This window comes from Microbacterium gorillae (assembly GCF_050990725.1).
GTDB classification, from domain to species: domain Bacteria; phylum Actinomycetota; class Actinomycetes; order Actinomycetales; family Microbacteriaceae; genus Microbacterium; species Microbacterium gorillae_A.
The window spans coordinates 3,084,556-3,140,256 of sequence record NZ_CP158844.1; the positions used below are offsets into that span (position 1 = coordinate 3,084,556).

The window sequence follows — 55,701 nt, forward strand, 5'->3', positions numbered from 1 at the left end:
GGCGGCCGGTGCCGGAGCTCTGTTCGTTCCGGGGCTCACCGATCTGGACACGCTGCGCGAGATCGTCGCCGGGCAGCCGCTTCCCGTCGCGGTGATGGCTTCCGCGGGCGGTCCCAGCGTTGCGGACTTCGCCGGTGTGGGCGTCGCTCGGGTGAGTGTGGGCACGGACCTCGCTGAGGGGGCCCTGCGCGCGTTCCGGGAGAGTGCACGCGCGGTGCTCACGGGGTCGTCGCTGCCCGCGGCCGCGTCATCCTACGTCGAGCTGAACAGCCTTCTCGCGCGGGACTGATAACTCGTTAGCGGGCCGTGGTGACCGGCGTAGGCACGTGCGTGTCCTACACGAAGGTGATACCAGCAGTGTCCCCGCTGTTCCGGAACGTGATCATGCCGTCCGTGAACTCCCGCGCAGATCTCCCGCAACATCGCTTCCTGCGGGTGTCGCGTCGTGCCTTCCGGTGTGACCAGGCAAGTCAGCACGAGGGGGTGGGCACCGGCTGGTGTCCACCCCCTCATGTCGGCTCGCGTGTCAGTCGCGGATCTGCGCGCCCAGACGCTCGGTGGCGACCGCAACGCCGGCGAGCTTCGCCTCCGTCGCCTCGGCCGCAGTGAGCGTGCGGTCGGCGGCACGGAAACGGAGCGCGAACGTCAGACTCTTCGATCCCTCGGCCAGACCCTCACCGCGATAGTCGTCCACCAGGCGGACGGACTCGAGGAGGTCGCCTGCACCCTCGATGAGCGCGGCGGCGACGGCACCCGCCGTCACGTCCGAGCCGACAAGCAGCGACACATCCTGCGTGGCCGCGGGGAAGGTGGACAGCGATGCCGCGACCGTCCGCTCGGCGGCCGTCGACAGCAGCAGATCCAGGTCGATCTCGGCGACGTACACGCGACCCGGGACATCGGCGTCCGCCGAAACCTGCGGCAGGACTTCACCGACGTAGCCGACCTCGATGCCCGAGACCGAGAGCACACCGGTGCGCCCCGGGTGCAGCGCCGCGCGCTCGCCCTGTGCCACATCGATGCTCACGCCCGCGGCAACGCCGATGGCACGGACCGCGTCGAGGGCGTCAACGAGGTCGTACGCCTCGGCCGACTGACCGGGAGCCTTGACCACGCGGTTGCCCGTCAGGAGCACGGCGACATGCCGCGGCTGCGGCGGGATCGACGCGTTCAACTCGGCGAGCACCTCATCGCTCGGGCGCACGCCGAGCGGCGGGACCGTGTCGGTGCCATACTGCACTCCCTCGGCGGGGAGGAACACCGACCCCACTTCGAACAGCGCCAGGTCCACAAGACCGCGCGACTGGTTGCGGTGCGCCACAGCGAGCAGGCCCGGGATCAGCGACCGACGCAGGAACGGTGCCGCGCCGTCGATCGCGTTCGCGAGACGGATCATCGGCACGGGTCCGCCCGCCGCGGAACCATGCAGCTCATTGGCCGCCTGCCCGATGAACGGGAACGACGGCGTCTCGACGAAGCCGGCGGCGGCCAACGTGTTGGAAACGCGGCGGCGGCCGGTCTGCGCGGCAGTGAAGCCACGACCCGACGGCGGGGTCGGCAGCACAGAGGGGATGCGGTCGAGTCCGTAGACGCGGGCGACTTCCTCCGCGAGGGTCCACTTGTCGGTGAGGTCGGGACGCCACGTGGGCGGGATCACGACCGAAACGCCTTCGACCCGCGAAACCTGCGCGCCGATAGCGGTCAGTGCCGAGACGATCTCCTCGTCGGAGTACTCGACGCCGATGAGCCCGGAGATGAAGCCGTCCGGCAGGTCGATGCCGACCGACACCACCTCGCCGTTCAGCTGTCCGCCCAGCTCATCGAGCGTCCCGCCGGCGAGCTCGACCATGAGGTCCGCTGCGCGACGAGCCGCCACGAAGCTGACCAGCGGGTCCACGCCTCGCTCGAAACGACGCGATGCCTCGCTTGGGAGCTTGTGCCGGCGGGCGCTGCGAGCAATCGAGACCGTGTCGAAGTTTGCCGCCTCGATGAGAACGTTGCGCGTTGTCTCGCTCATCTCGGTGGTGAGCCCGCCCATCACACCCGCGAGCCCCAGCACCTGGGCGTCGTCGGTGATGAGCAGGTCCTCATCGCTGAGGGTGCGCTCGACGCCATCCAGCGTGGTGAGCTTCTCCCCCGCGCTCGCGCGACGTACCGTGATGCCGCCGGTGAGCTTGTCGAGGTCGTAGCCGTGCAGCGGCTGGCCCAGCTCCAGCATCACGTAGTTCGTGATGTCGATGAGCACGCCCAGCGAGCGCATACCCGCCAGCGAGAGGCGCGCGATCATCCACGCCGGAGTCGGTGCCGACGGGTTCACGCCACGCACGACGCGGGTGACGAACTCCGTCGCACCCACGTTGCCGCGGATGGGGTTCCGGTCGTCGACCGTGACGGAGAAACCGGTGCCCTCACCGACCTCCTCGGCGGGACGGTCCGCCGGGTCGGTGAAGTCGATGCCGGCCGCGAGCGCATACTCGCGGGCCACACCGCGCACGGACAGCGCGTACCCTCGGTCCGGCGTGACGTTGATGTCGATCGCCTGGTCGTCCAGACCGAGCAGCGCGATGGCGTCGGCACCGACCGGTGCGTCGTCGAGTCCGAGCTCGACCAGACGCAGGATGCCGTTGTGCTCGTCGCCGAGGCCCAACTCACGCGCGGAGGCGATCATGCCGTCCGAGACGTGTCCGTAGGTCTTGCGTGCCGCGATGGGGAACGGTCCGGGAAGGACAGCGCCGGGGAGCGTCACGACGACCTTGTCGCCGGGGAAGAAGTTGCTCGCGCCACAGACGATGCCGTGCACAGCCTCGCCACCGTCGGCCGCGGTCTCGCCCTCGGGCGCCACCTGCACCTGGCACCAGCGGATGGTCTTGCCGTTGGACTGCGGCTCCTCTTCGAACGACAGCACCTGACCGACGACGATCGGACCGGAGACGTCGAAGCCGTGCACGTCCTCCTCTTCGAAGCCGACCTTCACGAGGGTCGCGAGGACGTCCTCGGGGGTCGCCTCGGCGGGGACCGCGACGTACTCGCGGAGCCAGGAGAGCGGGATACGCATCAGATCACCATTCCGAACTGCTCGCTGAAGCGGACATCGCCTTCGGCCATGTCACGCATGTCCTGCACATCGCTGCGGAACATGAGCGTGCGCTCGATGCCCATGCCGAAGGCGAAGCCCGAGTAGACCTCGGGATCGATGCCGGCGGCGCGCAGGACGTTGGGGTTCACCATGCCGCAGCCGCCCCACTCGATCCAGCGGGCGCCGCCCGGGAACGTGGGGTGCCACAGGTCCAGCTCGGCGCTGGGCTCGGTGAACGGGAAGAAGTTGGTGCGGAAGCGCGTCTTCGCCTCCGGTCCGAACAGCACCTTCGCGGCGTGATCGAGGGTGCCCTTCAGGTTCGCCATCGTGATGCCCTTGTCCACGACCAGACCCTCGAACTGGGTGAAGACCGGCAGGTGCGTGGCGTCGAACTCGTCGGTGCGGTACACGCGCCCGGGGCACAGGACGTAGATCGGGACCTCGCGGTCGAGCATCGAGCGCACCTGCACGGGGCTGGTGTGCGTGCGCATCACGAGGTGACGGTCCACCGGGTCGACGAAGAACGTGTCCTGCATCTGACGCGCGGGGTGGTCGACGTCGAAGTTGAGCGCATCGAAGTTGAACCACTCGTGCTCGAGCTCCGGTCCCTCCGCGATCTCCCATCCCATGCCGACGAAGATGTCGCTGACCTCGTCCTGCAGCAGGGTGAGCGGGTTGCGGGCACCCGTGGTGCGGCGCGAGCCGAGTGCGGTGATGTCCACACGCTCGGCTTCGAGCTTCGCCGCGGTCTCGGCTGCCTCCAGCTCCTGTTCGCGAGCGACGAGTGCCTGGGTCACGGCCCCGCGGGCCTGGCCCACCAGCTTGCCGAACGCGGCCTTGTCCGCGGGTGCGACGGAGCGCATCGCGGCGTTGAGGGCGGCCAGCGGCGACCCCTCGCCCTGGTGCGCGGCACGGACGGTCTTGAGCGTGGCGGTGTCGGGCGCGGCCGCGATGGCGGCGAGGGCGTCCGTCACGGCGGCGTCGACCGCTTCAGGAGTGATCACGGGAGATTCAGACACGCTTTTCAGTCTACCGGCGGGCATCCGACACCACGGACGGCCCCGGGCATCGCCCGAGGCCGTCCGCTCCGCCGACCGTTTCAGTTCTGCGGCGGGATGTTTCCCTGGTCGAACTTGCCGGACATCGACTGCAGACCGATGACCTCCGTGGTGGTCACCTCATGCTGGAGCGCCGGGTTTCCGCCGGTGCCCTCCGCATCGGATGCGAGCGCGCGCTGACGGCGCACCATCCGCGTCTCCACCCACTTCGCGATGCCCGACAGGATCAGACACATCGAGATGTAGATCGCTGCGACGACGAGACCCGCCTGCAGTAGCGGACGCCCCGGCTGCGAGGAGAGGTACTTGGCGTAATACAGCAGCTCCGGGTAGGTGATGATAAAGCCGAGCGCCGTGTCCTTCAGCGTCACCACGAGCTGAGAGAGGATCACGGGCAACATGTTGCGCACGGCCTGCGGCAGCAAGATGAGGGCCATCACGCCCGACTTGCGCAGGCCGATCGCGTAGCCGGCTTCCTTCTGACCGCGCGGCAGCGCCTCGATGCCGGCGCGCAGCGCCTCGGCCAGCACAGATCCGTTGTAGAGCACCAGACCGAGGACAACGGCGAGGTACGGAGTCATCTTGAACGGAATCCCGGGGATGGAGTTGATGCCGTAGTAGAACAGCATCATCATCACGAGAACAGGAACGGCGCGGAAAAGTTCGGTGATCCAGGTGACCGGTCGACGTACCCATGCGTGGTCGCTCACCCGACCGATGGCGAGCACGAACCCGAGGATGAGACTACCCGCGGCAGCCGCGAGGAATGCGCTCACTGTCGCCCAAAGCGCACCCAGAATTTCCATCCACACCTTCGTGTAGGTGAAGACGTTCCATTTCGACGCATTGAACTGACCGCTATCGGCGAAGCGATAGATGATGAACCCGAGGATCGCGGCGACCAGCACCACGGTGACGACACCGAGGATCCGGTTGCGCAGGATCGCGCGGGGTCCCGGGACGTCGTAAAGGACGGACGTGCTCATCGTGCCACCTTCCACTTCTTCTCCATGCGGTTCTGGATCCAGCTCAGAACCAGCACCAGCACCACGAACACGACGGCGACCAGCAGTAGGATCTCCAGCATCGTGCCGGGGCGATCGGCTGAATCGGCGACCGTCGCGCGCAGGGCGGCGAGATCCTTGATGCCGAAGCCGGCCGCGATCGTGGTGTTCTTCAGCAGGGCAATAAAGACGCTCATCATGGGGGGCATGACCGAGCGGAAAGCTTGTGGTAGCACGATCAGCGACATGACCTTGCCGAATGGAAGGCCGATCGCCCGCGCGGCCTCGGCCTGCCCCACCGGCACGGTGTTTATGCCGGCGCGCAGCACCTCGGCCACGTACGTCGCCGTATAGATGCTGATGGCTGCAATGCCGAGCACGAGCGGCGGCAGCGACGGGAGGTCGAGCTTGGGGTATCCGAACACGAAGAAGAAGAACACGAGCGTGAGCGGGGTGTTGCGGATGATGTTGACGTATACGGTTGCGACTGCGCGCGCGACGGGCACCGGCGAGACGCGCATCGCGCCAACGATGAGGCCGAGAATGAGGGCGATCACGCCACCCGCGAGGAACAAGATCAGGGTGTTCCCGATCGCCTCGCCCCACAGGTCGGCGTTGCCGAAGATGGCATCCACTGCCACTCCTTTCGAATATGCCGCGGCCGTCGCCTCGAAGACGACGGCCGCGGCACCGGTGGATTACTCCTCGACCTTGGGCTGCTCGACCGTAAGGCCGGTCGCACCGAGGTTGTTGTCGTAGATCTTCTGCCAGACGTCGTGTCCGTCCGTGAACATCGTGTTGACGAAGTCCTTGAGCGCGGTGTCACCCTTGGGCAGACCCACACCGTACTTCTCCGTCGTGAACGGCTCGCCGACGACCTTCAGCTCGTCCGGGTCCTGCGCCGCGTAGCCGAGCAGGATGGCCTGGTCAGTGGTGACGACGTCGACCGTCTTGTCGATCAGCTGGTCGACGCAGGCGGAGTAGAGGTCGAGACCGACCGCCGTGGCACCCGGGAAGTTGGCCTCGATGTTCTGCAGCGGCGTGGAGCCCGTCGCCGAACAGACCTTCTTGCCGTCGAGGTCATCCTCGCTCTTGATGGTGTCATCATCGGCGCGGACCAGCAGACCCTGGCCGGTGATGAAGTACGGACCGGCGAAGTCGATCTGCTCCTTGCGCTTGTCGGTGATCGAGTAGGTGCCGACGTAGTAGTCGATCTCACCGTTGACCAACGACTGCTCGCGGTTGGCGGACGCGATCGCCTTGAACTCGATCTTGTCCTCGTCGAAGCCGAGCGAAGCGGCGATCCACCGCGCGATGTCGACATCGAAGCCGGTGCGCTCACCCGTGGCCGCGTCCTTGTAGCCGAGACCGGGCTGGTCTTCCTTCACGCCGATGATGATCTTGTCGGCCTTGGTGATCTTGTCGAACGTCGGGGAACCCTCGAGCTTGACATCAGTGGCGACGGTCCACGGCGTGGACGATGCGCCACCCTCGTCGGTGCCGCCGGTGGATCCGCCCGTGGAACCTGTGGGCGATCCGCTGTTGCAGCCCGTGAGAGCGATGGCGGCGACGGCGATACCGCCGAGTGCCGCGAGAATACGTGCCTTGGACATGTGTTCCTCCTTGTTCGGTACGTGTTCGGGGGACATTTGGGTCAGTGGGTGAGGAGCTTCGAGAGGAAGTCCTTCGCACGGTCCGTCTGGGGGTTCGTGAAGAACTCCTCCGGTGTGGCCTGCTCGAGGATGCGACCGTCCGCCATGAAGACGACGCGGTCGGCAGCCTTGCGGGCGAAGCCCATCTCGTGTGTGACGACGATCATGGTCATGCCGCTGGCGGCCAGCTCGATCATCACGTCGAGGACCTCGTTGATCATCTCGGGGTCCAGGGCGCTGGTCGGCTCGTCGAAGAGCATGACCTTCGGCTGCATGGCGAGGGCGCGAGCGATCGCGACGCGCTGCTGCTGTCCGCCGGAGAGCTGTGCGGGCAGCTTCGCCGACTGCTGGTCGACGCCCACGCGGCGGAGCAGCTCATGTGCTTCCTTCTCAGCGTTGGCCTTGCTCACCCCCTTCACCTGGATCGGGCCGAGCGTGACGTTCTCCAGGATCGTCTTGTGCGCGAAGAGGTTGAACGACTGGAAGACCATTCCGACGTCGGCTCGCAGCTTCGCGAGCGCCTTGCCCTCCGCGGGCAGCGGCTGTCCGTCGATCGTGATGGTCCCGCTGGTGATCGTCTCGAGGCGATTGATCGTGCGGCAGAGCGTCGACTTCCCCGAGCCGGAGGGGCCGATGATGACGACCACCTCTCCCCTGTTGACCGTGAGGTCGATGTCCTTGAGCGCGTGGAAGTCGCCGTAGTGCTTCTGCACGTCCGTGACGACGACGAGCGGTTCACCTGTGTGTGGCATGGAGTCCACCTTGTCAGCAGGACGCCGATTGCGGGGGCTGTTTACCGAGGCGTTATGTGAGAGGTTTCTCATCCGAACGGGCTCAGAAACGGTGTTTCGTCCAGCTGTTGCTCCATACCGGCCATCTCGACGCGACAATCCGCGTTTGCTATGGCAAACCGCCCGATACCAGCACGGACATGGGTCCGGTCACAGATATCGCTCGCCACTCCCAGCGACAAGACCGTCCGCAATCAACGAAATGAGAGGTTTCTCATCTTGAACGCTCAAATTGATGCCGCAGCGGCGTGTCGCCGGCGTCAGGATCGGTGCGCGAAGGCGCTCTCGTACAGGCAGACGCTGGCGGCGGTGGCGAGGTTCAGAGACTCCGCGCGACCGAAGATCGGCAGTCGCAACGCGGTGTCAGCGAGGGCCAGCGCCTCGTCGTCCAGCCCGCGGGCCTCGTTCCCGAACAGCCAGGCCGTCGGTCGTGCCAGAACACCCTGCGCACGCGCGGCAAGCAGGTCACCGCCCTTCACGTCCGCGGCGATTACGGTCAGGCCGGCCTCGTGCGCGAGCGAGACCACCTCGGAAAGGTCCGCGTTGAAGGCGACGGGGAGGTGGAACAGCGAGCCGGTGGTGGAGCGGACCACCTTCGGGTTGTACGGATCGACCGTGCGGCCGGTGAGCACGACGGCGTCCGCACCGGCAGCATCGGCGGCCCGGATGATCGTGCCCAGGTTTCCCGGGTCGCGCACCTGCTCGCAGATGGCGATCAGGCGAGGACCGGCGGTGAACAGGTCGCGCACGGAGACGTGCTGCTGTCGGGCGACGGCGACCACTCCCTGGGGCGTGACAGTGTCGGCCATGGCCGCGAGCACGGAATCGCGCGCGTACGTGACGGAGATGCCGGCGTGCTCGGCGCTCGTCCGGAGGTCGGCGTGCTTCTCCCAGGCGGAGGGCGTGGCGTAGAGATCCTCGATCGACTCCGGCGCGTAGGCGAGAACCTCGCGGACGGCCTGAGGGCCCTCCAACAGGTACAACCCGGTCTCGGTGCGGGCGCTGCGCTTGGTCAGCTTCGCAACCGCGCGGACGCGGGGCGAGCGGGGATTCTCGAGCACGAATCCAGTCTAGGCAGTGCCGGTGTCGTCACACGAAACAGCGACCACCGTGGCGGAGAACGAGACAGGGCGCCCTCCCGAGGGAGGACGCCCTGTGCAGTGCGTGAGCTTACGCGGCCGACTTCGGCGCGTTCACATCGGCAGGCAGCGCGGCCTTGGCGGTCGCGACGAGCGAGGCGAAGGTCGCCGGCTCGTTCACGGCCAGCTCGGCCAGCATGCGACGGTCAACCTGCACACCCGCGAGACCGAGGCCCTGGATGAAGCGGTTGTACGTCATGCCGTTGGCGCGAGCGGCAGCGTTGATGCGCTGGATCCACAGGCGGCGGAAGTCGCCCTTGCGCTTGCGACGGTCACGGTACGCGTAGACCAGCGAGTGGGTGACCTGCTCCTTGGCCTTGCGGTAGAGGCGCGAACGCTGACCGCGGTAACCGGATGCGCGCTCGAGAATAACGCGACGCTTCTTGTGGGCGTTTACTGCCCGCTTGACACGTGCCATGTCTGTATTTTCCTAACTAGTACCGGGCGCGTTTCAGCGGCCGAGAAGCTTCTTGACGGCCTTGACGTCAGCCTTGGCGAGGACCTGGTCCTGGTTCAGGCGACCCTTGCGGCTGCTGGACTTGACCTCGAGCTTGTGGCGCATACCCGCCTGCTGCTTCATGATCTTGCCGCTACCGGTGACCTTGAAGCGCTTCTTGCTGCCCGAGTGGGTCTTCTGCTTCGGCATCTTTCTTCCTTACTGGTTACGCCCGCGTGGGGCGTGGTTGCATCGCCACGAGGGCGGGGTCTGGGACTTACTCGGCCGCGGACGCGGGAGCAGCCGCGTTCTTGTCGGCCGTCTTCGCGTCGCGGGCGGCCTGCTTGGTCGCTGCGCGCTGGGCGTTCTGCTCCGCCTTGGCATCGGACTTGTTGCGATGCGGAGCGATCACCATCACCATGTTGCGGCCATCGATGGTCGGATTGGACTCGACCGTTCCGAACTCAGCGACGTCCTCCGCGAACTTGCGGAGCAGGCGCACACCCTGATCGGGACGCGACTGCTCGCGTCCACGGAAGAGGATCATCGCCTTGACCTTGTCGCCAGACTTCAGGAAGCCCTCGGCGCGCTTGCGCTTGGTCTCATAGTCGTGGGCGTCGATCTTCAGACGGAAGCGGACTTCCTTGAGGACCGTGTTGGCCTGGTTACGACGTGCTTCCTTAGCCTTCTGAGCGGCTTCGTACTTGAACTTCCCGTAGTCCATGATCTTGACGACGGGAGGCTTCGAGTTGGGAGCCACCTCGACCAGGTCGAGGTCGGCCTCCTGTGCCAGGCGCAGCGCAACCTGAATGGCGACAACGCCAATCTGCTCGCCACCGGGGCCGACGAGTCGGACCTCCGGAACGCGGATGCGCTCGTTGGTGCGGGGATCGCTGATGCGGAACTCCTCTGCCTATGGTTTCGGTGAGCCACCACGACACGAGGGTTCGAATCGCGGGCGAAGTGATGCCATCTCCACCCGCAGGCGTTGTGCACGCCGGCTTCGTGCGCCCTTGGCAACCCCTGCGAAACAGAGGCGGAGCGCAAGACCCGGTAGCCTGGAACGGCAAGCGCGGGTGGGAATGAATCCACTTTCGTTCAGGGCAGAAGCCCCGAAGCCCGCACAAGTCTATCAGAGAGTGACACGTGAACACGATTCCCGTCGATCCGGTCCGCGATGACGGCGCTGAGCGCCAGGCCCGCTGGGAGGCGGAGGAGGCTGCCGCCGCGTCCGCGAGCCGCGACATCGCCGACGTCCCCGCCGTCGAGGTCATCACCACCACGGCCGTCCACCTGTTGAGCGCCGCAGCCGTGAAGACCGGTCTCGCCGATGATCCCGAACATCAGACGGATCTCGATGAGGCGCGCAAGCTCATCAACGCCCTGGCGGGGCTGGTGACCGCGTCGGCTCCGGACATCAGCGACATGCACGCGCGTTCGCTGCGAGACGGCCTGCGTTCGGTACAGCTGGCGTTCCGCGAGGCCTCCCCCATCCCGGACCCGATCGGTCAGGGCCCCGGCGAGAAGTACACCGGTCCCGTCAACTGACACCCCATGACCCGCGAGACTTCCGTCTGTGGGCGACAATCACCGCGTTGCGGGAATTCTCGCCCGCAGACGGAAGTCTCGCGGCGTATGTGGTGACGTTAGGGCGCGGATCAGGGGGCGCGGCGGAGGCGGACAGAGAGGGAATCGGCCAGGGTGGCCATCCGGTCATCCGCGGCCCAGCGCTGAGCGAGGCGCTGCAGCACGGCGTCGAGCTCGTGCTGGTCGAGTCCGTCCATGAGCTGCAGGGTGATCACGAGCTCGGGTCCTCGCAAGCGCGCTTCGGGATCGCCGGCAGACACGGTCGCATCGATCACGGCGAGCTCCGTTCCCACCGACTCCTGCAACGCCAGAAAGACCTCTGGCGACTGCGGGCTCGGCACCCACGACTGCTCCTGCGCGATCGCCCACACCGCCGGGCGGCGAACGACGAACTCCGTCGGCGACGTCGGGTCGATCACGATCAGCTCGGTTCCATCCGAGGCGGCCGACACCGCGGCGCGCGGTCCCGCGACCGGAATCGGACGGGCCTGCGGGTCCCAGGCGCTCAAGGTCGCAACGCTGGAGAACACGGGGAGCACGGTACGGCCGTCGGGCGCCGCCACCGTGATGAGCGACAGTTCCTGCGTCTTGTCGACGGTGAGTCCCGTCGGCCCGACTCCCTCATCGCCCTTCTCAGCGACCAGAGGCACCAGCACGCGCGCCTGCCGGAGCGCGTCGATGACGTCCTCCTGGCGCGCTGTGCCCTCACGGAACCCGCGCAGAGCAGCGTCGAGTCGCGGATCCGCCGATCCATCGTCGGCGGCGTTCGTGTTCTCCTCGAAGCGGCGCCCCTCCCAGGGGACGCCGGCAGAGTCACCGAGATTACGCGCCGGCGACATCCAGCGCCTCGGCCAGCGTGAATGCGCCGGCGTACAGCGCCTTGCCCACGATCGCGCCCTCGACGCCCAGCGGAACGAGTTCGCGCAGCGCAGCGATGTCATCCAGGCTCGATACGCCACCCGATGCGACGATCGGCTTCGGCGTGCGCTGGGTCATCTCGCGCAGCAGCTCCAGGTTGGGACCGCGCAGCGTCCCGTCCTTGGTCACATCGGTAACGACGTACCGGCTGCAGCCGGCGTCCTCGAGGCGGTCCAGGACCTCCCAGAGGTCACCGCCGTCCTGCGTCCAGCCGCGCGCGGCCAGCGTCGTGCCGCGCACATCCAGCCCGACCGCGATCGCGTCGCCGTAGCGGGCGATCACGTCGGCGGCCCATTCCGGGTTCTCCAGCGCAGCGGTGCCGAGGTTGATGCGGGTCGCCCCGCTCTCCAGCGCGGCCTCGAGCGACGCATCGTCACGGATGCCGCCCGAGAGCTCGATGCTCACGCCGCGCAGGGAGCGGATCACCTTGCGGAGGATGGCCGTGTTGTTGCCGCGCCCGAAGGCCGCGTCCAGGTCCACGAGATGCACCCACTCGGCACCCTGATCGGCCCAGGCGAGAGCGGCATCGACGGGGTCGCCGTAGCTGGTCTCCGAGCCGGCCTCACCCTGGGTCAGGCGCACCGCCTTGCCATCGGCGACGTCGACGGCGGGAAGCAGCGTGAGTGCGGGGGTGGACGCGAAGTCGTTCATTTTTTCCTCGTGTACGGCGGTGACAACAGGTTCAGAGACTAGTCCGGGGAAGACTGCCGATCCAATTCGCGAGCAGGCGGATGCCTGCGTCGCCCGATTTCTCGGGGTGGAACTGGGTCGCCGACAGCGGTCCGTTCTCCACGGCTGCCAGGAATCGATCTCCGTGAGTGGACCACGTCAGCCGCGGCTTCGGGAAGCTTCCGTACACTTCCAGCGGCCACTCCTTCGCCGCGTAGGAGTGCACGAAATAGAAGCGCTCGTTCTCGATGCCGCGGAACAGCACGGAGTCTTCCGGAGCCTCCACGGTGTCCCAGCCCATGTGCGGAAGCACCGGCGCATTCAGCTCCGTGACCGTCCCCGGCCATTCGTCGAGGCCATCGGCCTCGATCCCTCGCTCGATGCCGCGCTCGAACAGCACCTGCATCCCGACGCAGATGCCGAGCACAGGTCGACCACCCGCAAGACGTCGTCCGATCAGTTCGTGCGCTCGCTGGGCTCGCAGCGCGTCGGCGACCGCAGCGAACGCACCGACACCGGGAACGACGAGACCGTCCGCTTCCAGCACCAGCGCCCGATCCTTGGTCAGCCGCGCATCCGCGCCCGCTGCCTCGAGTGCCTTGACTGCGGAGTGGACGTTGCCGGAGCCGTAGTCCAGAACAGCGACAACAGGACGACCGTCGTCACTCATAGCGCGCCCTTCGTGCTCGGGATGCCGTCGACCAGCGGGTCGAGGGCCTTGGCCTGGCGGAACGCCCGCGCGAAGGCCTTGAACTCCGCCTCCGCGATGTGGTGCGGGTCGCGACCCGACACGACGTTCACGTGAACGGTCAGACCGGCATTGAACGCGATCGCCTCGAAGACGTGCCGCACCAGCGAACCGGTGAAGTGCCCGCCGATGAGGTGGAACTCGTACCCGTCCGGCTCCCCCGTGTGCACGAGGTAGGGACGACCAGAGATGTCGACCACCGCCTGCGCCAGCGCCTCGTCCAGGGGGACGAGGGCGTCGCCGTACCGGGCGATGCCGCTTTTGTCGCCGAGCGCCTCACGAATCGCGTGACCGAGCACGATCGCCACGTCTTCGACGGTGTGGTGGGCGTCGATGTCGGTGTCGCCGTGGGCGCGCACCGTGAGGTCCGTGAGCGAGTGCTTCGCGAACGCGGTCAGCAGGTGGTTGAAGAACGGCACCGAGGTGTCGATGCTGCCCTTTCCCGTGCCGTCGAGGTCGATCTCGAGTTCGACGGTGGATTCGCTGGTCGATCGCTCGCGACGGGCGGTGCGGTGGGTGGTCGGATCGGCGGTCATATCAAGCTCCCAGGGAGGCGAGGGCGTCGAGGAATGCGGTGGTCTCCTCCTCGGTGCCGGCGCTCACGCGCAGGGTACCGGGGATTCCAACGTTGCGAATGAGCACGCCCTGGTCGTAGAGCGCCTGCCAGGTGGCCTCAGGGTCGTCGACCCCGCCGAACAGGATGAAGTTGGTCCACGACGGCGACGGCTCGTAGCCGAGTGCCTCCAGGGTGGCGAACATGCGATCACGCTGGACGACGATCTCGTCGACCATCGCCAGCATCTCATCCGCGTGCTCCAGAGCAGCAAGCGCTGCGGCCTGCGTGATCGCGCTCAGGTGGTACGGCAGGCGAACCAGTCGGAGGGCATCGATGAAGGCGGGGTCCGCGGCGAGGTAGCCGACGCGCGCACCGGCGAATGCGAACGCCTTGCTCATGGTGCGCGACACCGCGAGCCGAGGACGGCCTTCGAGAAGCGTCAACGCACTCGGCTGGTCGTGCGGCGCGAACTCCCAGTACGCCTCATCCACCACCACGATGCCATCTGTCGCGTCGTACACCGCCTCGACCACGTCCAGGCTCAGCGGCGTGCCGGTCGGATTGTTGGGCGAGCACAGCAGCACGATGTCGGGTTCGGCTTCCCGCACCTGCGCTGCCGCGGACTCGGCGGTCAGGGTGTAGTTCGCCCCGCGCTCCCCCACGGCCCACGTCGCGCCGGTTCCGCGGGCGAGCAGCCCGTACATCGAGTACGTCGGACCGAAGCCGTACACCGTGCGCCCCGGACCCCCGAACGCCTGCATGATGTGCTGGAGCACCTCGTTGGATCCGTTGGCCGCCCAGATCTGGTCTGAGCTGAGACCGTGGCCGAGGTACTTCGCGAACGCCTCGCGCAGCGCTGTGAACTCACGATCGGGGTATCGGTTGACATCGCGGATGATCAGCGAGATGGCATCGATGATCCCGCTCGCCACGTCGTCGGGGATCGGATGCGTGTTCTCGTTGACGTTGAGCGCGACGGGCAGTGGAGCCTGCGGGGCGCCGTAGGGCGTCATCCCGCGCAGATCATCACGAAGGGGAAGGTCACCGAGAGAGGCAGTCACCGCTCCATGCTAGGCCGCGAAGGGCCATCATGCCGATTCGGAACCGTCACGATCCGACACGGCAGCCGTTGCATGGCGGCCTCTCCTCTCGCCTCGCGAATGCTGAGCCCCCTTCGTCTCGCTGGCGCTCGCTCAGGAACCATCGGGGAGGGGTGCGGCCGTCGTCACAGGAATGACAAAGCCGGCCCGCGCAAGAGAGAGAAAGAAGCGCGGGCCGGCTGGTCTGGGACGAGGAATCACACCGTGATAGCGAGCGCCTCGGAGTCCGGGAACTTACTCGGCGTCGAAGTAGGAGCTCGGGATCGCGAGCGTCTGGCCCGCGGACAGCGCGTCCGTGTGCAGGTTGTTGAGTCGAGAGATCTCCGCGACGACGTCACGCGGGTCGGCGTCAGGCGCGATCGTGGTGGCGATGCTCCAGAGGGAGTCACCAGGCATCACGGAGATGTTCGTGAAGGTGCCCGCCGGAGCGCCGGACTCGTGAGATGCGAGAGCCGAACCACCACTCAGCACGGCGATCGCGATCGCGGCGATCAACGGAAGGCTGGCGAGGAAGGTGAGCACGCGACGCCCTCGCGCAGTGATACGCAGACGCGTCCGCGGCGACGATGTTCCCGGCGACGAAGCCGACGCGATGCGCGGTGCCGACGAAGCGGCGATGCCGGTGGTGACGCTGATGGTGCTCATGATCTGTCCTCCCTCTCTCGGAGTGGTTCGCATCCGGATCTCGGCCGGGAGAGCCGGATGCGAACCTACGTACCGAATATATGTTCGATGTACGAATCCGTCAACTCGTTTTTCGAAACCCGGCTGATCGGAATCAGCGACACGCTCGAACAAAAGTCCTCGGATCGCTCGAAACTCGGATACGGTTTCGATACGCACAGCACACCACGGACCACCGACATTGGCGTTTTCGCCCGAAGGAGCAAGGACATGAGCGAGGCATCCGGCCCCGACACCACGCTGGAGAGCGCCCCCGCCACAGGCTCCGATCGACCTGTGGAGAGCACCGCTCGCACCGGTACACGGCGCCGTCGTAGCCTGAGCGAGAAGCAGCTCGCCATCCTGGAGGTCATCCAGCGTTCCATCGCGCGTAACGGATATCCGCCGAGCATGCGCGAGATCGGTGACGCCGTGGGCCTGAAGTCGCTCTCCAGCGTCACGCATCAGCTCGGTCAGCTCGAGCTCAGCGGGTACCTGCGTCGCGATCCGGGCAAGACACGTGCGATGGAGGTGCTGATCGATCTTCCGGGCACGGCCGCGGAGAACCCCGCGGACGCGATGACTCCGGTGGGCGACGCGGCCCTGGTCCCGCTGGTCGGACAGATCGCGGCAGGTGTGCCGATCACCGCTGAGCAGCAGGTCGAAGAGATCTTCCCGCTGCCGCGCCAGCTGGTGGGCAAGGGCGAGCTGTTCATGCTGAAGGTGAACGGCGAGTCGATGATCGATGCCGCCATCTGTGACGGTGACTGGGTCGTGGTGCGCGTGCAGAACGACGCCGACAACGGAGACATCGTGGCGGCGATGCTCGACGGTGAGGCCACGGTGAAGACCTTCCGCCGCCGCGACGGCCACACCTGGCTCCTCCCCCGCAACACGGCGTTCGAGCCGATCCTCGGTGATGAAGCCACGGTTCTCGGCAAGGTCGTGGCCGTCCTTCGCGCCGTCTGACCTTCCCCCATAGACGCGGAGTGCCCCGGATCTCAGATCCGGGGCACTCCGCGTTTGTCAGGTCAGGCGCTGATGCCGGCGCGCACGTTCTTCGTCGCCGTCACGAGGTTGCGCAGCGACTCCACCGTCTCGTCGTAGCCGCGGGTCTTCAGACCGCAGTCGGGGTTCGCCCACACCAGCTGGTGCGGCAGAGCGTCCACGGCACGCTGCAGGATGGCCTGCTGCTCGTCCACGGAGGGAACGCGCGGCGAGTGGATGTCCCAGACGCCCGGACCGACGCCGTGCGGGAAGCCCGAGTCGCGGATGTCGTCGATCACGTCGCCACGGCTACGGGCCGCCTCGATCGAGGTGACGTCGGCGTCGAGCGCGGTGATCGCGTCGATCACCACGGAGAACTCCGAGTAGCAGAGGTGCGTGTGGATCTGCGTGGCATTGTGTGCGCCCGCGGTCGCGAGACGGAAGGATCCCACCGACCAGTCCAGGTACGCCGCCTGGTCGGCCGTCTTCAGCGGCAGGAGCTCGCGCAGGGCGGGCTCGTCCACCTGGATGATCTTGATGCCGGCGTTCTCCAGGTCGGTGATCTCGTCGCGCAGAGCCAGGCCCACCTGGTTGGCGGTCTCCGCCAGCGGCTGGTCGTCACGGACGAAGGACCACGCCAGGATGGTCACCGGTCCGGTGAGCATGCCCTTGACGTGCTTCTGGCTCAGCGACTGCGCGTACTCGGCCCAGCGCACTGTCATCGGAGCCGGACGGGAGACGTCGCCCCAGAGGATCGACGGACGCGTGGCGCGCGAGCCGTACGACTGCACCCACCCGTTCTGCGTCACGGCGAAGCCATCGAGCAGCTCGGCGAAGTACTGCACCATGTCGTTGCGCTCGGCCTCGCCGTGCACGAGCACATCGATGTCGAGGTCGTGCTGGAGGTCGATCACGCGGGAGATCTCGTCGCGCAGGAAGCCCTCGTACGCGGCGTCGTCGATCTCGCCCTTGGCGTGTGCGGCACGCGCCCGACGGATGTCGCCGGTCTGCGGGAACGATCCGATCGTCGTGGTGGGCAGGACCGGAAGCCCCAGAGCCGCGGTCTGCTCGGCGACGCGCTCCTCCTCGTTGCCACGCTCGAAGTCGGCGTCGGCAAGGCCGGCGGTGCGGGCGCGAACGGCGTCCACGCGAACACCCGGGGCACCAGCGCGATCCGCCAGCGCGGCAGTCGCGGCGTCGAGCTCCGCTGCGATGGCGTCGCGGCCCTCGACGATGCCGCGTGCGAGCACCTCGACCTGCTGGACCTTCTGGTCGGCGAAGGCCAGCCACGAGCGAAGACGCTCATCGAGCTGGTCCTCATCGGCCACATCGTGCGGGACATGCTGCAGGGACGTGGACGTTCCCACCGAGACCTGCTGTGCGCCGAGACCGCGAGCGGCCTCCAGCTTGTCGAACGCCGCGGCGAGATCGCCACGCCAGATGTTGCGTCCGTCGACCACACCGGCCACGAGGACCTTGCTGTCGAGACCGGCGGTCGGAGCCGGCAGCGATCCGCGGGTGAGGTCGATCGCCAGCGCCTCCACGGGAGCCGCGGCCAGCACAGCCCATGCCTCGGCGGACAGCTGCGCGTAGCCGGCAGCGACGAGGATCTGCGGACGCTCCTCGGCTGCACCCAGCACCGCGTAGGCGCGCTCGGCTGCGGCGGCGAGTTCGGCGTCGGAGTACGGCAGGCTCTGGCTGACCAGGGCCGGCTCGTCCAGCTGCACCCACTCGGCACCGGCGGCGCGGAGGGAGGCGAGAAGCTCGACGTACACCGGCAGCAGGTCCTCCAGCCGGTCGAGAGGACGGTAGTCGGCGCCCGCCTCGTCGGATGCCTTCGCAAGCGCGAGGAAGGTCACCGGGCCGACCAGCACCGGACGGGTCGTGAACCCCTCCTCGCGCGCCTGCGCCACCTGACGCGCGAAGCGGTCGGACGAGAGCGAGAAGGTCGTCTCCGGACCGATCTCCGGCACCAGATAGTGGTAGTTGGTGTCGAACCACTTCGTCATCTCGAGCGGAGCGTGCTCACCCACGCCGCGCGCCGCGGTGAACAGCGCGTCGAGTCCGAACGAGCCGTCCGCCCCGCGGAGGTTCTGGAAGCGGGTCGGCAGCGCACCGACGGCCACGGTCAGGTCGAGGACCTGGTCGTAGTAGGAGAACGACTCCGGAATCGACGAGTCGTCCCGACCGAGACCGAGATCGGCCAGACGACGACGCGTGGCGGCACGCAGCTCAGCGGCGGTGCTCTCCAGCTCATCCACGCTGCTCTTACCCGCCCAGTGGGCCTCCACGGCTCGCTTGAGCTCGCGGCGGCGTCCGATGCGCGGGTAGCCGAGGATCGTCCCGGCGGGGAAAGCGGTCATCGTGCAGTCTCCTTATGTGAGGTGAGGATGCCGGCCTCGCGAAGCACCGCGAGGACCGTGTCGTGATTGTTGAACGCGTAGAGGTGGACCCCGGGCGCTCCGCCGTCGACGACGGCACGCGCGAGCTTGGCGGCGTAAGCCACACCGAGCTCGCGCTGTCCCTCCGGCGTCGGCTCGATCTCGAGGCCGACGGTCAACTCGCCCGGGATGTCCTCTCCGGTGAGCTCGAGCACGCGGCGCAGGCGCTGCGGGGACGTGATCGGCATGATGCCGGGGAGGATCGGGATCGTGACGCCGGCGTCGCGCGCGCGGCTGACGAAGCCGAGGTAGTCCTCCGGATGGAAGAAGAGCTGGGTGATGGCCAGCGTCGCACCTGCGGCCTGCTTGGCCAGCAGCGCATCGATGTGCTCACGCGGGAATCGCGACCGCGGGTGACCATTGGGGAAGGCGGCCACGGCAATGTCCACCCGCTGGCGGGGATCCACGCGTGCCGCACCCGGCAGACCGGGCAGATCGGTCTCCACATAGGGCGCGCGCTCCGCCTGGACGCGATCGATGAGCTGCACGAGCTGAGCCGCGGATTCCAGATCGCCCTCAAACGCGTCGGCCTCGGTCATTCCCGCAGGAAGGTCGCCACGCAGGGCCAGGAAGCTGCGGATGTCGGCATCGAGGAACTCGCGGATGAGCGTGGCGGCCCCGGAGTATGTGTTGCCCACGCACGTGAGGTGGGCCAGCGGCTCGACAGCGGTGTGCTGACGGATGTACTTCAGCACTTCGAGCGAACGGCCACCGACCGACCCGCCGGCTCCGTACGTGACCGAGATGAATCGGGGCCCGGCGGCAGCGAGGGCCTGGATGGTCGTTTCCAACGCCTCCCGCGACTGCTCAGTGCGCGGCGGGTACAGCTCGAAGGAGAACGGTACGGAGGAGGTGGTACAGGACATCGATCAATCTCGGTGAGTGGGGACGGATGCGGGCCCCTCCGCACCGTCGCTGGACGCCGCGGCGGTGGGTCAAAGATAGGTCACGATCATGGGGGCATCGAAATGGGTGTGACGTCGTGTGTCGACGGTGTGACGTCATGTGTCGGGACGCTGTTGTGCGACGTCTCGCGCCCCTTCCGCAGGCCCGCGTCGATGTCGGTACCGACGAGTAGGGTCGAGTCATGAGCGAGACCCTCCCGTATGGAACCTGGCCGTCGATCATCACGGCCGCCGACGTCGCTGCGGCCGCGCCGCGGTATGACGGAGCCGCGTTCGTGGGCGATGAAGTGTGGTGGGCGCAGTCCATCCCCGCCGAAGGAGGACGAATGGCGATCTTCCGCGAAGGTGACGACACTCCCCTGCTGCCGTCGCCGTGGAGCGCCGGTTCTCGCGTACACGAGTACGGCGGTGCGGCGTGGGCGGCGAACGACGCGGGCGACTTGTTCTTCGTCGAGAAGAGTGACCAGCGGATCTATGTGCTTGCCGCAGGCACCGCCGACCCCCGTCCGCTCACACCGGCCGATCCTGCCGCGCGCTTCGGTGGTCTGCGTCTGCAGCGCGGGCGTCTGCTGGCCGTGCGCGAGGTGCACACGGCGGCGCCCGTTCCGGAGCGCGACATCGTGGATGTTCCGCTCGACGGCTCAGCTGTCGTGTCACTCGCAGCGGGCAGCGACTTCCTCGCCGGGCCCGTCATCAGCCCCGATGGGACCCGTCTTGCGTGGATTGCATGGAGTCATCCGTCCATGCCGTGGGACACGGCCGAGGCGCGCGTCGGGATCCTGGGTGCGGACGGCGTGCACGATGTCCGCACGCTGTCCCGCACCTGCGCTACGCAGGTGGCGTGGGCGCCGGATGGTTCGGTCCTCTTCACCGACGACCCGACGGGTCGCTGGAACCTCTACAGCACGTCCCCGGATGAGTCGGCCCCACGCGCTGTCGCACCCGCGGACGCTGACACCGGCGGACCGCTCTGGGTGCTGGGGTCCCGATGGTTCGCTCCACTGGATGACGGACGCATCCTGGCGGTGCGCACGAACGGCACCGACGAGGTCATGCTGATCAGCGGCGAGAACGTGCAACCGCTGACCGTTCCGATTACCAGCGACGTGCATGTCGAGGCCGTACACGGCACCCGGGTGCTGCTCTCCGGGAGCAGCGCCACGATTCCCACCGGGTTCTGGGTGATCGACGCGGATGGCGCGACGGAACCTCGTCTCATCGCGGGCGGCGTGCTCCCCTGGGATGCGTCGTGGCTGCCGGTGTCACGCCAGGTGAGTTTCGCGGGCGAGCGGGGCGACGTCCACGCCTTCGACTATCCCCCTACCCACCCCAGCGTGACCGCGCCGGCCGGAGAGCGTCCGCCCTATGTCGTCCTGGCTCATGGTGGCCCCACATCGCATGTGTCGGGCGGCGTCTCCTCGGTGGTCGCCTACTTCACAAGCCGTGGAATCGGCGTGCTCGATGTGAACTATGGCGGATCGACCGGCTACGGGCGCGCCTACCGCGAACGCCTCGCGGGCGCGTGGGGCATCGTCGACATCGATGATGTGCTGAACGCAGCCGCGTCCTTCGCTGACACGGGCGCGGCCGATCCGGAGCGCCTCGCCGTCAAGGGCGGCTCCGCGGGTGGGCTCACCGTGTATGGCGCTCTCGAACGCGGCAACACCTTCTCCGCCGGAATCAGCCGCTACGGCGTCGCGGACCTCCGCACCCTCGCGACCGACACTCACGATTTCGAGGCGCGCTATCTCGATGGCTTGATCGGTCGGTTCCCCGCGGACGAGGACATCTATGTCGAGCGTTCGCCGTTGACGCATGTCGATCGCATCGCCGCTCCCGTGCTGATCCTGCAGGGTGCTGACGACCCCGTCGTGCCACCGTCACAGTCGGAGATGATCCGCGATGCTCTCGCAGCGCGGGGTGTGCCGCACGCCTATGTCCTCTACCCCGGTGAGTCCCACGGCTTCCGCAGCCGCGACACCATCATCGACGCCACGCAGCGAGAGCTGGCATTCCTTGCCGCTGCCTGGGGATTCGTGCCAGAGGGAGTCGCCCCGCTCAGCTTCGACTGACCACCGACGACGAAATGGGCGGTGCCTCGACCGAGGCACCGCCCATTTCGCGTGAGATTACTTCGACGTGCCCTGAGACACGGATCCCTGCAGCTGACGCTGGAACAGGATGTAGACGATGAGCACCGGGATGATCGTGATCATCACGGCGGCAAACATCTGACCGAAGTCCAGCGCATATCCCGCCGAAGACGCGTAGGACGCCATGCCCTGAGAGAGCACGTAGTTGTCCTTGTTGGTGTTCAACGAGATCGGCAGCAGGAACTGATTCCACAGGCCCAGGAAGTTCATGATCGCAACCGCGGACATCCCGGGCTTGGCCATGGGGAGCATGACCTGGAAGAACGTGCGCCACTCGCTGGCGCCGTCGACGTAGGCCGCTTCCTGGATCTCGTACGGCAGTGACTTGAAGAACGAGAACAGGAAGAACACCGTGAACGGGAGCGCGAACGCGACGTACGTCACGATCAGACCCGGGAGGGTGTTCAGCAGTCCCATCCCCTGGAGGATGAAGAACAGCGGCACGATCGCGAGGAACACCGGGAAGGTGAGGCCGGCGAGCATCAGATAGTAGATGATCCGGCTGCCCGGAAGCTCGAACCGCGCCAGCACGTAGGCGCACATGGCGCCCAACACCATCACGAGCACGAGCGAGACGCCCACGACGATCACCGTGTTGATGAACATCTGGCCGAACGCGTTGTCCACCCAGGCGCTGACGTAGTTGTCGAAGTTCCAGTTGGCCGGCAGACCGAACGGTGACGCGAAGATCTCCTTCGTCGTCTTGAACGAGCCGATGAGCGTCCACACCATCGGCAGGATGACCACCAGCGACCACAGCGCCATGACGATGTGGGATGCACCGCCGACCACCTTGTCGCCGGTCGTGGACTTCACCGTCCGCGTCGGAAGCGGAGCGCGGGACTTGCGGTTGATCGTCACGGAGGCACGGGTGTCGGCGCTCATGAGCGACCTCCTTCATCCCGACCGGCGAACAGGCGGAACAGGCCGATGATCAGCGCCGCGAACAACAGCGTGATCACGGCGAGCACGATGCCCATCGCGGTGGCAAGACCGAACTGGCCCTTCTCGAACGCCGTGCGGAACAGGTATTGGCTCATCACCAGCGTGCTGTTGCCCGGGCCGCCCGTGGAGTTCAGGCCCGCCATGTAGACGAACGCGTCGAGCGCCATGATGCCGAGGTAGATGTACGCCGTCTGAACGTTGTCGCGCATCTGCGGCAGCAGGATCGATCGCACCGTCCGCCAGCGACCGGCACCGTCGATACGGGCGGCCTCCAGCGTCTCGGCAGGGATTCCCTTGATCGCTGCGATGAAGAGGATCATGTAGAACCCGACCATGCTCCAGACGATCACGAAGATCGTGGCGCCCATCGCGGTGCGCTCGTCGCCGAGCCAGGAGAACTGGTTGGTGTCGATCCCGATGAGACCGAGAAGTCCGTTGAACAGACCCGTCGGCGCGTAGATCATGTTCCACAGGATCGCGATGACGATCGCCGGGATCACGTACGGGAAGAACGAGATCACGCGGTAGAAGCTGGAGCCCTTGAGTCCGCGGACCTGACCATGGCTGGGTCCGCCCACCGTGATCATGCTGGCGAAGATGAGCGCGATGACGATGGTGATCAGCGGCACGATCAGCGCGAGCACGATGTTGTTCAGCATCGCGCGCAGGAAGATCGGGTCGTTGAACAGGGTGACGAAGTTCTGGATCCCCGTGAACTGCATGTTCGGCGAGAAGCCGGTCCAGTTCGTCATGCCGTAGTACAGAGCCTGCACGAACGGCGAGATGACGAAGATCAAGAAGATCGCCAGCGGCACCCCGAGGAACACCACCAGGAACGAGACGAAGTCGAACGTCAGTTTCCGCCGCCCGAGGCGGGGCGGCTTGCGCCGCCCCGCCTGGGCTGCTGTGACCGCGGCCGTCGCCAGGGCCGGTCCACCGCTGACGGTGGAATTGCTCACTTGATCTCGATCTTCTCGACGGAGCTGTCGTTGCGGACTTTGTCGACGAGCGCCTGCAGCTGCTTGGTGATCTCTTCGACGGTCATCTTGCCGTCCAGGAACGAGTTCCAGATCGGGAGCTGATCGGAGTTCATGCCGTACAGGTTGGTGGACTTGATGGTGAACATGCCCGAACCGGCCGCGTCGATCATCTCGACCTGCGACACCAGTGCGGTGGATCCGAACCCGTCGTCCGGGACGGTGCCCTTCACGACCGTGGGAGCGAGCTTCTCCTTCGAGAACGCCGACGCCGCCTCCTTCGACAACATCGTGCGCAGCAGCTCCTTCCCACCGGCCGGGTTCTTGCTGTTGCTGGGAACCACGAACGGCTCACCGGCCTCGGCGCGCATGTACCCGGCCGGAGTGGTGGCCTTGTCATCCCAGGGCAGCTCACGCACACCCTTCATCTGGAAGTTCTCGGCCGTGGTCTTCTTCATCTCGTTCTCGATCCACGACCCCGACGGATACAGCAACGCCTCCTGGTCCAGGCTCCACTGCGACTGCGCCTGCGTGAACTGCGTTCCACCACCACCAGGCTTGACGTAGCCCAGCTTGATCAGCTCGTATAGCTCGGTGAGGATCGCCTGCAGCGTGGGGTGGGACCAGCAATCCGCAGCCAGGTTCTCGAGGGGAAGACGCACGTCATCACCGGACTGGATGACCGCGGAGTCGATGACGAACGTCTGATAGTAGGTCGCGGCCTCCTTGCCCCACAGGAAGAGATACTTGCCCTTCTCCTTCGCCGCAGCACCCAGAGTCTTCAGGTCCTGCCACGTCTTCGGCGGCTCCCACCCGTTCTCCTCGAACAACGACCCCGAATACCACAACCCATACGTCGTGAACACATAGTTCAACGCCGCGAACTTGTCACCAAACGTGCCCGGAGCCTTCACACCGTCGAACAACGTGTCGGCGATCTTCTCGCCCTCCAGGTTGTTCGCCTCCAGCACCTCGCTGAGATCCTCCAACTGGTCCAGGATCGTGTTCCAGCCGATCGAGTTCGCACCCGAGTTGTCGATCAGATCCGGCGGGTTACCACCCACGAACCGCGGCTGCAGCTCCTGAGCGATCTTCGTGGAGGCCGAGACCTTGACCTTGACACCGGAGAGGCCCTTGTTGCCCTCCATGATCTTCGCCGCGTTCTCGACGTAGTCGACGCCATAGCCACCATCGAAGATGACCGCGTCAACCGTCGAATCCGCAGCAACGCCAAACGGATTATCCGCGCTGACTTCGCCCGCAGGGGCGGAGGCCCCGCCGCCGGTGCCGCCACCGGGAGCAGCGCACGAGGCGAGGGTCATGCCGAACGGCACCAAGACCGCTGCGGCCGCCGCACCACGCAGCACAGTGCGACGACTGATGGACGCTTCTTTGAGTTCCATCTTCCTACCTTCCATGGTGATGTGATTTGACCAGAGGGGGAAATTCCGGTCAGCTCCCCCGTCGGATGCGCCCCTGGTAGAGGGCTTCCAACGCGGAGTTGTGCTCATCGCCGCCCGGAATGTTGGCGGAGATGTAAACAGGGGGGACCTCGCCGCGAGCGGCGATCGCGCGCGCCACGCCGAGAGTGAGGGACTGAGCGATGAAGGCTGCCGTCATCGAGGAGACGGCGCCGACGCGGACATCGTCGTTGATGTCCAGGGTGGTGTCGCCATACGGAGCAAGGTTGTCGATGACGACGTCGGCGATCTCACTGAGTCGCTTGCCGCTCGGGTGCTTCGGCTCCACGCGAGCGGTGTGCTCCAGGCTGGTGACGGCGATGACGCGGTGCCCGCGTTCCTTCGCCCACAGCGCTGTTCCGACGATCGATCCGTTGACACCGGAGTTGGACGCGATGAGGAACACGTCGTGCTCGCCGACGGGAACGGTTGCCATCAGCTCATCGACGAGCCAGGGTTCGCGCTCCAGCGTCGCGGTCAGCTCTGAGGTCTCCCGATCGCCGAAGAGCACGAGGTCGGTGAGGGAGATGCGGTTCGTGGGAATGAGTCCGCCGGCACGTCCCGCGACCTCCATCGCGAAGGCCTGCGAGTGCCCGGTACCGAAGGCCTGCAGCACTCCGCCGGCGTCGAGCGCCTCCACCAGGTACGCCACGGCAGTGTCGTGAGCACCCGCATCGGCATCGGCGGCGAGGCGCTCCAGACGGGTGGTGGTCTCCCGCAGGAGGTCGCTGGCAGTGACCGTCATCGTGTCATCTCCTCGGGGTTGTGCACTGACAATACCGTGCGATCGGTCATCGCGATCCCGTGTACGTTTGCGCTATCATTTCGAACCTTCATTGGTCTCTGCACGATCGTTACCTGCTCCCCGGTACTCTCACAGGCAAACTATGCGCATGCGGCGCAAACGTCAAACAGCACGTCGTCACGAATGAGTCACGAATGAGTCACGAACCCCTTGTCCTCGGCATCGACGCCGGTGGAACCTCGACGCGCGCGCTCCTCAGCGACAGCCGCGGCACCAGCATCGGGTTCGGCGCCGGTGGGCGCGGGAATCCCGTCTCGGCGGGGGCCGAACGCGCCGCGCTCGGCGTGCTCGCCGCCGTGGATGCGGCACTCTCCACGAGCGGCGCGTCGCTGACGGACGTGCCGGTGATCGTGGCGGCGATGGCGGGGATGCAGGCCTCCGGGAATGCCGACTGGCTGCTCGGCCCGCTCCGCGAACGTGGCTTCCGTGGAGAGCTGTCCTTCGAAGCAGACCTGCTGGCGATCTACTTCAGTGGCGCCGCGGCCCCTGCCGGGTACGCGATGGTCTCCGGTACGGGCGCGTGCATGATCCGGGTGGAGCATGGCGAGGTCGTCGGCACCGCGGACGGCCTCGGCTGGCTGCTGGGTGATCGCGGCAGCGGATTCTGGATTGGTCAGCAGATCGTTCGCGCGGTGGTCGAAGACCTCGACAGCACGGGGCCGCGGACTGAGTTGACCGCACGAGTCCTGGAACACTACGAGCTGGCGAACCCACCCGCTACGCGGGAAGGACGCCCGGAGGCGCTGTGGCGGCTGGTGACGGCCGCGTATGCTCACGCGCCGATCGAGCTCGCCGCGCTCACTCCGGCAGCCTTCGAGGCTGCTCAGGTGAGCGATGGCGTCGCGATTCGGATCCTCCGTGAGGCCGGTGAGCACCTCGCGCAGTCGCTGCGCGCGATCCTGCGGGAGCCGGGGCCCCTGGTCGTCGGCGGCACCGTACTGGCTCGCCCGGGCATCGTTCGGGAGACGTTTCTGGCTGCGCTCGGACCGGTGGCCGAGGGCCTGGAGCTGCGCGGGGTCGGCGATGGCGCGGTGGGGGCGGCGATGCTCGCGTTGCGCGCCCACGGAGAGACGCCGGACGAATCGGTTCGTGAACGACTCACCGAGACGCTTCAGCGATTCCGATGAGAGACCGGCCGGCACCCGCACGGGGTGCCAGCCGGCTCATCACACGGCGTAGGGTCGCAGCTCCGCCGCCAGGCGCTCGCCGACATGCGCGTGAACGCGCGTACCCGCCTCCTCGTGTGCGGAAGAGAGCAGGAATCCGGTCTCGTGAATCGCGGAGACGAGGTCGCCGCGATCGTACGGAACCACGGCGGTGATCTCCACCGCCGGTAGCGGCAACGCGGCCTCGACGGCAGCCCGCAGCTCGGCGATTCCCTCGCCGGTGCGCGAGGAGACGAAGAACGCCTGCGGCTGCAGGCCACGCAGCACCAGCCGCGTGTCGTCATCGACCAGATCCGCCTTGTTGAACACGACGATCTCGTGCGCATCACGCGCGCCGACGTCGGCCATCACGTCACGCACGGTCTGCAGCTGTGCGGCAGGATCCGGGTGGGCAGCATCCACGACGTGGAGGATCACGTCGGCGTCGCCGACCTCCTCCAGCGTTGATCGGAACGCCTCGACCAGCTGGTGCGGCAGGTTGCGTACGAAGCCGACGGTGTCCGTCAGCGTGAAGACGCGGCCGTCCGCCGTCTCGCTGCGACGCGTGGTGGCATCGAGTGTCGCGAACAGCGCGTTCTCCACCAGCACGCCGGCACCCGTGAGCTTGTTCAGCAGGCTCGACTTGCCGGCGTTGGTGTAGCCGGCGATTGCGACCGACGGAATGGTGTTGCGACGACGTTCGGCACGCTTGGCCTCACGAGCCGGCTTGAAGTCGGCGATCTGCTTGCGCAGCAGTGCCATCTTCGTGCGGATGCGTCGGCGATCGAGTTCGATCTTGGTCTCACCGGGACCACGCGATCCCATGCCGACGCCGCCGGCTCCCACCTGTCCACCGGCCTGGCGCGACATCGAGTCACCCCAACCGCGCAGACGCGGCAGGAGGTACTCCAGCTGGGCGAGCTCGACCTGTGCTTTGCCCTCGCGGCTCTTGGCATGCTGGCTGAAGATGTCCAGGATGACGGTCGTGCGGTCGATGACCTTGACCTTCACCACGTCCTCCAACGCGCGGCGCTGTGAGGGTGCGAGTTCGGAATCGGCAATCACGGTGTCAGCACCGAGAGCCGCGACGATGTCGCGCAGCTCTTGCGCTTTTCCGCGACCGATGTAGGTGGCCGGGTCCGGATGCGGCCGACGCTGCAGAAGTCCGTCGAGCACGATGGCACCAGCGGTCTCGGCCAGCGCCGACAACTCGCGCAACGAGTTCTCGGCTTCCTCGGCCGACCCCTGTGGGTAGACGCCGACGAGCACGACGTTCTCCAGCCGCAGCTGGCGGTACTCGACCTCGGTGACGTCCTCCAATTCGGTGGACAGGCCCGCCACGCGCCGCAGCGCGTGGCGCTCTTCGAGATCCCACTGCTCGCCGTCGGAGCTGCCATGGCCCGCGGTCGACTCGTCCTGCAGCGCCTGTGCGGAGCCGAACACGCGGACACCAGATCGGGCATCGGCGTTCGCGAGCACGCGCTCAACCGGATCGCTGCCCTCGAACTCAGCGTTGTCGTCGAAGCGGTCGTCGTCGATGGGGGTGTTGTTCATGTGTCCTTTCGGGAGCGTCCGCCGTCGTCGGCGGGCGCAGATCAGTAAAGCCTAACCTCCGCGGCGACGGTCGCTGCGGTAATGTGGCTCCTCATGGCGAGCGACCACTATTTCAGCTCGGAGCCTTCCAGCGCCGAGAGGCCGCGTCGTATCACCGTGACGCTGGCGGGCCGCTCTGTTGAACTCAACACCGCGGGCGGCACTTTCAGTCCCGATCACCTCGACACCGGCACCGCGGTGCTGTTGTCGCACACTCCTCCCCCGCCGCCCGGCGGTGATTTCCTCGACCTCGGCTGCGGTTGGGGGCCGATCGCGCTGACCTTAGCGATGCTGTCTCCGCACGCCCGCATCTGGGCTGTCGATGTGAATCAGCGCTCCCTCGACCTGACTCGTCGCAACGCCGCAGAACTCGGTCTGGAGAACGTCATCGCCGTGACACCGGATGAGGTGCCGGACGACGTGACATTCCGCACGATCTGGTCGAACCCTCCGATCCGCGTGGGCAAGAACGAACTGCACGGGCTGCTGCAGCGATGGATTCCGCGCCTTGATGAGCGCAGCGACGGCTGGTTCGTGGTGGCGCGCAATCTCGGATCCGATTCCCTCCAGCGCTGGCTTGCAGCGGAGTTCCCGACCGGGTACAGCGTTCATCGCGCGGCCACGAGCAAGGGCTTCCGCGTGCTGCGCGTGCGACGTCACGGATCGACGCCGACGGACACCATCGTTCTTCCGTAGTCCGCGACGTGGGTTGAGGCTCGGCTGCGGGGTTCTCTCAGTCCGCGAGGGAGATCTGACCCGTGTACACGAGCTGAGCGGGACCGGACAGCGCCACATGCTCGCCGTCCTGGGTGGGGAACATGCGCACGGCGAGCGTGCCTCCGGGCACCTCGACCCGCCAGTGGTGGGGAGCGAGGGCACCGGCCCAGTGCCGAACCGCCAGCGCTGCCGCTGCCGTTCCGGTACCGCAGCTCAGGGTCTCCCCCACGCCGCGCTCGAAGACGCGCATTCGGATCTGTCCGATGCCGTCCTGCACGAGCGGGTCGGACGGCACCACGAATTCGACGTTGGCACCCTCCGGCAGCACCGGATCCAGAATCGGGATGACCGAGAGGTCCAGAGCCTCCAGCTCGGCGACCGAACTCAGTGCGACAACGACGTGGGGGTTTCCGACATCGATTCCCAGCGCCGGACGCGCCACGTCCAGTCCGCGAGCGCGCACCAGCGGGTCATCACCGGAGAGCTTCCAGCGACCGAGATCGACCTGGAACCCGTTTGCGCTGGCCGTGAGGTCGCGGACCCCCGCCCGCGTGCCGATCGGCAGCGTGGACCCGGCGGGGAGCTGGGCGAGTCCCGACTCCAGCAGGTACTTGGCGAAGACACGCGTGCCATTGCCGCACATCTGCGCCTTCGAGCCGTCGGCGTTCCGGTAGTCCATGAACCACTCGGCGTCGGGCTCTTCGGCGAGCGTCGCGGCTCCTTCGGCTATGGCGCTCGAACGAACCACGCGCAGCAGTCCGTCCGCCCCGATGCCGAAATTCCGATCACACATCGCGGCGACCTGTTCGTCACGGAGATCGAGCTCACCGTCGGGGTCCGCAACGATCACGAAGTCGTTGCCGGTGCCGTGACCTTTGGTGAACGCGATGGTGGGCATGTCTCCATCCTACGGAGCGGTGCGGGGCGCGGCCGCATCAGGAGTCCTCGATGAGCCGCTTCCCCGCATTGTTCACGCGGAACGGCTCGTACCCGCGGGCGGCGTAGAAGTCCAAGACAGCCTCGTTTCCTTCGCGGACCATGAGGTTGACCTTGGGGCAGCCGAGCGCGAGGAGCAGTTCCTCTGCACGGGCGATGAGCGATGCGGCGATGCCCTCGCCACGCCGGTTCGGATCGGTACCGACGTAGTACATCGACCCCCGATGACCGTCGTAGCCGGCCATGGTCGTCCCGACGACGCGATCGCCGTCGACGGCCACGAGGAACATCTCCGGCTGAACAGTCAGCTTGCGCGCGATGTCCGCGCGGGGGTCGTTCCATGGTCGCGTGAGGCCACACGCTTCCCAGAGAGCAACCACCTGCTCCGTATCGGACATCTGAAACGCGCGGATCTGATGAGTCACCCCTTCATCCTCTCGTACCGGCACCGCTCCTCCCGCCCCGGGCACCCCCACCTGCTCCGCCCCCAGCTCATCTCCCCCACCCATACCCCGCACACATATCCCGCACCCATATCCCGCGAGACTTGCGTCTGTGGGTGACAATCGGCGCGTTGCGGTGATTCTCGCCCACAGACGGAATTCTCGCGGGTGTGGTGGCGACCGAAGGGCCTGAGCCTGGCGGGCACGTGCGGTGAGCAGGGGACGCGCGAGTGAGGCGGGCGCGGGTCAGGGGGTGGCGACGCGGGCGCGGACCCGGGCGCGGTAGGCGGCAGCCTTCGCGCGATTGCCGCAGGACTGCATCGAGCACCACTCACGGCGATGTCCACGTGAGCGGTCCAGATAGATGGTGGTGCACTCGGGCCGCGAGCACTCGCGCAGCAGCGCGCCCTCTTCCCCGCCGAGGATCTCGATCGCCTCGCGCGCGAGATCGACGAGGCAGGCGGCGGGATCCCCGTCACGCACGACGCCGCTCGCGGTGAGCGTCGGGGACACTGGGGACGACTGAGCGCGCTCGTTCACGAGTGCGAGGGCTTCGCCCGGAAGCACTTCCCCATTCAGCCGATGCCAGATGACGGTATAGAGCGCTTCGCGCAGTTCGACGGCCGCGGCGAGGTCGGCCTCGTCGCTTGCGCGCCCCGACGTTCGCACGCCCGCCTCGAGCCACCACGCATCGAGCGCCACCGTGTCCGTCAGGAACTCGTATGACTGCTCCGAGCGGCGGGCGCGCAGCGTCGCAACGAAGTCGAGCACGCGCGTGCCGCAAGGAAACTCATGGATCACGTCACCATCTTGACAGGTGACGTTCCATGCGGCAAGCTCGTCACCAGTTGAACCGGTTACTTGTTTCGAGCCGGAGTCTGAGAGGAAATCGAAATCATGTCCACGCAGCCCTACGTCGCCGTCGCCACCTCGACCGGAGACGGACGTGACGGCCACGTCGAATCCAGCGATGCCGTCCTCGCACTCGACCTCAGCATCCCGGGCACGGGTCGCCCCGGAACCAACCCGGAGCAGCTGTTCGCCGCCGGCTGGTCGGCCTGCTTCCACTCCGCGATGAAGATGGTCGCCCGCCGTCAGGGGCTGACCCTCACAGACTCCGCCGTGGTCGCGGAGGTCACGCTGAACCTGGATCCCGAGGCCGGCCCGTCGCTGAGCGCGGCACTCCACGCCGAGGTGTCGGGCATCGATCAGGAGGCCGCCGACGCACTGGTGGCGGCCGCACACCAGGTCTGCCCGTACTCCAAGGCCACGCGCGGGAACATCCCCGTCACGATCGACGCCACCGTCGCCTGATGCCGGCCGGGGCCGGGGCACTGCCGTATCGCAGCGCCCCGGTCGTGAGCGATACGCCCGCCGCGTCGCGGCCGACTGCGGTCGCGACGCTGGCACGACGGAGCCTCGGGCGCATCGCCGAGTGGGGCAACGGTTCCGCACGGGCGATCCGTCCGCTACGCGACGTGCTGGCCGTCTTTCCTGGTATTCCCCGATGGGGATCGCATCGCGCCGGGCGCGGACAGAACCCTCCGGGATCGCTTCGCGAGGACGGGCGGCGGCGCCCATTTCTACTCGATCCGACGCCGCTGCCGCTCCCCGGCCACGGGCAAGGTCAGAGGATGCCGGAGGGCCGAGTGACGAGCGGATCGATCCACTCGGCGTCCGCATAGCGCCGGAACCAGGAGACCTGTCGACGGGCGTAGCGGCGCGTGAGCGCCTGCGTCTCGGCGATCGCTTCCGCCTCAGTCATCGTTCCGTCGAGCTGCGCGAACGCCTGGGCATATCCGATGGCGCGCGCCGCCGTCGTCCCGGGTTCGAGCCCAGCGTCGCGCAGGCGCGCGACCTCGTCCATCAGCCCTTCCTGCCACATGCGCTCCACTCGAGCGTCCAGACGAAGAACGAGATCCTCGCGCGGAACCGACAGAGCGAGAATGCGATGCGACGTCCACGCCACCGGCGCCTCTGGGAGCGCGGCGCCATGCGTCCGTTCGCCGAGTTCGAGGATCTCCAGCGCGCGGATCACCCGGCGGCCATTACGTGCATCGATCCGCCCCGCCGTTGCGGGGTCGAGCTTGCGCAACCTGTCGAACAGCACGCCGGGACCGAGTTCTTCGAGTTCACTCTCGAGTCGCGCACGCAGCGATTCGTCGCGCGGGGGGAAGCGGAAGTCCCACAGCACGCTGGACACGTACAGCCCGGATCCGCCGACGAGGATCGCGTCGCGACCGCGATTCCAGATCTCAGAGATCGCATCGCGCGCGGCCTGCTGGTACCACGCGACCGCCGCATCCTCGCCGGGTTCCAGCACATCGATCAGGTGGTGCGGGATGCCGCGGCGCTCATCAACGGGGAGTTTCGCCGTGGCGATGTCCATCCCGCGGTAGAGCTGCATGGCATCGGCGCCGACGACCTCGGCGTCGCGTCCGCGTTCGCGCAGCGTCTCGACGAGATCGAGCGCGAACTCGCTCTTGCCCGTCCCGGTCGCGCCGACGACGGCGAACAGGCCGGAAGCGGCCGTCACGCCTGCGGACGCAATCCGGGAAGCCCGAGCCCGATCACACGCTTGCCGTCGGCTGAGAGGGACGCCGGAGCCGGAACACCGCACGACTCCGCCTGGGCCCGATCCCACGCATCGCCCGCACGCGTACGGCGGAGGCGCACCGGCTCACCGTCGGGAGCATCTGCGATCAGGTAGTGCGGTGCGGCGCGCGTGACGGTCACGGTGACGACGTCGCCGGGCCGCGGGATCTCAGAGCCCTCCGGGAGCGTGAAGTGGACCAGTCGGTTGTCTTCAGCGCGGCCGGACAGCCGACGCGTGGCAGCGTCCTTCTTACCCTCTCCGGTCGACACGAGTACGTGAACGTCCTGCCCGACGAGCTTCTCGTTCTCTTCCAGGCTGATGCGCTCCTGCAGGGCGATGAGGCGGTTGTAGCGATCCTGAACGACGGCCTTCGGAACCTGTTCGTCCATCGTGGCGGCAGGTGTGCCCTCGCGGATCGAGTACTGGAAGGTGAAGGCGCTGGCGAACCGGGATTGCTCCACGACACGCATCGTCTCCAGGAAGTCCTCCTCGGTCTCGCCCGGGAAGCCGACGATAATGTCGGTGGTGATCGCCGCGTTGGGGATCTTGGCGCGAACGCGGTCCAGGATGCCGAGGAACTTCTCGGAGCGGTACGAGCGACGCATCGCCTTGAGAATGCGGTCGGAGCCGGACTGCAGCGGCATGTGAAGCTGTGGCATGACGGAGGGGGTCTCCGCCATCGCGTCGATGACGTCGTCGGTGAAGGCGGCGGGGTGGGGGCTGGTGAAGCGGATGCGTTCGAGACCCTCGATCTCACCCGCCGCACGCAACAGCTTCCCGAACGCCTGGCGGTCACCGAACTCCACGCCGTAGGAGTTGACGTTCTGGCCGAGCAGGGTGACCTCGATCGCGCCGTCGTCCACGATCAGCTTGATCTCGCTGAGGATGTCACCGGGGCGACGGTCCTTCTCCTTGCCGCGCAGGCTCGGCACGATGCAGAACGTGCAGGTGTTGTTGCATCCGACGGAGATCGACACCCAGCCGGCGTAGGAGCTGTCGCGCTTGGTGGGCAGGGTCGAGGGGAACACTTCGAGCGACTCGAGGATCTCGACCTCGGCCTCGTGGTTGTGTGCGGCGCGCTCCAGGAGGCCCGGCAGCGAGCCCATGTTGTGCGTGCCGAACACCACGTCGACGTAGGGCGCCTTCTCGACCACGGCCTGCTTGTCCATCTGGGCGAGGCATCCGCCGACCGCGATCTGCATGCCATCGCGGCGACGCTTCACCGAGGCGAGGTGACCCAGGGTGCCGTAGAGCTTGGACGACGCGTTCTCGCGCACCGCGCAGGTGTTGATCACCACGACATCGGCTTCCTCGCCGAACTCCGCCTTCACGTAACCGGCGCTCTCGAGCGAGCCGGACAGGCGCTCGGAGTCGTGCACGTTCATCTGACAGCCGAGAGTGCGCACCTCGTAGGTGCGAGCGGTCCCATCCGGGCGCAGCGCAGAGAGCGATGCCGGGATGATCGTCGGAGCGTTGGAAGGCGAAGACATGATTCCGCCATTCTACGATCCGCCGGACGCTCCGGCGCCGTTGCCGGCTCGCTCCGGTCGGTTCCCGCTCCGCGCAGTCGGAGACGACGTTCACACCACCGAAGCGCCCGACGCCGTATGCCGCATCTCGCGCTGACGCCTGCGGTTTCGACTCGCCTTCGCGCTTGCGTAACCGTTGCCGAGAGGGCTGAATGGACAGGTGCCCCGTGCCCGGCTGTTCGTCGAGGGCCGCAGCGATGTCGCCGCGGTGATCGCGCTGGCGTCCGCCTGGGATCTGGCTCTGTCGCGAGTGGAGCTCGTCTCGCTCGAAGGGATCACGAACGTGCGGCGTGAGCTGCGCGCCCACCGCGACGGTGCGCCGACCGCGGTGCTGTGCGATGCCGGAGAAACGGGGTTCGTGACGCGCACCCTCGCCGCCGATGAGGGCCTGGATGACCCTCCGGTTCGTCTCTTCGTCTGTGACCGTGATCTGGAGGAAGAGCTGATCCGCGCGCTCAGTGCAGACCGCGCTCTGACGGTCGTGCGCGTCTTGGGCATCGGCGACAGCTTTGATCGGATGTCGCGGCAGCCGCAGTGGCGGGACGAACCGCTGGCCGCGCAGCTTCGACGGTTCGCCGGAGCCGGAGCCGGTCGGAAGGAGCTTCTCGCCGGAGCATGGGCGGCAGCGCTCCCTGCGTCCGCCGTTCCCCGGCCTCTTGCCGATGCGGTGACGTGGCTCGATGAACACGCCTAGCGCGATGTCGGAGAGCTCGGACGCGACCCTGCCTGAGTGCAGAAGCCGGCGACGCCACCGCTCAGCGGAAGCGCACGGACGAGCCGCCGACCTCGCCGAGCGCCGTCTTCGCGGCTCGCATCGCGCTGCTTCCACCGAACCCTCGCCGAGCGAGTTGTCCCAGCAGACGCCGTAGCGCAACCTCGGGCTCGAGCTTGGCCAGGGATCGGGCTTTGGATCGCGCGAACTCCAGGGCCCGCTCGTCGTCATCGTCGGGCACCTCCTCGAGCGCCGCGTCGATGACCTCGCGTGGAATACCGCGGGCGGAGAGGGACTGTGCGATCACGCGGCGCCCCTGCCCTTTGCGAGAGGTCGCGGTGTAGATGAGCTGCTCGGCGAGAACAGCATCGTCCAGGTACCGGCGCGAGAGGAATTCGTCGATGAGGTCATCGGCGATCTCCGGGGCGATGTCAAGACCGATCACGAACGTGCGCGCTTCCCGCACGGACAGCCCTCGGCCACGCAGCTTCTTGAGCAGCGCTGCCTCGCCGCGCTCCCGCTGCGACTGAGCGTCCTCCGGCGTCGCTTCTTCCGCGGCATCCGGCTCGGCGGCTGCCACGAGACGAAGTCGCGGCACGCGCGGCGCACGGGCCGAACGTGAGGGATTCGCACGGGAGCCGTCCCTCGATTCGGCCCGCGCAGCGTCACCCGCACTGGCGCGACTTCGCTCCGGACGACCGCCCGTGCCTCGGTGGACGGAGGGAGCCTCATCCGCGGCAGAATCCGCGGCGGGAGTGTCGTCCCATCCACGCTGAGCTGGCAGGGTCACCGGCCGGCGCGGCCGCTGACCATCCGGCTTCAGAAGATCCGATGCCCGCATCAGAGTCGGCGTCGCGTGGCCCGTTTCTGCGCCGTCACCGGGTCGCGAGGTGCGGTTGCGGGTCAGCGGTGCACCTGTCGGCGATTCCCGAGGCGCACTCAAGCTGTCCGCCGAGTCAGGTTCTGAAGAAGCCGCGGCGGGGTCGATCCACCACCCGTCGGCGTCATAGCGATCCACGGTTCCCGCACGGCGCGAGTCCGGCGCGGGTCCCGACGTTCCACCCGAACGAGAGCGGACCGCCTCTTCCGCCCCGGAATCGTCAACGGTCGTGAATCGCACGCGTCTCGCAGCGGTAGCGGTCTGCGAGTTGCTACGCCCGCACGCCTGAGACGACTCATCCGACGCGACCCCGCGCCCGGCGTCTCGCCCACGCGCGGACCCACGGCCCTCGTCATCGTTGTTCCCCGCACCACGGCGAGGCGATGATCCCGCTTCTCCCCGTCGTCCGAACAACGGGGTGACGGGGGCGAGACGTTCCTCGCCCCCGTTCTCCGTGTCATCGATCATGGGTGTCGACAATCATGTTCGAGTGCTCTCGTCCGAGATGGGTCCGGGACGGTGCGAGCGGCGTTACGCCGACTTCAGCTCGGGCGCCAGAGCGGCCTGCGGTGCGGCCTGCTCCTTCGGCTGGCCGATGCCGAGCTTCTCCAGAATCCTCCGCTCGATCTCGGCCGCGACGTCCGCGTTCTTGATGAGGAAGTTTCGGGCGTTCTCCTTGCCCTGACCGAGCTGTTCGCCGTCGTACGTGTACCACGCGCCCGACTTCTTCACGATGCCCTGCTCCACGCCGTAGTCGATGAGCGACCCCTCGCGAGAGATGCCAACACCGTAAAGGATGTCAAACTCCGCCTGCTTGAAGGGCGGTGCCATCTTGTTCTTGACGACCTTGACGCGGGTGCGGTTACCGACCGCTTCCGAGCCGTCCTTGAGCGTTTCGATTCGACGGATGTCAAGACGGACGGACGCGTAGAACTTGAGTGCCTTACCACCAGCGGTGGTCTCCGGCGAACCGAAGAACACACCGATCTTCTCGCGCAGCTGGTTGATGAAGATGGCCGTGGTCTTGGTCTGGTTCAGGCCACCCGTGAGCTTGCGCAGTGCCTGCGACATGAGTCGCGCCTGCAGACCCACGTGGGAGTCACCCATGTCACCCTCGATCTCCGCCTTGGGAACGAGGGCGGCGACCGAGTCGATGACGACGAGGTCGATGGCACCGGAACGCACCAGCATGTCGGCGATCTCCAGCGCCTGCTCACCCGTGTCGGGCTGCGACACGAGGAGCTGATCGATGTCGACGCCCAGCTTCTGCGCGTACTCCGGGTCGAGCGCGTGCTCGGCATCGATGAACGCGGCGATTCCGCCATTGCGCTGGGCGTTTGCGATGGCGTGGAGGGTCAGCGTGGTCTTACCCGACGACTCCGGTCCGTAGATCTCGATGATGCGGCCGCGCGGCAGACCACCGATGCCGAGAGCGACATCGAGTGCAATAGAGCCCGTGGGAATGATCTCGACCGGGGCTCGCTCATCGCTGCCCAGGCGCATGATGGCACCCTTGCCGAACTGACGGTCGATCTGTGCGAGCGCTGCATCCAGCGCCTTCTCGCGGTCCTTTTCCGATGGCATGTCCTGCTCCTTCTGCGTGTTGTGCGGCTGCCCAGAGGCTGTCGTGTCCGAGGAACGGATCTCCGACAAGGCGTGTGGCCCGTTCGCCGTCAGTCACGCTACGCGGAGCCTCCGACATTGGTCGGAGACGGATGCGGATTGTGAGCGGATCAGCGAGCTATTCCACCTGTGCAGGAGCTTACGCCGAATCGAACACGTGTTCGAGTCCGACACGTCGGCGTGTCGAACATTCGCCCACCGCGATCAGATCGTGTCGTCGGCCGCCAGTACCGCGAAGTCGTACACGCGGACCTCGCCCTCCGGGTCGATCCGCACGCCGGCAGGCCTGCGCTGGCCGAACTCGTGGATCGTCTGCTGAATACGCTCCGACAGCTCATCGAACTCGTCGCGCGTCAGCCGAAGGGTGGCAGCCAACGCCATACCCCGCGTCTGCGGATCCTCTCCGGTGACGTACTTCGCACTCCACGCACTCACCCGCTCCAACAGCTCGCGCTGCTCGGCGGCGAACACGGTGAGCACGGCGAGACCAGCATCCAGGTCCTCCGCCGGGTGCTCCGGAGAGCCGACATCGAGCGCGCTCGGCACCAGTCGCCACACACGGTCGCGACCATCACGCGCAAGCTCCGGCGCCTCTTCGATCCAACCGATCTCGCTGAGGGCCCGAAGATGGAAGCTCACCTGATTCGCAGGCTTACCGACGATGCGCGCCAGATCGGCTGCTCGTCCGTATCCCTCGCGCGACAACACGCGCATGAGCTGACGACGTAGCGGATGCGCATACGCCTTCAGCTTGGCGGATGTCATGTACTCCCGCTCAGCAATGCGCGCGCCAGACTCCGCCGCCACCGACCTGTCCTCAGCCATGAGATCAGCCTAACGAGTTCTCGAAAATTACGCACAAATAATTGCGCACTATGCCTTGCGCAACTGTACGTGCGCAATCTACGGTGATCCCATGAACGGTTCCTCCCCTGCCGCCGACGCCCGCGAATCCGCCGCGACGGCCATTCCGCTGCGCCGCACGCCCTACCCCTACTGGCTGGTGAGCGACACCGGCAGCGGAATGTCGATGAGCATGCTGTCGTTCGCGATGCCGCTCATCGCCCTGATGATCACGAGCTCCCCGGCGCAGGCCGGCATCATCTCGGCCATCACCGTGGTGGTTCGGATCTTCGCCACCATGCTGGGCGGAGTTCTGGCGGACCGTCATTCCCGTGGCCGGATCATGATCGTCGGCGGCATCGCGAGCACGGTACTCTCCGCCGGATTCACGGCACTCGCCTGGAGCGGCTCCCTCACGTTCGCCACACTTCTGGCCACCAGCATCGTGATGGGCTTCTCCTCCACCGTGTTCGCGATGGCGACCGATCCCATGCTGAAAGACATCGTTCCTGCATCGATGGTGGGGCGCGCCACCGCAGCCAACCAGGGCCGCGACGCCACGATCAGCCTCACCAGCGGCCCACTCAGCGGATCGCTGCTCGGCGTCGGCGTCTGGCTCGTGGGGGCGGTGATGACCGTGATCGACGCAATCGCACTGGCAGCGTCTGTCCTGCTCGTCCGCCGCACCGAGCGCGCGGCGGCCCCGGCACCCACGACTCCGGCACGATCCCCGGGACGCCGCGGTTTCCGCGCGGCGCGGAGCGAGCTCAGCGAGGCATTCCGGTGGCTGTGGAGACGCCGCGACCTCATGAACCTCATCGTGATCGTCATGCTCATCAACATGGGCATCGGCATCATCGTGACGACCACCATCTACTCGCTGCAGCAGAACGGCGCCTCGGCGTTCGAGATCGGCCTCGTGACCGCATCGACCGGCGTCGGCATGCTGCTCGGCTCCTTCGCCGCGCCGTGGGCGGTGCGCACCGTGCCGACCGGTCTTCTCGTGGTCATCACTCTGACGTGGTTCACCGTCGGCAGCGCAACCCTCATCATCGTCGACTCGATCGCCGGCATCGCGATCACGCTGATGCTGTGCTGCCTGGTCTCTCCCGCCGTCAACGCATGCCTCGGCGGCTACATGATGGTCGCCACCCCCTCCACGATGCTCGGACGTGTGAACGCCGCCGAGTCCGTGATGATGGGCGTTGTGGCCCCGGTGGCACCATTGGTCGCGGGCTTCGGCTTCGCGCTCTGGGGCCGGACGCCGACGATGGGCATCGGCATCGCGCTCACCGTCACCTCGATCGTCGTGATGATGGCGACGAAGCCCACACGCTCGATCCCGGTGGATGCCGGTTGGGAGACGCATGCCGCTTCGTTCGAGGATTCGGAGCAGACCGTTCGCGTGTGAAGCCGAGACGCAGAATGACCCCGGAATCAGAAGATTCCGGGGTCATTCGCTTTGTCATCGACGGCGCTCGAGCCGTCCGGCACCGTGACGATGTGATTCGGGAACGTCCATCTCCACGCAAAGCGCCAACCAGACGTCTCGGGGCGGAACTCCCGCCTCGATGGCTTCGTTCGCCGTTCGCTGCCCCACGGCTGCCAGGACGAGGTCCTGAACGATCGACGGGGCACGGGCGCCGAACTCGGCGTCGACAGCTCGGTGAAACTCGCTGCGCCGCACGCTCAGCGCAGCGACAGCTCGGACTCGACCGAGGCCATCAGCTCGTCCGGCACCATGTCGGGAACGGTCGAGATTCCCTCGAGCACGGCGATCCGGTCGCCGACCTCTCGCATGATCATCGAGATGGGAACATCGAGGGCATCGGCGAGAGATGCCAGGATCTCACTCGACGCTTCCTTCTGGCCGCGCTCGACCTCGCTGAGGTACCCGAGTGCGACGCTGGCGCGTGACGCGACCTGCCGAAGGGTCTGGCCCTTCTGCTGTCGGAGGTCACGAAGAACATCGCCGATCTCCTGGCGTACAAGGATCATGTCGTGCCTCCCTCTGTCTGGTGGGTGTTTCCGGGTGAGTAACTGTACAGCATCCGAGGCCCCACTCTAGCCGTGTGTTCTGGAGTTTCTCCCAGAACCCACTGGTCTCAACCCCCATTGACACGAGGGTATTCCCGCGCACTGTCGTGGTGCGTCAGCGGGCGCTGAGGGTCTCCTGAGCGAGCGCTATGACCTCGACGACAGTGGCGCGACGGATCGCGGACCGATCGCCCGAGAGCTGCAGCCGACGCACCTGCGTTTCGACGGGCGATGCCACGGCGACGAACACGGTGCCGACCGCCTGGCCATCCTGCGGGTCGGGGCCGGCGACCCCCGTCGTGGCCAGGCCCACGTGCGCGGGCCCCGCGGCCGTGGCGAGCGCCGTGCGGACGCCTTCCGCCATCTGGCGCGCGACGTCGGCGTCCACCGCGCCCCGCCGCACCAGGAGATCGGCGTCGACGCCGAGCACGGCGCGCTTCACGTCGGTGTCATACGCGACCACGCCCCCGCGAACGGCCCGCGACGCCCCGGGAACGTCGACGAGCGTCGAGGTCAGGAGGCCACCGGTCAATGACTCGGCGCAGGCGATCGTCCACCCCCGCTCGACCAGGGTGTCGAGCAGGTCCGCCGCCGTCACGGCTTCTTCCGGCGGCCGCGGACCTCACTGACGATGTAGTCGATGCCGCTCGCGATCGTGAGCACCACGGCGATCGTCATGAACACCCCGTTCACCCACCAGATCCACTCCCCCACGACGTGCCAGAACGGCAGCAGGGCGAGCGAGAGCGCGATGGCCTGGAACACCGTCTTCAGCTTGCCCATCCAGGCGGCAGCGAGAACGTGGTCGGAGATCACAAGGAAGCGGTAGACGGTGATGCCGACCTCGCGGACGAGCACGAGGATCGTGATCCACCACGGGAGCTCCCCGAGGATCGACAGTCCGACGAACGCGAGACCGGTGAGCGCCTTGTCGGCGATGGGATCCAGAAGCTTGCCGAGGTCGGTGACGATCTCGTACTTGCGCGCGAGGTAGCCGTCGATGCCGTCGGTGGCGATCGCCACGATGAAGAGCACCGCCGCCCACCAGCGCAACGAGCCGTCCGCGCCGTTGTCGGCGAGCAGCATCCACAGGAAGACCGGCGCGCACAGGATGCGCACGATCGTGATCGCGTTGGGCAGTTGCCGGGGAACAGCCACGGGGGCTCCTTCTATTGGCGGACGCTCAGTCGCGACCGGTGAGCTGCCAGGCGTCTTCGTCGCCCTCGTCGTCCTCCACCGGACGTCCGGCGAACTGGGCCTCGATGGGATCGACGTCATAACGATCATCGCCGATCACTGTGGTGGGCGCGGTCGCGGATGCGGCGGGCGGCATCGCCTCCTCATCCACGGACGGAGCCGGTGCGGCGGGCGGCGGAGTCTCGCCGCGCAGGGTCGCGAGGATCACCGGAAGCTGCTCGAGCGTCACCAGCACGTCGCGCGCCTTGGATCCCTCGGACGGGCCGACGATCTCACGGGACTCCATGAGGTCCATGAGACGCCCGGCCTTGGCGAAGCCGACGCGGAGCTTGCGCTGCAGCATCGATGTGGAGCCGAACTGGCTCGACACCACCAGTTCCACAGCCGCCAGCAGCAGCTCGAGGTCGTCTCCGATGTCGGCGTCGACCTCCTTCTTCTCCGTGACCGCCTCGACGTCGGCGCGGTACTCCGGACGGGCCTGCGTCGTGACGTGCTTGACGACCTTCTCGATCTCGGCCTCGGTGACCCAGGCGCCCTGGACGCGCAGCGGCTTGGCAGCGCCCATCGGGAGGAACAGGCCGTCACCCTGACCGATGAGACGGTCGGCACCGGGCTGGTCGAGAATCACGCGGCTGTCGGTGACGCTGGTGACGGCGAACGCGAAGCGCGACGGCACATTGGCCTTGATCAGACCCGTGACGACATCGACAGACGGACGCTGCGTCGCCAGCACCAGGTGAATGCCGGAGGCGCGCGCAAGCTGGGTGATGCGGACGATGGAGTCCTCGACGTCACGCGGGGCCACCATCATGAGGTCGGCGAGCTCGTCCACCACGACCAGCAGGTACGGATAGGGCTTGAGCACGCGCTCCGAGCCCGCGGGAAGCTGGATCTCTCCGGCGATGACCGCCTTGTTGAAGTCGTCGATGTGACGGAAGCCGAACGACGCGAGGTCGTCGTAGCGCATGTCCATCTCCTTCACGACCCACTGCAGCGCCTCGGCGGCCTTCTTGGGGTTCGTGATGATGGGCGTGATCAGGTGCGGAACACCGGCATAGGCGGTGAGCTCCACGCGCTTCGGGTCCACCAGCACCATCCGCACCTCGCTGGGCTTCGCCCGCATCAGGAGGCTGGTGATCATCGAGTTGACGAATGAGGACTTACCGGAGCCTGTGGATCCGGCCACGAGCAGGTGGGGCATCTTCGCCAGGTTCGCCACGACGAAGCCACCGCCGACGTCCTTGCCGACGCCGATGGTCATCGGGTGCTTGCTGTTCGTCGCTGCTGCGGAGCGCAGCACGTCACCGAGAGTGACGGTCTCGCGATCCGTGTTCGGGATCTCGACGCCGATGGCGCTCTTACCGGGAATCGGGGCGAGGATGCGGACCTCGTTGGACGCTACGGCGTAGGCGATGTTGTTGGTGAGCGCGGTGATGCGCTCCACCTTCACGCCCGGGCCGAGCTCGATCTCGTACTGCGTGACCGTCGGGCCACGGGAGAAGCCGACCACCTTGGCGTCGACCTTGAACTGCTCCAGCACCTCGGTGAGGGAGGCGACGACGGCGTCGTTCGCTGCGGACCGGGTCACACCGGCCGGACCGGTGCCCAGTGAAGTGAGGCTCGGTAGGTGGTACGGGGCTGCGGGTGCCTGCGGGCCACCGGGACCGGGTCCGTCCGTGCCGAAGCTGGACAGCCCCGGAAGGTCGTCCTCCTCGTCCTCCAGGTCGAGACCGAGATCGTCCATCATGCTGGTCGCCCCGTGCGGTGCGGAGGGACTGCTCAGCGAGGCGGCGACGGCACTGACGTCGGAGAGCACCTCGGTGGCGGCATCCGGCGAAACCGCGGGGCTGCTGCGGGTCGGTGTCGGCGTCGTGATGACCTGCTCGAAGCTGCCCTCGACGCTGGGCTCCAGCAGCGCGGTGAGGTCGTCGGAGCCGAGGTGGCCGTCCTGCTCCTCTTCGCGCCCCGTCTTGTTACGCCGCCACCACGGCAGGTCGGCCTGTGCGGAATCCGCGGGTTCGTCGTCGTCGGAGCCCGACGGCTCGAACCGCGGCTTCCGCTCGCGCGGTTCACCAGGCTCGGCACCGAACAACCAGGCATACAGCTCGCCGAGGCGGGAGAAGATCTTGTTCGGCGGAGTCTTGGTGAGGATCAGCACGCTCAGCAGCGCGAGGATCGACAGCACGACGTAAGCGCCGATGTTGGACAGCAGCGACAGGGGTTGACCCAGCATCCAGCCGAACAGGCCGCCCGCACCGCTCAGCGCGGGAAGTCCCTTGGTGGGCTGTGGAAGGCCGCCCGCCACATGGCAGAACCCGGCGAGCGACAGCGTGAAGATGATGAAGCCGATGCCGATGCGGCCGTTGTCGTGCACCGACGACGGGTGGCGGAACAGCCACGCCGCGAGAAGAACCAGCATCACGGGGAAGACGAACGCCACCCGGCCGATCAGCGCACCGAACGAGTAAGCGGAGATGTTGGTGGCGACCTCGGTGCCGATGAAGAACCACTCCACGACGGCGCCGGCGATGGCCAGCAGCACAAGGAAGAACGGCAGGCCGTCCCGGCGCTGATCCTTCTCCAGTGTCTCCGGACCGAACGCCCGGAAGAGCCCGCCGACCGCGTGACCGAGCCCATTCCACGCGCGAACGGCGACGGGCGGCTTGTCCGCCTCGTCGACGAACTTCTTCGGCGCCGGTTCGGTCTTTCGGGCGCGCGGCGTCGTCTGCTTGGCCGGGGCGCGCTCCGTCTTGGCGGGGAGGCGCTCGGTCTTGGCCGTGCTGTTGGACGAACGTGGCATGCTTCCACGGTACGTCCGGCGTCGGACATCGGCCCGGATCGACGCGGCTTTTTGGGGCGACAGCAGGGATGCGATAGGCCGCCACCGCGATGCGGCGGCGGCCTATCGACGGCTCAGGCGGAGATCACCAGCGGCACGATCATCGGCCGACGACGCAGGCGCTGGTTCACCCAGCGACCGATCGTGCGTCGGACGATCTGGCTCAGAGCGTGCGTGTCGCGGACGCCGTTGCCGGCCGCCTCGGCGAGTGCCGCGGCGATCTTGGGCTTGATGTCATCGAACACGGCGTCGTCTTCGGCCATGCCGCGGGCGTGGATCTCCGGGCCGGAGATGACCTTGCCGGTCTTGGCATCCACCACGACGATGATCGAGACGAAGCCCTCTTCCGCGAGGATACGGCGGTCCTTCAGCTCGTTCTCCGTCACGCCGCCCACCGAGGAGCCGTCGACATAGACGAAGCCGAGGTCGAGCTGGCCGACCACCTTCGCGTCGCCGTCCTTGAGGTCGACCACGGTGCCGTTCTCACCGATGATCGTGCGATCCGCCGCGATTCCGGTGTCCTGCGCGAGGCGCGCGTTGGCGACCAGATGACGGTACTCACCGTGGATCGGCATGACATTGCGGGGCTTGAGGATGTTGTAGCAGTACAGCAGCTCGCCCGCGGCAGCGTGACCCGAGACGTGCACCTTCGCATTGCCCTTGTGCACCACCGTGGCACCGAGCTTCGTGAGGCCGTCGATCACGCGGTAGACCGCGTTCTCGTTGCCCGGGATGAGGCTGGAGGCCAGGATGATGGTGTCTCCCGGGCCGGGCTCGATCGCGTGGTCGAGGTTGGCCATGCGCGAGAGAACGGCCATCGGCTCACCCTGCGAGCCGGTGGACATGTAGACGATCTTGTCGTCCGGCAGGTCCTTGGCCTTCTTGTAGTCGATGAGCACACCATCCGGAACGTGCAGGTAGCCCAGGTCCTCGGCGATGGTCATGTTGCGCACCATCGAACGTCCGAGGAGCGCGACGCGGCGACCATGCTTGTGGGCCGCGTCGATCACCTGCTGCACGCGGTGCACGTGGCTGGAGAAGCTGGCGACGATGACACGGCGCGGCGAGCGTCCGATGACATCTTCGAGCACCGGGCCGATCGCGCGCTCGGTCGGTGTGAAGCCCGGGACGTCGGCGTTCGTGGAGTCCACCATGAACAGATCGACACCCTCTTCGCCCAGCCGTGCGAACGCTCGCAGGTCCGTGATCCGGCCGTCCAGCGGCAGCTGGTCCATCTTGAAGTCGCCCGTACCCAGCACCGTGCCTGCGGGGGTGCGAATGACCACCGCGAGCGCGTCGGGGATGGAGTGGTTGACCGCGACGAACTCCAGGTCGAACGGGCCGACGGACAGCCGCTGGCCCTCGCGGACCACGCGGGTGTCCGCCTTGATGCGGTGCTCCTTGAGCTTCGCCTCGGTGAGGGCGAGCGTGAGCGCCGAGCCCATCAGCGGGATGTCGTTGCGGTTGCGCAACAGGTACGGGACGCCACCGATGTGGTCTTCGTGCCCGTGCGTCAGCACCACGCCCTCGATGTCGCGGAGGCGATCGCGGATGGGCTCCATGTCGGCGAGGATCAGGTCGACGCCGGGTTGGTGCTCCTCGGGGAAGAGCACGCCGCAGTCGACGATGAGGAGCTTGCCGTCGTACTCGAAGACGGTCATGTTGCGACCGACCTCGCCGAGGCCGCCGAGTGGTGTGATGCGAAGGGTTCCCGCTTCGAGAGCGGGAGGAGTGACGATCGTGGTGCCTGCCATGTGGGCCTTTCAGCGTGTTGTGCCGTGCACCTTCGGCAGGGCTCCACCCGCCGCCGCGTTGCGATCCGGGCGGAAGTTGGAGAAGTCGACGCCCTCGACATCGGTCACGAGCGCCAGCTCGTCCTCGATGATCGCGGCTTCCCACTCCTCCGGCCCCACCAAGGGAAGGCGAACGCGGGGGCTGGAGATGCGTCCCAGCCCATGCAAGATGTACTTCGCGGCGATGGTGCCCGGCACGTGCGTCATGGTGGCGCGAACCAGCGGTTCGAGCTTCTTGTGCTGTGCGGTGGCCGCCGCGAGGTCGCCGCGGTTGACCGCGTCGACGATGGTCCGATAGGGCGCCGCGGCGATGTTGGCCGTGACGCCGATGAGTCCGGTGGCGCCGATCGCGAGGTGCGGGAGCACGTTCGAGTCGTCGCCGGAGAAGTACATGAGGTCGGTCTGGTTGAGCACTCGGCTGACCTCGCTGAAGTCGCCCTTGGCGTCCTTCACGGCGAGGATGTTCGGGTGCTTGGCCAGACGAAGAATGGTCTCGTACTTGATCGGAACGCCGGTGCGTCCGGGGATGTCGTACAGGATGACCGGGAGATCCGTCGCGTCGGCGACGAGACGGAAGTGCGTGAGGATGCCCGCCTGAGTGGGCTTGTTGTAGTAGGGCGTGACGATCATGATGCCGTCGGCGCCGGCCTTCTCGCTGGCCTTGTACAACTCGATGGCGTGGGCGGTCTCGTTCGAGCCGCCGCCCGTGATGATCTTGGCGCGACCGGCGGCGACGTCCTTGCCGACCTCGACCAGGCGCAGCTTCTCGGCGTCGGTGAGGGTGGAGGTCTCGCCCGTGGTGCCCGTGACCACGATGCCATCCGCACCGCTGCGGATGACATCATCGATGTGCTTCTCGACGGAGGGCCAATCGACCTCACCGTCGGCCGTCATCGGAGTGACGAGCGCGACGAGCACCTGTCCAAAGGGATTGCTCGTTTGCGTCATGCTCTCAGGGTACCGGTCCGAAGCGACACCGACGCACCGCGGTGTCACCGGGCGTCGCGGGTCCACGCCCAGCGCGTGCGTAGGCTGTGCGGATGACGTGGACGACGCGCGGATCGCGCACGGTGTACGAGAACCGCTGGATCAGCGTGCGCGAGGACGAGGTGACCGGCCCCGGCGGAGACGGCATCTACGGTGTGGTCACGATGCGCCATCCGGCGGTGTTCATCGTGGCGGTGGATGACGCGGAACGCGTCTGTCTGGTGCGACTCGATCGGTACACGACGGGGACGGGCTGGGAGGTGCCCGCCGGCGGAACCGACGGCGAGGATCCGGAAACCGCGGCGCGCCGTGAGCTCCGCGAGGAGACGGGCCACACCGCACGCGAATGGACGCTCATCGGCCGGATGAACGCGCTCAACGGCATCGCGGATGCGCCGGAGTACGTCTTCCTCGCTCGCGGGATCGAAAAGGTCGCCGATGACGGCGCGGAACAGGCGTTAGAGGGCATCGATGCGGTGCGCTGGGTGCCCCTGCCCGAAGCGCTCGCCCTGGTCCGCGACGGTGAGGTCAGCGATGGTGAGAGCGTCGCCGCACTCCTCTACGCGACTCTTCAGCTGCGTTCGGAGCTTCTGGCCTGAGTCGCTTCGGCGGCCCGCACGCGATCCTCCAGCGCTCGCACGCTCCGCCGCAGCGCGCGTTCGGCATCCCATCCGTGCTGACGTGCCCGGGCGACCATCGCGAGCAGTGCATCGCCGAGCTGCTCCTCGTCGACCGGCTCCGCCCCGGGGGTCGGCGGCCCGACGCGGACGGACGACGCCCGCCCCAGCACCTTCTGCGCCCGCGGGAGCGCCGGCATCGCCGCGGGAATGCCGTCCAGCACACTGCGTCGCTCGCGCTTCTCCGCGGCCTTCGCGGCGTTCCAGTGCACGAGCACCTCCTCGGGGGTACGCGCGACCTCGCCCGCGAAGACGTGGGGGTGACGGCGGATCATCTTGTCCGCCAGATCGCCTGCCACGTCGTCGATATCGAACTCGCCGGCGCGAGCCGAGATCTCGGCGTGGAACAGCACCTGCCAGAGCAGGTCACCGAGTTCTTCGCGCAGGTCGGTGCTGGTCCCCGTCTCGACGGCTTCGATCACCTCGGCACTCTCCTCGACCAGATACGGGACCAGTTCCTCGTGCGTCATCTGCTGCGTCCACACGCATCGGTCGCGCACGTCACGCATCACGGCTGCGGCGCGATCGAGTGCGGACGCGTCGGGGAGGGCTTCGCTCATGAGCCCGACGATACCCGGAGGGGCGAGGTCACCCGTGCGCGGCCCGCGCAGCGTGCGCCTGCGCGCGGCGATACGCGCGAGCGCGCACGCTGACGAACACCGCGGACGCCAGCATCGCAATGACGGAACCGGCGAGCACGGCAAGCGTCACCTCGGCACCGAGCTCGTGATCGGCGCCGAAGGCGAGCTGGCCCAGGAGCAGCGAGACCGTGAATCCGATGCCGCCGAGCGTTCCCGCCATCAGCAGGTCCACGATCGGGAGACGAGCAGCAGCGCTGGTGCGCAGAAGCCACTGGCCCAGCAGTCCTGCCGCCGTGATGCCCACGATCTTGCCGACCGGCAGCGCGATCAGCACGCCCCAGAACGCCGGGCTGAGGTTCTCGGGTTCCACGGCGGGGACCACGACCGCAGCGGCGACGAACGCGAACACCGGGAGCACGAGCCCGTTGACCGCCGGCTCCAGCACATGGGCGGTGCGGTCGGCGGGGCGCGGTGCCATCGCCAGTCCCAGCGCGACACCGGCGATGGTGGCGTGCACGCCGCTGCTGAGCACGGCGGCCCACGTCGCCACGGCGATCACGACGAGAGACACGACCCAGAGTCCCCGCAGTCGCGCGGGACGCATGCGGCTGAGGAACGCGAAGAGCCCCACCAGGACGACCGCCAGGACCAGCGCACCGATCTGCAGGTCCGCGGTGAAGAGCACGGCGATGAAGACGATCCCGACGATGTCGTCCAGGATCGCGAGCGCGAGCAGGAACACGCGGATCTTCGCCGGCAGTCCGGTTCCGAACACCGCCAGCACGCCGAGCGCGAAGGCGATGTCGGTGGCCGTGGGAATCGGCCAGCCCTGCGCGGTCCCCTCCCCTGCGGCGATCGCCAGGTACATCGCGACCGGGACGATGACGCCACCCGCGGCGGCGATAGCGGGAACGAGGGCCTCCTTCGGCCTGCTCAGTCGGCCCACCGTGAGCTCGTGGCGAAGCTCAACCGCGGCGGTGAAGAAGAAGATCGCGAGCAATCCATCGGAGACCCAGTGCGCGATCGAGAGCTCGAAGGGAGTTCCCGGGAACAGCGGGCGCGCCTCCAGCAGCGCGATCAGCGCGGTACCGGCAGGCGAGTTGGCGAGCAGGAGACCCAGCGCCGCGGCGGCGAGCAGAACGACCGCGGGGAACCGCGCGGACCGCAGGAGCGCGACGAAGCGGTTGGTGGGCGCGTGCCCGGAGTGGTGCTGTGCAGACGTGTGCGCAGGGATGCTATTGGTGTTCACGGGTGCCTTTCGCGTCATCACGAGGAGTTCTCTCCGCGCGGTCGACCAGGCTTCCCGACACACCGTGGCCCCAAGGCCTCCCCCAGTCTACCCGGTCGGTCGTGCCCCGCCCTCAGAGCGCCCGGTCCGAGCGATGACGTGACAGGGATCGGCCGTACCGCTCGGTGAGCTGCACCATCACATCCGGAGTGTCTCGATCGACGCCGAACACGAATCCGGGGAAGTCCAGTTCGCGCTGCGCGGCAGCGATGCGGTCGTGCTCGTGCGGCGAGAGGATCTCCACGGGGTCACCGATCGCGACCCAGCCGATCGGGACGACGGTGTCCGGAGGCAGCACCGTGCGCAGGTGCACGACGCCATTGATGCGCACCTCGCTGCGCTCGCCGATCCGGGCGCCGTTGAAGACCCGGGTGCCGGTCGCGAGGAAGACCTCGTCTCCGATCGTGGCGCCGCTGATGCTGGCCCCTGGTCCGATCAGCGTGTGGTCGCCGATGTGCACTGGCGCCGACGCGACGGCACGGATGACCGCGTTCTCCATCACGATCACGTTCTCACCGAGGGTGATCGCGCCGCCTTCCGCCGTGATCACCGCACCATGCAGGATCTGGCAGTCCGCCCCGATGGTGACGTCCCCCGAGATGACAGCGGTCTGCGCCACGACCGCGTCGGGGTGCACCCGCGGTCGTGCTCCTGCGTGCTCGAACTCCATGTCGTCACGCTAACGCTCCGCCGCGGGCGGCACCAGCATGCGATCAGGCGGTCTGCTTCGGTTCGGGCAGCGGGTAAAGAGCGGTGAAGAGCTGATCGACCCACGCGATGAGCTCGGCGTCCGGCATCGCCTCGCCACCGGGCCGCGGGATCGGCACGACCACCGCCTCGCCTGAGGCGATGAGCTTGGCGTTCGGATACAGCCGCTGCATGCGCACGCGAATCGAGTCGGCGAAGTGCGCCGGGGCGATGCGGAGGTTCGGACCCATAGCGACGACATCGGTGAGGCCCGCCTGCGCCGCCCGGCGTCGCAGACGCGCGACGGCGACGAGGCCGACAACCTCTTCGGGCAATGGACCGTAGCGGTCGACCAGCTCGTCGATCACCAGATCGATCATGTCGTCCTTCGAGGTGGCCGTGGCCGAGGACGAGAGCTTCTGATAGGCCTCCAGCCTGAGGCGCTCACTGTCGATGTAGGACTCGGGGATGCGGGCATCCACCGGGAGCTCGAGGCGCAGCTCGGTGGGCCCCTCGGTCTCCTCGCCACGGAACGTCGCCACCGCCTCACCGACCATGCGCAGATACAGGTCGAAGCCCACGCCCGCGATATGACCCGCCTGCTCGGCACCGAGCATGTTGCCCGCGCCGCGCAGCTCCAGGTCTTTCAAGGCCACCTGCATACCGGAGCCGAGGTCGTTGTTGACCGCGATGGTCTGCAGGCGATCGGCGGCGGTCTCGGACAACGGCTTCATGTCGTCATACACGAAGTAGGCGTACGCGCGCTCGCGGCCGCGTCCGACGCGTCCGCGCAGCTGGTGCAGCTGCGACAACCCGTACTTGTCGGCGCGGTCGATGATGATCGTGTTGGCGTTGGAGATATCGAGGCCCGTCTCGATGATGGTGGTGGACACCAGGACGTCGAACTTCTTCTCCCAGAAGTCATCCACCACCTGCTCCAGCTGGTGCTCCCCCATCCGTCCATGGGCGACGGCGATCCGCGCTTCCGGAACGAGTTCGGCGAGCTCGTGCGCCACACGCTGGATGGACTGCACCCGGTTGTGGACGTAGAACACCTGGCCTTCGCGCAGCAGCTCGCGGCGAATGGCCGCGGCGATCTGGCGATCGTTCTTGGGGCCGACGAAGGAGAGGATCGGGTGGCGGTCCTCCGGCGGGGTGGCGAGGGTGGACATCTCGCGGATGCCGGTGACCGCCATCTCCAGCGTGCGCGGGATGGGGGTGGCGCTCATCGCCAGGATGTCCACGTTCGTCTTGAGCTTCTTCAGCGCGTCCTTGTGCTCGACGCCGAAACGCTGCTCCTCGTCGATGATGAGCAGACCGAGATCCTTGAAGATCACCTTGTCGGTGAGGATGCGGTGCGTGCCGATGACCATGTCGACGGTGCCGTCGAGGAGACCGGCCAGAACGTCGCGCGCCTGCTTGTCGCTCTGGAACCGCGACAGCGGACGCACCTTGACCGGGAAGCCGGCGAAGCGCTCGGTGAAGGTCTCCAGGTGCTGCTTCACCAGCAGAGTGGTGGGCACGAGCATCGCCACCTGCTTTCCGTCCTGGATCGCCTTGAACGCGGCTCGCACGGCCACCTCGGTCTTGCCGAAGCCGACGTCTCCGGAGAGCAGCCGATCCATGGGGATCGGGCTCTCCATGTCGTGCTTGATCTCGTCGATGGTCTGCAGCTGGTCGGGCGTCTCCGCGAAGGGGAAGGCCTCTTCCAGCTCGCGCTGCCACGGCGTGTCGGGTCCGAACGCATGGCCCTTCGCCGCCATACGTGCCGAGTACAGCTTCACCAGCTCCACGGCGATGTCGCGCACCGCCTTGCGGGCCTTCGACTTGGCCGCCGCCCAGTCGCTGCCGCCCATCTTGGACAGCACGGGAGCCTCGCCGCCGACGTAGCGGCTGAGGAGATCGAGCTGGTCGGTGGGCACGAAGAGCTTGTCGCCCGGATAGCCGCGCTTGCTCGGCGCGTACTCGATGACGAGGTAGTCGCGCAGGCTCTTCTGGGCGTTGCGTCCGCCGGTGGACACCTCGCGCTGGGTCATCTCGACGAATCGCCCGATGCCGTGCGTGGCGTGCACCACGTGATCGCCGGCCTTCAGCTGGAGCGGGTCGACCACGTTCTTGCGCCGCGAAGCCAGCTTCTTGACCACCTGCGAGCCGCCGATGGTGCGGCCGTAGAACTCGCTCTCGGTGAAGACGGCGAGTTCGGCCTCGGCGGAGAGGAAGCCGCTCTCGATGGTGCCGCGCACGAGCGTGGCCACACCGCGCTCCGGCACCTCGGTGAGCTCCTCCACCACGCGCGCTCCGAAGCCGCGCTCGGACAGCACGTCGCGTGCGCGCTCGACCAGTCCGGCTCCTGCAGCGGCGACCACGACGGCCCACCCGCGCGAGAGCAGGTCGCCGATGTAGCTCGTGGCCCCCTCGACGTTGCCCTGGAAAGAGGGCACCGGTGTGCCGGCGACGCGGACATCGTCGGCGTCTTCCGCATCGCCCGGATCGAAGGGACTGAGGCTCCACCACACCCCGAGGCGCGCGTGCACCGCTTCGCGCAGCGCACCGAGGGTGAGGAAGTCGCCCGCGCCCAGGTCGACGGGGGCATCCGCTCCCCCGGTGGCAGCGTTCCACGCGGCCTCGAGGAACTCGCGGTTGGTCTCGCCGAGCGTGATGGAGCGCGATGTGGCACGCTCGGGGTCCACCAGCGCCACGGCGGCACGCTCGGGCAGGTAGTCGGCGAGAGAGACCAGCGGACCGGCGACCGCGGGGCTGAGGGATTCCATCCCCTCCACCGGGATGCCCTCCGCCATCTTGGCCAGCATGCCGGCGACACCGGGGAACGCCGACTCGAGCTCGGCCGCACGCGCGCGGACCTCGGCCGTCAACAGCAGTTCACGGCTGGGCGGCAGCACCACCGCGTCGATGTCGCCGGGCAGCGAACGCTGATCGGCTACGGAGAACGCGCGGATCTGATCGACCTCGTCACCGAAGAACTCGATGCGGTACGGATGATCGGCCAGCGGTGGGAACACATCAAGGATGCCGCCGCGCACGGCGAACTCGCCTCTGCGCGACACCATGTCGACGCGCGCGTAAGCAAGCTCGACGAGGGTCGTGACGACCGCCTCCAGTTCATGGCCGCGCTCGCGCACGTTCAGCTCAATGGGGGCGATGTCGCCGAGTCCGGACGCGAGGGGCTGCAGGGCTGCCCGCACCGACGCCGTCACGACGAGGGGCGCGGAGGCATCCCACTGACGCAGCCGCCGTAGGACGGCCATCCGGCGGCCGACGGTCTCGGCGCTGGGGCTGAGGCGCTCGTGTGGCAGTGTCTCCCAGGCGGGGAAGCTCATGACCTCTGCGCCGGGCACGAGACACTCGAGCGCGGCGGCGAGGGATTCGGCGCGGTGGCCGGTGGGCGTGATGGCCAGCAGCGCCGGCGGGCGACCGGTCGCTGTACGCCGCTCCAACAGTGCGGCCAGTGCCGGAGCATCCAGTCCGTCGACCAGCGCGAAGTCGGCGTCAGCGGGTGCGGCATCGCGCAGCGGCGCGAACGACTCGTCGGTGCTCAGAACGCGGACGATCCCAGACAACATCACCGAACGAGTCTACGCGGGGCCTCAGACATCGACTCCTCCGGGGCACCGCGGCGGTGCCGCCGGCGGTCAGCCGTTGCGAACGACGGAGCATGCAGCGAGAGCACGAGGGTTTCCGCGGCTGCCTCATGCTTCCGCTACTCCGTCAGTGATTCGCGACATCGTCGGGTGTCGGCGGCGGCTTCTAGGATGGGCGTGTGAGCGACGCGAATCACCCGCAGTACGACCCGACGACCGGCTTCGGTTCGGATGCCCCGGTACCACCTCCGGCGGCAGCTCCGTGGGGCCCCGATGCCGCCGCGGCCCCGCTCGCCCCGCCGGCAGCACCGACGTACGGCTCCGTGCCCGCGTACGGTGCCGCACCGTCCTCTGGCGCCGTTCCGCCTGCCTCGGCCGACGCGTATGGAGCGCCCCCCGCATACGGGTCTGCCCCCGCGTACCCGAGCACGCCCGCGTATGGGGCGGCGCCCGCCCCCGCCGGCCCACAGCTCAACCCCGGCGCCTCGGCGCAGCCGTATGCATCGCCGTGGACGCAGCAGGTGAACGCCGCGTACGGCAGTGGACTGGACAACCCGCTCGGCCCGCGTCCGAGCACGCTCGGAACCGTGGCTCTCATCCTCGGCCTGATCGCGGCGCTGGGAGCGCCGATCGCCGCGGGCATAGCCGCGGTTCGGATCAGTCCGGCGTTCCTGGAGCTCGCGGCCTCGGGTGCAGACCCCACCGCGAGCCTGGCGTGGCTGGCCCCGGTGGCGGGCTGGGAGCTTCTGGCCGAATCGGCGTTCTACGTCGGCACGGTGCTCGGCATCATCGCGATCGTGCTGGGCTTCGTGGCCGCAGCGCAACGACGCGGGCGAGGCCGCGGGATCTGGGCCATCGTCCTCGGATTCCTCGGACTGCCGGTGTTCTGCGGCGCCGTCTTCCTCGGCCTGGTGGTCGGCGCGACGCTC

Annotated in this window: 53 protein-coding genes (2 of these 53 cut by a window edge); 11 read left to right on the forward strand and 42 right to left on the reverse strand. The window is 67.4% G+C overall.

What is annotated here, in order from left to right; all coding sequences use genetic code 11:
- Nucleotides 1-289, forward strand: partial view of an isocitrate lyase/PEP mutase family protein gene (locus ABTV68_RS14235; RefSeq protein ID WP_433674359.1) — the 3' end only. The gene continues 494 nt to the left of window position 1, outside the view; 289 of the gene's 783 nt are visible here — the last part of the coding sequence; its start codon lies off the left edge, out of view; the stop codon is at nt 287-289.
- A gap of 237 nt (nt 290-526) precedes the next feature.
- Here ABTV68_RS14235 and pheT read toward each other — a convergent pair whose 3' ends face one another.
- From pheT to infC, 10 genes are all read right to left on the reverse strand, one after another.
- Entirely contained in the window at nt 527-3,055 is a 2,529-nt protein-coding gene (gene pheT, locus ABTV68_RS14240) for a phenylalanine--tRNA ligase subunit beta (protein ID WP_433674360.1), read from the reverse strand.
- Entirely contained in the window at nt 3,055-4,095 is a 1,041-nt protein-coding gene (gene pheS / locus ABTV68_RS14245; protein ID WP_433674361.1) for a phenylalanine--tRNA ligase subunit alpha, read from the reverse strand. Before pheS ends, pheT begins: the two co-directional genes overlap by 1 nt.
- Before the next feature lie 80 nt (nt 4,096-4,175).
- Entirely contained in the window at nt 4,176-5,120 is a 945-nt protein-coding gene (locus tag ABTV68_RS14250) for an amino acid ABC transporter permease (protein ID WP_433674362.1), read from the reverse strand.
- A complete protein-coding gene (locus tag ABTV68_RS14255) occupies nt 5,117-5,773 on the reverse strand; it encodes an amino acid ABC transporter permease (RefSeq protein ID WP_433674363.1) in 657 nt (218 codons plus the stop codon). Before ABTV68_RS14255 ends, ABTV68_RS14250 begins: the two co-directional genes overlap by 4 nt.
- A gap of 63 nt (nt 5,774-5,836) precedes the next feature.
- Complete coding sequence (locus ABTV68_RS14260) at nt 5,837-6,751, reverse strand: glutamate ABC transporter substrate-binding protein (RefSeq protein ID WP_433674364.1); 915 nt, start codon at nt 6,749-6,751, stop codon at nt 5,837-5,839.
- Nucleotides 6,752-6,792: 41 nt separating this feature from the next.
- On the reverse strand, nt 6,793-7,542 hold the full coding sequence (locus ABTV68_RS14265) for an amino acid ABC transporter ATP-binding protein (RefSeq protein WP_433674365.1): 750 nt from the start codon (nt 7,540-7,542) through the stop codon (nt 6,793-6,795).
- Nucleotides 7,543-7,841: 299 nt separating this feature from the next.
- Complete coding sequence (locus tag ABTV68_RS14270; protein ID WP_433674366.1) at nt 7,842-8,642, reverse strand: TrmH family RNA methyltransferase; 801 nt, start codon at nt 8,640-8,642, stop codon at nt 7,842-7,844.
- A gap of 109 nt (nt 8,643-8,751) precedes the next feature.
- Nucleotides 8,752-9,138: a 50S ribosomal protein L20 gene (gene rplT, locus ABTV68_RS14275; RefSeq protein ID WP_231093027.1), complete on the reverse strand. Its 387-nt coding sequence runs from the start codon at nt 9,136-9,138 to the stop codon at nt 8,752-8,754.
- A 33-nt stretch (nt 9,139-9,171) separates the two neighbouring features.
- On the reverse strand, nt 9,172-9,366 hold the full coding sequence (gene rpmI / locus ABTV68_RS14280) for a 50S ribosomal protein L35 (RefSeq protein WP_231093026.1): 195 nt from the start codon (nt 9,364-9,366) through the stop codon (nt 9,172-9,174).
- Nucleotides 9,367-9,433: 67 nt separating this feature from the next.
- The gene (gene infC / locus ABTV68_RS14285; protein WP_433677619.1) at nt 9,434-10,054 is read right to left on the reverse strand and encodes a translation initiation factor IF-3; all 621 of its coding nucleotides are present in this window, start codon (nt 10,052-10,054) and stop codon (nt 9,434-9,436) included.
- Between the two features lie 248 nt (nt 10,055-10,302).
- Between infC and ABTV68_RS14290 the strand changes: the two genes are divergently transcribed.
- Nucleotides 10,303-10,704, forward strand: a complete 402-nt coding sequence (locus ABTV68_RS14290) for a DUF1844 domain-containing protein (RefSeq protein WP_433674367.1) — start codon at nt 10,303-10,305, stop codon at nt 10,702-10,704.
- Between the two features lie 110 nt (nt 10,705-10,814).
- On the opposite strand, the gene ABTV68_RS14295 is transcribed toward ABTV68_RS14290, so the two are convergent.
- From ABTV68_RS14295 to ABTV68_RS14320, 6 genes are all read right to left on the reverse strand, one after another.
- Nucleotides 10,815-11,582: an SseB family protein gene (locus ABTV68_RS14295; RefSeq protein WP_433674368.1), complete on the reverse strand. Its 768-nt coding sequence runs from the start codon at nt 11,580-11,582 to the stop codon at nt 10,815-10,817.
- Nucleotides 11,566-12,312 carry a bifunctional 1-(5-phosphoribosyl)-5-((5-phosphoribosylamino)methylideneamino)imidazole-4-carboxamide isomerase/phosphoribosylanthranilate isomerase PriA gene (gene priA, locus ABTV68_RS14300; RefSeq protein WP_433674370.1) on the reverse strand — a complete coding sequence of 249 codons (747 nt, stop codon included), beginning with the start codon at nt 12,310-12,312 and terminating at the stop codon, nt 11,566-11,568. The genes ABTV68_RS14295 and priA overlap by 17 nt, the downstream gene beginning before the upstream one ends.
- A 31-nt stretch (nt 12,313-12,343) precedes the next feature.
- Nucleotides 12,344-13,000: an imidazole glycerol phosphate synthase subunit HisH gene (gene hisH / locus ABTV68_RS14305; RefSeq protein WP_433674371.1), complete on the reverse strand. Its 657-nt coding sequence runs from the start codon at nt 12,998-13,000 to the stop codon at nt 12,344-12,346.
- Nucleotides 12,997-13,614, reverse strand: a complete 618-nt coding sequence (gene hisB / locus ABTV68_RS14310) for an imidazoleglycerol-phosphate dehydratase HisB (RefSeq protein ID WP_433674373.1) — start codon at nt 13,612-13,614, stop codon at nt 12,997-12,999. Before hisB ends, hisH begins: the two co-directional genes overlap by 4 nt.
- 1 nt (nt 13,615) lies before the next feature.
- Nucleotides 13,616-14,695 (reverse strand): histidinol-phosphate transaminase, encoded by a 1,080-nt coding sequence (locus ABTV68_RS14315; RefSeq protein WP_433674374.1) that lies wholly within the window; start codon nt 14,693-14,695, stop codon nt 13,616-13,618.
- Nucleotides 14,696-14,968: 273 nt separating this feature from the next.
- Entirely contained in the window at nt 14,969-15,379 is a 411-nt protein-coding gene (locus ABTV68_RS14320; protein WP_433674375.1) for a LysM peptidoglycan-binding domain-containing protein, read from the reverse strand.
- Between the two features lie 249 nt (nt 15,380-15,628).
- On the opposite strand from ABTV68_RS14320, the gene lexA reads away from it, so the two are divergent.
- Nucleotides 15,629-16,366, forward strand: coding sequence for a transcriptional repressor LexA (gene lexA, locus ABTV68_RS14325; protein ID WP_433674376.1), 738 nt, complete (start codon nt 15,629-15,631; stop codon nt 16,364-16,366).
- Nucleotides 16,367-16,428: 62 nt separating this feature from the next.
- Here the strand turns inward: lexA and metE are convergent, their stop codons facing one another.
- Together metE and ABTV68_RS14335 are read right to left on the reverse strand one after the other, a co-directional pair.
- A complete protein-coding gene (metE, locus tag ABTV68_RS14330) occupies nt 16,429-18,747 on the reverse strand; it encodes a 5-methyltetrahydropteroyltriglutamate--homocysteine S-methyltransferase (RefSeq protein WP_433674377.1) in 2,319 nt (772 codons plus the stop codon).
- The gene (locus ABTV68_RS14335; protein ID WP_433674378.1) at nt 18,744-19,691 is read right to left on the reverse strand and encodes a methylenetetrahydrofolate reductase; all 948 of its coding nucleotides are present in this window, start codon (nt 19,689-19,691) and stop codon (nt 18,744-18,746) included. Before ABTV68_RS14335 ends, metE begins: the two co-directional genes overlap by 4 nt.
- A gap of 221 nt (nt 19,692-19,912) precedes the next feature.
- On the opposite strand from ABTV68_RS14335, the gene ABTV68_RS14340 reads away from it, so the two are divergent.
- Nucleotides 19,913-21,802, forward strand: coding sequence for a prolyl oligopeptidase family serine peptidase (locus ABTV68_RS14340; RefSeq protein WP_433674379.1), 1,890 nt, complete (start codon nt 19,913-19,915; stop codon nt 21,800-21,802).
- A gap of 57 nt (nt 21,803-21,859) precedes the next feature.
- On the opposite strand, the gene ABTV68_RS14345 is transcribed toward ABTV68_RS14340, so the two are convergent.
- The 4 genes from ABTV68_RS14345 to ABTV68_RS14360 are packed head-to-tail and all read right to left on the reverse strand — an operon-like array spanning nt 21,860 to nt 26,010.
- Complete coding sequence (locus ABTV68_RS14345; RefSeq protein ID WP_433674381.1) at nt 21,860-22,768, reverse strand: carbohydrate ABC transporter permease; 909 nt, start codon at nt 22,766-22,768, stop codon at nt 21,860-21,862.
- Nucleotides 22,765-23,787 (reverse strand): carbohydrate ABC transporter permease, encoded by a 1,023-nt coding sequence (locus ABTV68_RS14350; protein WP_433674383.1) that lies wholly within the window; start codon nt 23,785-23,787, stop codon nt 22,765-22,767. Before ABTV68_RS14350 ends, ABTV68_RS14345 begins: the two co-directional genes overlap by 4 nt.
- Nucleotides 23,784-25,208, reverse strand: coding sequence for an N-acetylglucosamine/diacetylchitobiose ABC transporter substrate-binding protein (gene ngcE / locus ABTV68_RS14355; protein WP_433674385.1), 1,425 nt, complete (start codon nt 25,206-25,208; stop codon nt 23,784-23,786). Before ngcE ends, ABTV68_RS14350 begins: the two co-directional genes overlap by 4 nt.
- A gap of 49 nt (nt 25,209-25,257) precedes the next feature.
- The gene (locus tag ABTV68_RS14360; protein ID WP_433674386.1) at nt 25,258-26,010 is read right to left on the reverse strand and encodes a sugar isomerase domain-containing protein; all 753 of its coding nucleotides are present in this window, start codon (nt 26,008-26,010) and stop codon (nt 25,258-25,260) included.
- A 194-nt stretch (nt 26,011-26,204) separates the two neighbouring features.
- Between ABTV68_RS14360 and ABTV68_RS14365 the strand changes: the two genes are divergently transcribed.
- Nucleotides 26,205-27,197 (forward strand): N-acetylglucosamine kinase, encoded by a 993-nt coding sequence (locus tag ABTV68_RS14365; RefSeq protein WP_433674387.1) that lies wholly within the window; start codon nt 26,205-26,207, stop codon nt 27,195-27,197.
- Between the two features lie 39 nt (nt 27,198-27,236).
- Here ABTV68_RS14365 and hflX read toward each other — a convergent pair whose 3' ends face one another.
- The gene (gene hflX, locus ABTV68_RS14370) at nt 27,237-28,769 is read right to left on the reverse strand and encodes a GTPase HflX (protein ID WP_433674389.1); all 1,533 of its coding nucleotides are present in this window, start codon (nt 28,767-28,769) and stop codon (nt 27,237-27,239) included.
- Between the two features lie 93 nt (nt 28,770-28,862).
- Between hflX and ABTV68_RS14375 the strand changes: the two genes are divergently transcribed.
- Nucleotides 28,863-29,504, forward strand: coding sequence for a class I SAM-dependent methyltransferase (locus tag ABTV68_RS14375; RefSeq protein WP_433674391.1), 642 nt, complete (start codon nt 28,863-28,865; stop codon nt 29,502-29,504).
- Between the two features lie 37 nt (nt 29,505-29,541).
- On the opposite strand, the gene dapF is transcribed toward ABTV68_RS14375, so the two are convergent.
- The 3 genes from dapF to ABTV68_RS14390 form a co-directional block, all read right to left on the reverse strand.
- Nucleotides 29,542-30,423 carry a diaminopimelate epimerase gene (gene dapF, locus ABTV68_RS14380; protein ID WP_433674392.1) on the reverse strand — a complete coding sequence of 294 codons (882 nt, stop codon included), beginning with the start codon at nt 30,421-30,423 and terminating at the stop codon, nt 29,542-29,544.
- A gap of 37 nt (nt 30,424-30,460) precedes the next feature.
- Complete coding sequence (locus tag ABTV68_RS14385; RefSeq protein WP_433674394.1) at nt 30,461-30,886, reverse strand: GNAT family acetyltransferase; 426 nt, start codon at nt 30,884-30,886, stop codon at nt 30,461-30,463.
- Between the two features lie 264 nt (nt 30,887-31,150).
- Entirely contained in the window at nt 31,151-31,705 is a 555-nt protein-coding gene (locus ABTV68_RS14390) for a CGNR zinc finger domain-containing protein (protein ID WP_433674395.1), read from the reverse strand.
- Nucleotides 31,706-31,801: 96 nt separating this feature from the next.
- Here ABTV68_RS14390 and ABTV68_RS14395 point away from each other — a divergent pair, with 96 nt between their 5' ends.
- Nucleotides 31,802-32,218, forward strand: a complete 417-nt coding sequence (locus ABTV68_RS14395; RefSeq protein ID WP_433674396.1) for an organic hydroperoxide resistance protein — start codon at nt 31,802-31,804, stop codon at nt 32,216-32,218.
- Between the two features lie 313 nt (nt 32,219-32,531).
- Here the strand turns inward: ABTV68_RS14395 and miaA are convergent, their stop codons facing one another.
- The gene (gene miaA, locus ABTV68_RS14400) at nt 32,532-33,440 is read right to left on the reverse strand and encodes a tRNA (adenosine(37)-N6)-dimethylallyltransferase MiaA (protein WP_433674397.1); all 909 of its coding nucleotides are present in this window, start codon (nt 33,438-33,440) and stop codon (nt 32,532-32,534) included.
- Nucleotides 33,437-34,990, reverse strand: coding sequence for a tRNA (N6-isopentenyl adenosine(37)-C2)-methylthiotransferase MiaB (miaB, locus tag ABTV68_RS14405; RefSeq protein ID WP_433674398.1), 1,554 nt, complete (start codon nt 34,988-34,990; stop codon nt 33,437-33,439). Before miaB ends, miaA begins: the two co-directional genes overlap by 4 nt.
- Nucleotides 34,991-35,189: 199 nt before the next feature.
- Between miaB and ABTV68_RS14410 the strand changes: the two genes are divergently transcribed.
- Nucleotides 35,190-35,723 carry a hypothetical protein gene (locus ABTV68_RS14410; RefSeq protein WP_433674399.1) on the forward strand — a complete coding sequence of 178 codons (534 nt, stop codon included), beginning with the start codon at nt 35,190-35,192 and terminating at the stop codon, nt 35,721-35,723.
- Nucleotides 35,724-35,784: 61 nt separating this feature from the next.
- On the opposite strand, the gene ABTV68_RS14415 is transcribed toward ABTV68_RS14410, so the two are convergent.
- The 3 genes from ABTV68_RS14415 to ABTV68_RS14425 all read right to left on the reverse strand — a co-directional run bounded on the left by ABTV68_RS14415 (nt 35,785) and on the right by ABTV68_RS14425 (nt 39,069).
- A complete protein-coding gene (locus ABTV68_RS14415) occupies nt 35,785-36,321 on the reverse strand; it encodes a regulatory protein RecX (protein ID WP_433674400.1) in 537 nt (178 codons plus the stop codon).
- An 831-nt stretch (nt 36,322-37,152) separates the two neighbouring features.
- Entirely contained in the window at nt 37,153-38,205 is a 1,053-nt protein-coding gene (recA, locus tag ABTV68_RS14420; protein ID WP_433674401.1) for a recombinase RecA, read from the reverse strand.
- A 243-nt stretch (nt 38,206-38,448) separates the two neighbouring features.
- Nucleotides 38,449-39,069, reverse strand: a complete 621-nt coding sequence (locus tag ABTV68_RS14425) for an ArsR/SmtB family transcription factor (RefSeq protein ID WP_433674402.1) — start codon at nt 39,067-39,069, stop codon at nt 38,449-38,451.
- Between the two features lie 91 nt (nt 39,070-39,160).
- On the opposite strand from ABTV68_RS14425, the gene ABTV68_RS14430 reads away from it, so the two are divergent.
- Nucleotides 39,161-40,498 (forward strand): MFS transporter, encoded by a 1,338-nt coding sequence (locus tag ABTV68_RS14430; protein WP_433674403.1) that lies wholly within the window; start codon nt 39,161-39,163, stop codon nt 40,496-40,498.
- Nucleotides 40,499-40,552: 54 nt separating this feature from the next.
- On the opposite strand, the gene ABTV68_RS14435 is transcribed toward ABTV68_RS14430, so the two are convergent.
- The 7 genes from ABTV68_RS14435 to dapA all read right to left on the reverse strand — a co-directional run bounded on the left by ABTV68_RS14435 (nt 40,553) and on the right by dapA (nt 47,901).
- Complete coding sequence (locus ABTV68_RS14435) at nt 40,553-40,774, reverse strand: DUF3046 domain-containing protein (protein WP_433674404.1); 222 nt, start codon at nt 40,772-40,774, stop codon at nt 40,553-40,555.
- A 2-nt stretch (nt 40,775-40,776) separates the two neighbouring features.
- Nucleotides 40,777-41,085: a helix-turn-helix domain-containing protein gene (locus ABTV68_RS14440; RefSeq protein ID WP_433674405.1), complete on the reverse strand. Its 309-nt coding sequence runs from the start codon at nt 41,083-41,085 to the stop codon at nt 40,777-40,779.
- A 154-nt stretch (nt 41,086-41,239) separates the two neighbouring features.
- Complete coding sequence (locus ABTV68_RS14445; protein WP_433674406.1) at nt 41,240-41,722, reverse strand: CinA family protein; 483 nt, start codon at nt 41,720-41,722, stop codon at nt 41,240-41,242.
- On the reverse strand, nt 41,719-42,282 hold the full coding sequence (gene pgsA / locus ABTV68_RS14450) for a CDP-diacylglycerol--glycerol-3-phosphate 3-phosphatidyltransferase (protein WP_433674407.1): 564 nt from the start codon (nt 42,280-42,282) through the stop codon (nt 41,719-41,721). Before pgsA ends, ABTV68_RS14445 begins: the two co-directional genes overlap by 4 nt.
- Nucleotides 42,283-42,307: 25 nt before the next feature.
- The gene (locus ABTV68_RS14455; protein ID WP_433674408.1) at nt 42,308-45,121 is read right to left on the reverse strand and encodes a DNA translocase FtsK 4TM domain-containing protein; all 2,814 of its coding nucleotides are present in this window, start codon (nt 45,119-45,121) and stop codon (nt 42,308-42,310) included.
- Nucleotides 45,122-45,234: 113 nt separating this feature from the next.
- On the reverse strand, nt 45,235-46,914 hold the full coding sequence (locus tag ABTV68_RS14460) for a ribonuclease J (protein WP_433674409.1): 1,680 nt from the start codon (nt 46,912-46,914) through the stop codon (nt 45,235-45,237).
- Nucleotides 46,915-46,923: 9 nt separating this feature from the next.
- A complete protein-coding gene (gene dapA / locus ABTV68_RS14465) occupies nt 46,924-47,901 on the reverse strand; it encodes a 4-hydroxy-tetrahydrodipicolinate synthase (RefSeq protein WP_433674410.1) in 978 nt (325 codons plus the stop codon).
- 92 nt (nt 47,902-47,993) lie between these two features.
- On the opposite strand from dapA, the gene ABTV68_RS14470 reads away from it, so the two are divergent.
- Entirely contained in the window at nt 47,994-48,539 is a 546-nt protein-coding gene (locus ABTV68_RS14470) for an NUDIX domain-containing protein (protein WP_433674411.1), read from the forward strand.
- Here the strand turns inward: ABTV68_RS14470 and ABTV68_RS14475 are convergent.
- The 4 genes from ABTV68_RS14475 to mfd all read right to left on the reverse strand — a co-directional run bounded on the left by ABTV68_RS14475 (nt 48,512) and on the right by mfd (nt 54,754).
- A complete protein-coding gene (locus tag ABTV68_RS14475; RefSeq protein WP_433674412.1) occupies nt 48,512-49,177 on the reverse strand; it encodes a MazG family protein in 666 nt (221 codons plus the stop codon). The genes ABTV68_RS14470 and ABTV68_RS14475 overlap by 28 nt on opposite strands.
- 28 nt (nt 49,178-49,205) lie before the next feature.
- Nucleotides 49,206-50,465 carry a Na+/H+ antiporter NhaA gene (locus tag ABTV68_RS14480; protein ID WP_433674413.1) on the reverse strand — a complete coding sequence of 420 codons (1,260 nt, stop codon included), beginning with the start codon at nt 50,463-50,465 and terminating at the stop codon, nt 49,206-49,208.
- 94 nt (nt 50,466-50,559) lie between these two features.
- On the reverse strand, nt 50,560-51,156 hold the full coding sequence (locus tag ABTV68_RS14485) for a gamma carbonic anhydrase family protein (protein WP_433674414.1): 597 nt from the start codon (nt 51,154-51,156) through the stop codon (nt 50,560-50,562).
- A 43-nt stretch (nt 51,157-51,199) separates the two neighbouring features.
- Nucleotides 51,200-54,754: a transcription-repair coupling factor gene (mfd, locus tag ABTV68_RS14490; protein WP_433677620.1), complete on the reverse strand. Its 3,555-nt coding sequence runs from the start codon at nt 54,752-54,754 to the stop codon at nt 51,200-51,202.
- Between the two features lie 197 nt (nt 54,755-54,951).
- Between mfd and ABTV68_RS14495 the strand changes: the two genes are divergently transcribed.
- Nucleotides 54,952-55,701: the 5' portion of a DUF4064 domain-containing protein gene (locus ABTV68_RS14495; RefSeq protein ID WP_433674415.1), read on the forward strand. Its footprint extends 3 nt past the window's final position; 750 of the gene's 753 nt are visible here — the first part of the coding sequence; the start codon lies at nt 54,952-54,954; its stop codon lies off the right edge, out of view.

What these genes read in the sequence shown, in the direction of transcription:
- priA (WP_433674370.1), bottom strand. Translation starts at nt 12,312, where the DNA reads ATGAACGACTTCGCGTCCACCCCCGCACTCACGCTGCTTCCCGCCGTC.
- miaB (WP_433674398.1), bottom strand. Translation starts at nt 34,990, where the DNA reads ATGTCTTCGCCTTCCAACGCTCCGACGATCATCCCGGCATCGCTCTCT.
- hisH (WP_433674371.1), bottom strand. Translation starts at nt 13,000, where the DNA reads ATGAGTGACGACGGTCGTCCTGTTGTCGCTGTTCTGGACTACGGCTCC.
- ABTV68_RS14470 (WP_433674411.1), top strand. Translation starts at nt 47,994, where the DNA reads ATGACGTGGACGACGCGCGGATCGCGCACGGTGTACGAGAACCGCTGG.
- rplT (WP_231093027.1), bottom strand. Translation starts at nt 9,138, where the DNA reads ATGGCACGTGTCAAGCGGGCAGTAAACGCCCACAAGAAGCGTCGCGTT.
- ABTV68_RS14480 (WP_433674413.1), bottom strand. Translation starts at nt 50,465, where the DNA reads ATGACGCGAAAGGCACCCGTGAACACCAATAGCATCCCTGCGCACACG.
- ABTV68_RS14475 (WP_433674412.1), bottom strand. Translation starts at nt 49,177, where the DNA reads ATGAGCGAAGCCCTCCCCGACGCGTCCGCACTCGATCGCGCCGCAGCC.
- ABTV68_RS14365 (WP_433674387.1), top strand. Translation starts at nt 26,205, where the DNA reads ATGAGTCACGAACCCCTTGTCCTCGGCATCGACGCCGGTGGAACCTCG.
- ABTV68_RS14440 (WP_433674405.1), bottom strand. Translation starts at nt 41,085, where the DNA reads ATGATCCTTGTACGCCAGGAGATCGGCGATGTTCTTCGTGACCTCCGA.
- ABTV68_RS14460 (WP_433674409.1), bottom strand. Translation starts at nt 46,914, where the DNA reads ATGGCAGGCACCACGATCGTCACTCCTCCCGCTCTCGAAGCGGGAACC.
- ABTV68_RS14430 (WP_433674403.1), top strand. Translation starts at nt 39,161, where the DNA reads ATGAACGGTTCCTCCCCTGCCGCCGACGCCCGCGAATCCGCCGCGACG.
- ABTV68_RS14295 (WP_433674368.1), bottom strand. Translation starts at nt 11,582, where the DNA reads ATGTCGCCGGCGCGTAATCTCGGTGACTCTGCCGGCGTCCCCTGGGAG.
- ABTV68_RS14375 (WP_433674391.1), top strand. Translation starts at nt 28,863, where the DNA reads ATGGCGAGCGACCACTATTTCAGCTCGGAGCCTTCCAGCGCCGAGAGG.
- dapA (WP_433674410.1), bottom strand. Translation starts at nt 47,901, where the DNA reads ATGACGCAAACGAGCAATCCCTTTGGACAGGTGCTCGTCGCGCTCGTC.
- dapF (WP_433674392.1), bottom strand. Translation starts at nt 30,423, where the DNA reads ATGCCCACCATCGCGTTCACCAAAGGTCACGGCACCGGCAACGACTTC.
- ABTV68_RS14485 (WP_433674414.1), bottom strand. Translation starts at nt 51,156, where the DNA reads ATGGAGTTCGAGCACGCAGGAGCACGACCGCGGGTGCACCCCGACGCG.
- ABTV68_RS14360 (WP_433674386.1), bottom strand. Translation starts at nt 26,010, where the DNA reads ATGACGGTCACTGCCAGCGACCTCCTGCGGGAGACCACCACCCGTCTG.
- ABTV68_RS14345 (WP_433674381.1), bottom strand. Translation starts at nt 22,768, where the DNA reads ATGAGCGCCGACACCCGTGCCTCCGTGACGATCAACCGCAAGTCCCGC.
- hflX (WP_433674389.1), bottom strand. Translation starts at nt 28,769, where the DNA reads ATGAACAACACCCCCATCGACGACGACCGCTTCGACGACAACGCTGAG.
- mfd (WP_433677620.1), bottom strand. Translation starts at nt 54,754, where the DNA reads ATGTTGTCTGGGATCGTCCGCGTTCTGAGCACCGACGAGTCGTTCGCG.
- lexA (WP_433674376.1), top strand. Translation starts at nt 15,629, where the DNA reads ATGAGCGAGGCATCCGGCCCCGACACCACGCTGGAGAGCGCCCCCGCC.
- ABTV68_RS14455 (WP_433674408.1), bottom strand. Translation starts at nt 45,121, where the DNA reads ATGCCACGTTCGTCCAACAGCACGGCCAAGACCGAGCGCCTCCCCGCC.
- ABTV68_RS14340 (WP_433674379.1), top strand. Translation starts at nt 19,913, where the DNA reads ATGAGCGAGACCCTCCCGTATGGAACCTGGCCGTCGATCATCACGGCC.
- ABTV68_RS14425 (WP_433674402.1), bottom strand. Translation starts at nt 39,069, where the DNA reads ATGGCTGAGGACAGGTCGGTGGCGGCGGAGTCTGGCGCGCGCATTGCT.
- metE (WP_433674377.1), bottom strand. Translation starts at nt 18,747, where the DNA reads ATGACCGCTTTCCCCGCCGGGACGATCCTCGGCTACCCGCGCATCGGA.
- ngcE (WP_433674385.1), bottom strand. Translation starts at nt 25,208, where the DNA reads ATGGAACTCAAAGAAGCGTCCATCAGTCGTCGCACTGTGCTGCGTGGT.
- rpmI (WP_231093026.1), bottom strand. Translation starts at nt 9,366, where the DNA reads ATGCCGAAGCAGAAGACCCACTCGGGCAGCAAGAAGCGCTTCAAGGTC.
- ABTV68_RS14395 (WP_433674396.1), top strand. Translation starts at nt 31,802, where the DNA reads ATGTCCACGCAGCCCTACGTCGCCGTCGCCACCTCGACCGGAGACGGA.
- recA (WP_433674401.1), bottom strand. Translation starts at nt 38,205, where the DNA reads ATGCCATCGGAAAAGGACCGCGAGAAGGCGCTGGATGCAGCGCTCGCA.
- ABTV68_RS14335 (WP_433674378.1), bottom strand. Translation starts at nt 19,691, where the DNA reads ATGTCCTGTACCACCTCCTCCGTACCGTTCTCCTTCGAGCTGTACCCG.
- ABTV68_RS14320 (WP_433674375.1), bottom strand. Translation starts at nt 15,379, where the DNA reads ATGAGCACCATCAGCGTCACCACCGGCATCGCCGCTTCGTCGGCACCG.
- hisB (WP_433674373.1), bottom strand. Translation starts at nt 13,614, where the DNA reads ATGACCGCCGATCCGACCACCCACCGCACCGCCCGTCGCGAGCGATCG.
- ABTV68_RS14260 (WP_433674364.1), bottom strand. Translation starts at nt 6,751, where the DNA reads ATGTCCAAGGCACGTATTCTCGCGGCACTCGGCGGTATCGCCGTCGCC.
- ABTV68_RS14265 (WP_433674365.1), bottom strand. Translation starts at nt 7,542, where the DNA reads ATGCCACACACAGGTGAACCGCTCGTCGTCGTCACGGACGTGCAGAAG.
- pheT (WP_433674360.1), bottom strand. Translation starts at nt 3,055, where the DNA reads ATGCGTATCCCGCTCTCCTGGCTCCGCGAGTACGTCGCGGTCCCCGCC.
- ABTV68_RS14250 (WP_433674362.1), bottom strand. Translation starts at nt 5,120, where the DNA reads ATGAGCACGTCCGTCCTTTACGACGTCCCGGGACCCCGCGCGATCCTG.